The organism is Acetobacter orientalis (assembly GCF_000963965.1).
In the GTDB taxonomy this organism is placed as follows: domain Bacteria; phylum Pseudomonadota; class Alphaproteobacteria; order Acetobacterales; family Acetobacteraceae; genus Acetobacter; species Acetobacter orientalis.
On record NZ_BAMX01000001.1, the window covers coordinates 1 to 57,671 of the forward strand.

Here is a 57,671-nt window from a genome sequence, read left to right on the forward strand (position 1 = left end):
GCCAGTGCCAGTGCCAGTGCCAGTGCCAGTGCCAGTGCCAGTGCAGCGTCTTGTTTGGTGCAAGACACCGTGGCGTGCGTGCTTGATTTTGGTATGGCCGAGCGCACCTGCGCCCCGTTTGACCTAGCCGTGGCCCTAGAACGCAGCATGATAGATTGGCTGCACCCCGAAGCACAAAGAACGGTATATGATGCACATATAACCGCTTTTTTGCAGGGTTACGCGCAGGTGCGGCCCCTAAGTGCGCAGGAAAGAGCCTGCGTAGCGGCATTTTTACCGCTGGTGCATGTTGAGTTTGCGCTGTCTGAGGTCGCGTATTTTGGGGGCTTGCTGCACGATACGGCCTCGGCTGAGGTTGCCTATACAGACTATTTGCTAGGCCATGCGCAGTGGTTTTCTACCCCACAAGGCCAAGCTGTGCTGCATTGGGTGCAAAAAGGTGCCCCCCTTACCACATCTTTTACGGGGCAGGGTATGCATACAGGGGCCAAGCAGAGTAGTGGCACGCTCCATACGCCCCACACTCCAGACACGCCAGATAAAACCTTATGAGTGCGCTTGAACTTGCAGCCGTAGTCGCCAGTGCGTTGGGGGTATGGCTTACAGGCCGCCGTGCCCCGGTGTGCTGGGGGGTTATGGTGCTGGCAAGCGCCTTATACGGCATAGTGTTTTGGCAAGCTCGCCTGTATGCAGATGCCGCATTGCAAGGCGTATTTGCACTACTCGCCCTTTACGGGTGGTGGGGGTGGGTGCGTGGTGTGCGGGCCGCAGGGCAGGTACAGGTTGTAACCTTACCCCCTAAAAGCCTTTGGTATGGCGTGGGTATAGCAGCGCTATTGGGCCTTGCCTTTGGCATAATGCTTCGCACCACAACAGATGACCCCTTACCCCTGCTTGATGCTTTGTTAAGTGCCTATAGTATTTTAGGCCAAGTATGGATGGCCCGGCGGCACCTTGCCTGCTGGTGGCTCTGGATTGCCATAGATAGTGTTTACACAGGTCTTTTTATTATAAGAGACCTCTACCTGACCGCCGCATTATATGCCGCTTTTATTGTGCTGGCAGCTTTAGGCTTGCAGGCCTGGCGTAAGGCTGGCAGGGCTGCTTAAAACACGCTTTGGTCGATAAAGTTTTTACCCCCTACATAGGGTAAGATGCAAAAATAACAGAACAGAACTGTTTTGTTATAGAGTGTGCCTACCCCAAAATAGACAGGTGGGGTAGGCGTAAAAGTGGTGGGTACGTGGCCAGCTCTTTCTCTTTGCAACAGCCAGCGCAGAGAGCGTGTGTGGGTCAGGAGAAAACGATTGTACGCCGCCCGTTTAGCATAACGCGTTGCTCAACATGCAGTTTTACAGCACGGGCTAAGACCTGAGATTCAACCCCACGGCCGGTGGCAATATAGTCATCGGGGGAGAGGTTGTGTGTAACGCGGGCCGTTTCTTGTTCAATAATAGGGCCTTCATCTAGGTCTGCCGTTACGTAGTGCGCGGTGGCTCCTATCAGCTTAACCCCACGGGCGTAAGCCTGATGGTAGGGGCGTGCGCCTTTAAAAGAGGGCAGAAAAGAGTGGTGGATATTAATAATACGCCCGCTCATTTCAGCCGAAAGCTGGTCTGAGAGCACCTGCATATAACGGGCCAGCACAACAAGGCTTGCGCCGGTTTGCTGCACAAGTGCGCGCAGTTTGTCTTCTTGCTCGGCTTTGTTGTCTTTGTTTACGGGCCAGTAGTAGTACGGAATACCCGCTTGTGCTGCGGTTGCGGCGCTGTCTTGGTGGTTAGAGACAATGGCCACAATTTCTGCCCGCAGCCAGTTAACCCGCACTTGGTACAAAAGGTTAAGCAAGGCGTGGTCAAAGCGAGAGACCATAATAATAATGCGCGGCAGCACGTTTGCATTGTGCAGGCGCATGGTCATGCCAAATTGCTGGGCTACCGGGGCTAGGTCGGTTTGCATTTCTGCAAGGCTTTGGGTGTTGGGGGCGCTAAAAGCCAGCCGCATAAACAACTGCCCGGTATCGGGGTCGCTAAACTGATGGCTTTCGGCAATGTTGGCCCCTTTACTGGCCAGCACGCTAGAAACGCCCGCAACAATGCCGGGGCGGTCGGGGCAGGAGAAGGTCAGAACAAACTGCATGGGGGTGGTGTTGCTCCCAAAGGGCCGGTGTGCGGGGCAGGCTTAGGCCTTTCCCTTACGTTACGCTTTTCTTATGCGCCCTTGTGCCAACACCGCTGCCACACTGCAACACATGGTGGCACAAACAGACAGGCCATTTTTAACGGCTTGACAAATACAAACGCTCAAAAACCACCCCAATTACTTGTGGATGACTTGCCGCTATAGCGACTCGTTAGTGCCAAATAAGGTCAAGTCACTTTAAGCCGGACTCGGCGGTAATACGCACAAATGGCAGAAAACTGCCATTTTAGGGGGCGTTTGTTGGGGGCGTGTGCTAAAAGTTATCCACAAACACAGGGTTTAAGCCCTGCAAAACTCTGTGGATATCTCTGTTAATAGAGTTGCCAGCCCATAGCGCCATAAGGCTTTTTAACGCCTTTCTTGGTTTGTTCTTTTTAGCCGTATGGCTGCTTTACTAGGGGCATTAGTGTGCGGTGTTGTTCAAAATATCAGCCAGCACTATGGCTTCGTTATGGGTGGTGTCTTTGGCCCCAAAAAGCAGGGTAAGGGGGCCGTGTCGGGCAAGGCTTACAAGCTGGTTCAGGGCGTCTGGGTTTTGGGCTAACTCGGCCCGGTAGCGCTGTTGAAAGTCGTCCCACAGGGCGGGATCGTGGCCAAACCACTGGCGCAGCACGGTAGAGGGGGCCACGTCTTTTAGCCAGAGTGTTAAATGGGCACGCTCTTTACTTACCCCACGTGGCCAGAGCCGGTCTACCAACACGCGGGCGCCGTCATCTGGCAAGGCGGGGTCATAGACCCGGCGCACGCGCACCGGGTAGCGGGGGGCGCCATGCGGCCTGCCTGCACCTTGTGCGTGGGCACCGGTATGGGGGGCTTGGGCGACAGTGCGGGGTAGGCGGGGCATGGCGGTTGCTCCTGGTTTAAGCGGTTTATTATGCGGCGTTTAGGGTATCTTCTAGCGTTGTGGCGGGGCCAAATACCTCGTGCTTAATACGGCTTTCGGGCACGCCGGTTGCTTTTAAGCCGCTTATCATGTCTTGCATAAAGCCTTCTGGGCCGCAGACATAATAGACAGCATCTGCTGGTGTGTTTTCTCTTACCCATGTTGGGCAAATGCGCCCGTTATGCACCTGTATGCCTGTCGCATGTGGTGCTGGGGTAGCGTGCTGTGTGCTGCCGTGGGTGTAAAACACATCGGCTTTAACCAACCCTTTTTCTGCCAAGGCGCGTATGTGCGGGCCAAAGGCTTCGGTCTGGGCGGAGTGGGTACCATGAATATACTGTAAAGCGGGGGCGGCACAGCCTTGTGTTGCTGCTGTGTCGAGCATGGACACAAAGGGGGTTAGCCCCACGCCCGCGCTGAGCAAAACTGCCGGAGCGGTTGTGGCGGCTGGCAGCGTGAAAGACCCCGCAGGGGCAGAAACCAGCAGTTGCGTGCCTTGGGCGGCGTGGTCGTGCAGCCAGTTAGAAACCAGCCCATGCGGCGCACGGCTTACGCTAATGCGGTAGCTTGTGCCATTAGGCGCAGAGGAAATGCTGTAGTTACGCCGCTGCGCACCTTGGCCCGGTACGGTAATGTTAAAGCTCAAATACTGCCCCGGCTTGTGGCGCAGCACGGGTTTGCCATCAACCGGTGTTAGCTCGAAAGAGGTCACCTTTTCGCTCTCAACCGTGCGGTTGGTAATGGTAAAGGCGCGCCAGCCTGTCCAGCCACCGGGGGCTTCTTCATTGGCTTTGTAAAGCTGGCTTTCCCGGTTTATCAGCACATCTGCCAAAAACTGGTAGCCATTGGCCCATGCCTGCATAATGTCTGGGGTCGCGGCATCACCCAGCACATGTTTGATAGCGCCAAGCAGGGCCGTGCCAACATGGGGGTAATGTTCGGGCAGAATGTTCAGCCCCACATGTTTTTCTGCAATGCGTTCAATCATGCCGGTTAGGCCGCTTAGGTCGTTAATGTGGCGGGCGTAGGTGAGCACGGCCAGCGCCAGCGCTGTTGGTTGCTCGCCATTTTTTTGGTGGGAGCGGTTAAACAGCGCACTAATGGCGGGGTCTGCCAACAGGCGGGCATACATCTCACGCGTAATATCCAGACCGTGTGCCTCTAGGGCTGGCACGCAGGCGGTAATGATAGCGCGGGTTTGGTCATCGAGTTGGGCAGTCATGGGGGACTCCTTAAAGATGTATATTTCATACACCTTATCGAGCGCTGGAAAAAAGATGTCAATGTGGCGTATCATCACACCATGCGGCTTACTCTTTATACCGACTATGCTCTACGCACATTGCTCTACCTTGGCATCCATGCAGACCGCCGGGTGTCTATTCGTGAGATTGCGCTGGCTTACGGCATTTCAGAAAACCATTTGGTGAAGGTTATTCACAACTTGGGGCGGGGTGGGTTTGTGGCCACCCACCGTGGGCGTGGCGGTGGGCTCACACTTGCCCGCGCACCAGAGCATATTAACGTGGGCGATGTTGTGCGCCACACCGAGGAAGACATGGCGCTTGTAGGCTGCATGGCCCCACCAGAGCCGGGCAGCCAAACCCCACCGGGGGGCTGCATTTTAGCCAATGCCTGCCACCTGCGCGGTGTGTTGGGTGAGGCATTGGGGGCGTTTATGAGCGTGCTAGATAGCCGCACCTTGGCAGACCTGCTCAAACCCTACGAGCGGCGTGTGCTAACACAGGCCAGCCCGCTCCCTGCCTAAAAAAGCGGCGGTACAGCCCTAAAAAATGGCACCGGCACAAAAAAATAGAAATTTACGGATTAAAAAGTCCTTCCTCTTCCTCTATGCAACGGGCGGCTCTTCTTAAAAAGGTCTCCTTGCCCTCCCATGTTGCACTTCACGCCAGACTCGCCTCTCTCCTTAACCATTCTCGTGTTGTGCAGCGTGCTTGTGTGCGTGTTCGAGTTCGTGAACGGCTTTCATGACACGGCCAACGCAGTCGCTACGGTTATTTACACCCGCTCTCTCAAACCGGGTGTGGCGGTGGTGCTCTCGGGTGTTATGAACTTTTTAGGCGTGCTGGCTGGGGGCTTGAGTGTGGCCTACGCACTGGTGGAGCTTATGCCCCCAGATGTGCTTACCCCCCCTAATGGGGCCCCTGCCGTGCCCATGCTGCTGTCTTTGTTTGGGACAGCATTAGCGTGGAACCTGTTTACATGGCGGGCCGGTATTCCTAACTCCAGCTCGCATTGCATTATTGGGGCCATAGTGGGCGTTGCCATAGGCGATTCCTTTGTGCATGGCCGCACATTTGGGGCCGGGGTAGACTGGCACCAAGTGGTTAAGGTGCTAGAGGCTCTGGCCGTTTCTCCACTTTTAGGGCTGGCGGGGGCATTTGTGCTCTACCGCCTTGCCCGCCTGTTTATAAAAGATACAGCCCTGTACCAGCCCCCACAGGGTGAGCACCCCCCGCGCGGTTGGGTGCGCTGGTTGCTGGTGGGTACGTGCAGCGGGGTGAGTTTTTCACACGGGAGCAATGATGGGCAAAAGAGCATTGGCCTTATTATGCTGGCCGTGGTGGGGCTGTGGCCTGCACTGTATGCGCTTAACCCCCAACAGCCCAACCCCGTGCCGCTGGCCCCTACACAGGCTGTGCAGCTAGAGCAGGTGCTAGAGCAGTACGACCACGACGCCTTTCGCACGCAGGCTCTGGCCGCTGCCGCCCGGTTGCACACGCAGGCCGGGGCAGTGCAGGGGCAAGGTGTTGCCCCCATACCGGTAACAGAAATTAGGGCCGATATTTTTCAGGTTGTGGCCGGGCTTAAAGGCGTGCAGGAAAACCCCGCACTCCCGAGTGCGGCTAAAGCCAGCGCCAAGCAGCTCCGGGCCACACTGCGCCCGGTTGTAGAATTTGCCCCGTGGTGGGTGCGGCTTTTAAGCGCAGTCTGCCTAAGCCTTGGCACCATGATAGGCTACCAGCGTATTGTAAAAACATTGGGCGAAAAAATTGGCCGTACACATCTAACCCCAGCCCAAGGGGCCTCGGCTGAGCTGGTAGGGGCAGGGCTTATTTTAACGGCTGGCTATACAGGCCTGCCCGTAAGCACCACCCACATTGTAACCGCCGGTATTGCTGGCAGTATGCTGGGCTCTGGTGCGGGCGTGCAGCGTGGTATGGCCGGGCGTATTATTCTGGCGTGGCTGGCGACACTGCCGGTTACCATTTTGCTTGCGGCGGCGCTGTTTTATGGGTTGAGCCACTAAAGCGGCATACTCTTTTTTAACAAAATAGTGCGTGCTCTGCTTTTGGCACAACCCAACAAGTGGTGCATGATACGCGCATGCAACGTGGGGGTGCTACACCGCAACCACACCATAGCGCCATGCAGGGAGACAGCACGCACATGACACAACCCCTCAAAACTGTTCTGGTAACTGGCGCAACAGCCGGGTTTGGCCATGCCATTGCCCTGCGTCTGGTTAAAGATGGCTACCGCGTTATTGCTACAGGCCGCCGCAAAGAGCGGTTAGAGGCCTTGGCCGCGCAAGCGGGTGCAAACCTGCTGCCATTTGTGCTGGACATGACAGACCTTGCCGCCCTTAAAGCCCTGCCCGCAAGCCTGCCTACCGGCTGGCAACAGGTTGATGTGCTTATAAACAATGCCGGGCTTGCTCTTGGGCTTGAAAAAGCATGGCAAACCAACCCCGCAGACTGGGAGCGTATGATTGCCACCAACGTAACTGGCCTTGTTGAAATTACCCGCGCCCTGCTGCCCGGCATGGTAGAGCGCAATGCGGGGCATGTTATTTCTATAGGCAGCACGGCGGGTATTTACCCGTACCCCGGTGCCAATGTGTATGGGGCCACCAAAGCTTTTGTAGACCAGTTTATGCGTAACCTCCGCAGCGACCTTTTGGGCAAGCAGGTACGCGCCACCAACATTGCCCCCGGCCTGTGCGGCGGTAGCGAATTTAGCGAAGTACGCCTTGGTGATAAATCTAAGGCGGATGCTGTGTACGACAACACCAAACCCCTGCTGCCAGAAGATATTGCCGAAACCGTAGCATGGGTGCTGGCCCTACCGCCCCACGTAAACATTAACACCATTGAAATGATGCCCACCTGCCAAGCCTCTGCCGGGTTAGCGGTAGACCGCAGCATGGCAGGTTAAAAAACTGCTTTATAGAGTAAGGCCTTATACTATGCGGGCTTTGCTGTGGGGCTAACGTGTTAGGGTGTGTTTAGCCCCCGTGGCACACATTTGCGTGTGCCATACGCTACCCTGCAAACCTTACAGGCCTAGTGTGCGTTGTGCTGAGTAGGGAGACAAGGGTTTGCTCGGAACGCAGGCTGTCTGAGGAAAAAGACCTTTGTTTGTGCCCGGTGTAAACCGCACGCGACCTGCCCACAGAATAATAAAAAGACATTGGCAGGTTGCGTGCCCCACGTAAGTAAAGGCACCTACCATGAGCTTTACCAATGCAGTTTCTTCTGCGGCAACACAGGTTGGTGATTTTCTGACCTTTGCCAAACAAGATGAATCCGGCCTGCTGTCTTTGTTAAACGACCTGCTTGGCCCGCTCCCCCAACCAGACCACCCGAGCATGCTAGAGCAGCGCGCACGGGCGGTGGGTATGATAGATACTATTCGCTACTGGCAGGGGGCCGATAAAGCAGGCCCGGCAACAGAGGTTGAAATTAAGCAGTTTTTCACGCCAGATGAGCTTGAGCGCTTATCTGAAGAAACCGGGCTGTCTGAGCAGGCAACCTTGGCCATGGTGCGCGAGCTACTCCCCCGCTGCGTGCGGCGCAGGGCCTTGCATGAGCCTTTTGCGCAGAGTGCCCGCCAAACCCCCCGTGGTTTATAGCCGCAATAAGCGCATAGAACGCGGTGCAACACAGCATGTGCGTTCTATGCCGCTTAAGGGTGGCGGCATGCCATAGAGCGGGGGTTGTGTGTTGTTTAGCCCGTAGGGGCTGCGCGGCTTTTTTTGGCGGCTAGGCGGGCTTCGTTTTTAGCGGCGCGGCGGGCTTTTTGTCTGGCCCAGCGCTCCTTCATGGCCATACGTTCGTAGCGTATGCGCTGGCGCACCCAGTTGAGCATGCCTGAGAAGGTGAGCACGGTAATGCCAATAAATGTCCAGGCATCTAGCGGTTCATGAAACAAAATGTAGCTTAGCACCACACCCCATACCATTTGGCTGTATTGGGGCAGGGCCACGCGGTTGGCAGGGGCGCGGGCGGTGGCAAGCATCATCATAAGTTGGCCAAGGGCTGCCAGAAAACCGTAGCCAAACAGGTAAGACCAGTCTGCTACCCCATGGGGCCATGTGGCATGCAGGGCCATAAGCAGGCCGTTACCTACCAGCGGGCCAATAAGGCTAGAGCCAAAAAGTGAAAGGCGCACCCCTTCTGTGCTGGCAAGGCGGTAGGCAATAACGCTGCCTGCATTGGCAAACGCTGCCAGCAGGGCACATAAATGCCCAAGGTTAAGGGGCCGTACACCGGGGCGCAGCACAATAAGAACGCCCACAAACCCCAAAATAACCGCAAGCCATGCCCAGAATGTCACTTTCTCTTTGAGCAACACGACCGAAAGAATGGTCACAAACAAAGGCATAAGAAACATGATAGAAAGCGCTTCAGGCATGGACAGCAGCATGAAGGCTTCAACACTGGCGGCGGTGGCTACAAAAACGCAGGCCGCACGCAGCACCCACATGGCTTTTTGCTGGGGGCGCACAATATCAAGGTAAGATTCGTGGGGTTTGCGAATAAAGGGCAGAATAAGAAAGCCAAACACCCCGCCAGAAAAGGCAACCTCAAACGGGTCTAGCGCGCCCGCCAAAAGTTTGGAGAAGGCATCGCTAATGGCAAAAGACGCATACGCCCCAAAGGCGAGTGCCATGCCAGAGAACAGAGTTTTTGGATCCATTGCCATAAAACCGAAAGTTGAAAAAACAAAGCAGGCGGTGTGCCCCAAGGGCTGCCCCCCAGCATGGCCGGGCGCGTGTAGGCGCAGGGCAATACGCTGATTGCACAAGATGTTAAAGCGGTTCTTTGTAACGCCAAATGTGGGTTGGGGTTTGTTTTAAACAAGCGCATAGCAGGGCGTAGGGGCGGGCAGGGGCAGTCTTCTGCCATAAAGGCGGGGTTGGTTTTAACACCACCCCGGCCCAGCTATGGGCTGAGCTTGGTTGAGATAAGCTAAAACAGCAACGCTTCGTGTTATTCATGCAACACAAGCATGGCTTGAGCTGCCTCGTGCCGTGCGCTATAGCCTAACCTTACAGGGGATGGAGTACCCCCTTATAACCGCCCGCTTGTAAGGGCTGATGACTCCTGCCGTAGTAACACATGGTTCTGGCCCGTAAGGCAGTTTTGCCTGCTGGCCGCCATACACGGCGGGATTCTCTAAAAAGGCCCGCCAGAGTAAGAAAGTGGGCTGCTCTATGTCTTTTTATACTTGCCTTATTGTTATGCTGGGCGGTGCTTTAGGCACGTTGGCCCGGCACACTGTGTCTGTGCTTACAGCCCCCTACAGCCGGGCTATGCCGTGGGGCACTATTTTGGCCATTAATACGGTTGGCTCTTTTATTATTGCGTTTTTTGGCACGCTGACTTTGGCCGATGGTCGGTTTGCCGCCTCTGAAAACATGCGGCTGTTTGTTATGGTGGGTTTATGTGGGGGCTACACCACGTTTTCGTCTTTTAGCTTACAAACGCTGGAACTTATGCGCGGTGGGGCATGGGGGCGTGCCATGCTTACGGTAGCGCTTTCGGTTATTTTGTGTGTGGGTGCTGCTTCTGTCGGGCATTTGGTGGCCTCGTACCTTAACCCCAACCAGCCGGTACAGGTGGCGCAACTTGATGCAGAGGAAGAAGCCTGAGTTAAGGCGTCTTACCCCCTGCATTATTAATTTAAAGCGTTAGGGCATGCGGTACAGGGCGCACAGCTTGTTGCCCGCTGGGTCTAGCAGGTAGGCCAGATACAGGTCTCCGGTGGCGGAGGGGCGCACGCCCGGCGGGTTTTCAATAGCCGTGCCACCATTGGCTAGGCCCGCTTTGTGCCACGCTTCAACCTGCTCTGGGCTGTGCATGGTAAAGCCAACTGTGCCGCCATTGGCCCCGGTTGCGGGTTGGCCGTTTAAGGGCGTGGTGAGCATAAGCACGCCGCCATCGTGGCGGTAAAAGAGCCGGTTTTGCGCATTAGGTGTTGCGGGTGGGCAGCCCAAGACACCCAAAGTGGCGTCGTAAAAGGCTTTGGAGCGGGCAATATCGTTACTGCCCAGAGTAATATGGCTGAACATGCGGTGCGTTTCTCTTAACCAAACAGGAAAAAAGCTACTGTAGCGTGCCGGTGGCAAAGGTCAAAAACACCCAAAAGGTGTGGGAATAGAGTAACAGAGAACTGTTACATTTTCGCTAACCCCTAAAAATTATTGCCGAAAGGTTTAGTATTTCTATAGCACACAGCACAAAGCCCTTTCACCCTTCTGTTTTAGCGAAAGTCTGCACATGTCTGCACCCTCTCATCTGTTGTCACGATGGAAGCGTACCCGGAAAATGTCTGGCAGGCTTATGCTGGAAGGGTCTTCTGGCCTGCAAGGGGCTGTGGCGCTTTGGCCACGCTTTGGGGGCCTGCGCCCGCCTGCGGTAGCGGGTGCGCTGTCTATGCTGGCCTGCGTTGCGGGTTATGGGGGCGCGCAAGCGGCTACCCCAAGCGCAGAAAAGCGCCAAACAGCCAAAGCGGCACACACTGCACCGCATATGGCGGCCCCGGCAAAAGCGGCCCCCGCAGGCACACAGGCTGCCCCTGCTGCCGTGCATGCCACGCGTAGCACAAGCAAAGCCCATAAAGCCGCTGCGGCCAAAGAGGCTTCTGGCGCTATGGAGGCGGTAACCGTTACCTCTACCCGCCGGGCAACGTCTATTATGCGGGTACCCGTGAGTGTGGCCGCCTATAACCAGGCCTACCTAGACATGAAAGGGGCCAAAACCATTCAGGACGTGTTGCGCTTTACGCCCGGCCTGACATTTGACCCCACATCAAAAACCCCCATTGTGCGCGGTCTGGCCTCTGGCGCAGGGTCTGCCACAACGGGCATTTACCTTGATGACACGCCCATTCAAATTAGAAACCTTGGTTTTAACGCTGAAAACTCCGTGCCCCAGTTGTTTGATATGGAGCGCGTTGAGGTGCTGCGTGGCCCACAAGGCACCCTGTTTGGGGCCGGGGCAGAGGGCGGGGCCGTGCGCTACATTACGCCAGCCCCTAACCTGCGCAAATATACCTCTTACGCCCGTGCCGATGTTTCGGCCTCTCAATATGGTGCCCCAACTTACGACCTTGGCGTGGCGCTAGGTGGCCCCATTATAAAAGACAAGCTGGCTTTTAGAGCCAGTGCAGAGCGGCAGAGCGAAGGGGGCTATATTGACCACCTAGACTACCGTACCGGCCAGAAGGTCGATAAAAACACCAATAATAACGATGTAAACGTGTTTCGGGGTTCCATTCTGGTTAAGCCAATGGATAACCTGACCATTACACCGTCTATTTTGTACCAACAGCGCTTAACGGGCGATACAGACACCTATTTTGCCGGGCTCTCTAACCCCTCTAAACAGCAATTTTACACAAACTCGCCCGAATACCAGAAAAGCTCAGACCGCTTTTTCCTGCCTTCCCTTAACATCAAGTACGATATTGGCAACGTGTCGCTTATTTCTAACACGGCCTATCTGCACCGTAATAACGTGACCGGCTATAACGGCACAATTTACGATTTGTCTTATTATAACGAATTTTTGGATAGCAGCAGCCCGTACTACCCCCTGTTAACCCCACAGGGTATTAACCCCAAACTGCCTTATTATTACGGGCCATCTACCATTTTAAACCAGCAGCGTAACTTTACAGAAGAGTTTCGCGTGCAGTCGCGCAGCCCCTTGTTTAACCGTTTAATGTGGGTTGCTGGCGTGTATTACCAGAACGACAAGCAAATGAGTTCTGAACGGTTGGAAGACCCGCAATCTAACGAGTTTACGCAACTGCTGTTTAACCAGTCTGCGGCAGATTTCTGGGGTGGTTGGCCAGATGTGGGCAAATACGCCTACATTAACCAAACCCGCGCCAAAGATGAGCAAACCGCCGTTTTTGCCAACGCAACCGTTGAAATTATTAAGGGCCTAAAGTTTGATGCGGGCATACGCTACACCCACGCAGACTATAGCTTTACCAACTTTGCAGACGGCAGCCACAACGATGCCCGTACCACAGGCGCCGGTGGCATTAGCGAAAACCCCGTAACGCCCAAATTTACCCTAAGCTACCAGATAGACCGCCACTCTATGGTGTATGCAGGCTGGAGCAAAGGCTGGCGTGTGGGCGGTGCCAACACACCCGTGCCCCAGCGTTTGTGCCAAAACGACCTTGATAATTTTGGCATGGGCTCAGCGCCTGAAAAATATAAGTCTGACTCGGTTAAAAGTTGGGAGCTGGGGTCTAAAAACCAGTTCTTTAACAACCGCCTGCAAATTGCGGGCAGCTTGTATTATATTAATTGGTCTAACATTCAGCAAAACGCGTACCTGCCAGAATGTGGCGTGCAATACACCACCAATATGGGCTCTGCCGTAAGTAAAGGGTTTGACCTGCAAGCCACCCTGTACCCGGTTGATGGTCTGGCTATTGATAGCACCCTTGGCTTTACAGACGCGCACTATACCCAAAACTCTTATGTGGGCAGCAACGGCACCGGCCTACTGGCCCGCAAGGGGGATTCCCTTGGCACACCGGGTTGGACGTATAGCTTGGGCGTACAGTATAATATTCCCAAGCATATTTTCTCGGTTGCACATGGTCAGGTTTATGTGCGCACAGACTACCAGTATATTAGCCGCCCCAATGGCACGACCATTCAGCGCGACCCGCAAACCTTGGTGTATAATAACGGCTATTACTTAACGCAGTCACAAAATTACTTAACCCTGCGCGTAGGGGCTAAGTTTGAAAACAACATGAACCTGTCTTTCTATGTCAATAACCTGCCTAACCTTAGCCCAATGGTAACCAGTTCTAGCCAGGTTAATGGCTCTTTGCTGCAACAGCAGTCTACCATGCGGCCCCGTTATATGGGCGTATTATGGACGTATAGCCGCTAAAACAAAGCGGGTTGGTTGTGGCGGTGCATAAAAAAGCCGCCATACTTGTTTTAAGGTGCAAGAGTTTTTAAACGGGGTATTGTTTTATGGCGTGTCTAACAGTGCTTAAGCCTGCTTTTAGCGTTGCTGGTAAGTGTAGCGTATTGCGTAAGTTTTTGAGCGCAAGTGTAGCGGCTCTTGCACTGGCCAGCGTGCTACCCCACACCGCACAGGCACAGGCACAGGCACAGGCACAGGCACAGGCACAGGCACAGGCAGACGACCTGCCCAAAACCGTGCCAGAAGCCCTTGCACATGAAGCCGCTTTGGCCCTGCCCATTACCCCGTTTTACACTGCACCAGACACAACGGCTCAAACAGGCTCTGTCTGGCCGGGTAAACTGGTGCGGGCAGAAAAAGCCACGCAAGACTACACCGTGCCTGCAGGCACAAGTGTGTGGCGTATTGTTTACCACTCGCTAGATGCGCAACGGCACGATGTGCTGACCTCGGCTTTCATTTTGCTGCCTGCTGGCCCAACACCTACGGGTGGCTGGCCTGTGGTGGCATGGGCACATGGTACCAGTGGCGTTGCGCAAAGCTGCGCGCCATCGCTCATGAAAGACCTGTATTATGGCGATGAAGGCTTGTTTGACTTCCCCAAAGCGGGCCTAGCCGTTGTGGCAACAGACTACCACGGGCAGGGCACACCCGGCGCGCACCAATATATGAACAAGCTGGCCCAAGGGTACGATGTTATTTACGCCGTTGCAGCCGCACAGGCCGCACTGCCGGGTATTTTAAGCCAAAAATGGGTGGCCGATGGGCACTCTCAAGGTGGCATGGCAGCATGGAGCGTGGGCGAAATGGAGCAGCAGCTCCAAAACCCAAATTACTTAGGCACAGTTTCAGTGTCTGGCACAGTGGATATGCTCGACTTTATTGCCCCTAAACCCGAAGAGGGCGGCGCACCATTTTACTTCCCTATGGTGGCGTTTGGCACCAAAGCCCGCTTTGCAGACTTTGATGAACATTCTGTGCTGACCAAAGCCGGGTACGCGTATTACCCCTTGCTGGCGACCAAAGGGTGCTGGTTTACGGGCCACGCTGCCTATGCTGGTAAAACCAGCGCAGATATTATGCAGCCTAACTGGACAAAAGCCCCAGCCATACAGGCCCTTTTAAAAGAAGATAGTGTGGGCCAGTTGCCAGTTAAAGGCCCGCTTATGGTGCTTACTGGCGGGGGCGATGTGTCTGTGCCGCCGGGCGGGGTTAAAGCCACCGCGCGCAAGGCCTGCAAAAACGGTATTAAACTGTTTTTCCACCTCTACCCCGGTCTGGATCATGACCCCACCATGACCAACTCTACCCCAGACCAAATAGAGTGGATAAAAGACCGCTTTGCAGGCAAGCCTTTCACCTCAAATTGCGGCACGCTTTAAGAAAGGCGTGTCAGAAAGTAAGAGAGCGGGGCTGGCTGCGGCTTTTTATGACCTCAGTAAGCAGCACTACAGTCCCGTTTGGTGCGGTTATGGTAGGCACATACCGCCGTTGGCCCCTATAATTTGGCCGGTCATGTAGCTGCTCTCTGTTGAGGCAAGCTGCACATAAACTGGTGCCAGCTCTACCGGCTGGCCGGGGCGGCCCATTGGGGTTTCTGTGCCAAATTTTTCTACATTTTCCATAGTCTGGCCGCCGCTAACCTGTAGGGGCGTCCAAAATGGGCCGGGGGCAATGGCATTAACCCGAATACCTTTACTGGCTAGTTGTTTAGCTAACCCTTTTGCAAAATTGGCAATGCCAGCCTTGGTCATAGAGTAATCAAGAATATTTACAGACGGGCTAAAGGCATTGGTTGAAGAGGTAAAAATAATACTAGAACCGGGTTTAAGGAGCGGAATAGCCGCTTTTGAAAGCCAAAACAGCGCGTAAAGATTGGTTTTTAACGTCCAGTCAAAGGCTTCGGTGCTGACATCAAGCAGGCTGTCGTGTGTTTGTTGGCGGCCAGCACAGTTTACAAAAATATCTAGCCCGCCAAGGCTTTGTGCGGCTTGCTGTACCAGCTTGTGGCAAAAAGCTTCATCGCGTAGGTCTCCGGGTAGGCAGAAACATTTGCGGCCTTCTTTTTCAATAAGGGCGGCAACTTCTTGGGCATCAGACTCTTCAGCCGGTAGGTAGTTTATGGCTATGTCTGCCCCTTCGCGGGCGTAGGCAATGGCTGCGGCACGACCCAAACCAGAATCGCCCCCTGTTATAAGGGCTTTACGGCCTAGCAAGCGGTTACTGCCTTTGTAGCTTTTTTCTCCACAGTCGGGCAGCGGGTGCATTTTGCTGTTTAGGCCCGGCCAAGGTTGGGGCTGTTTTTCAAACGGTGCTTTTGGGTATTGGGTGCGCGGGTCTTGTAAGGGGGGAGTGGTGGCAGAGCCAGACATGGGTGCTCCTTCAGCGGCGGCAAGTTTACCAGAAAACGGGAGAGCAGCGGCGGCAAGCCCTGCCGCCTGAAACAACTTGCGGCGTGCTGGGTTATGGTGCGGCGGGGTTGGGTGGGAAGCCATGCGGTGCCTCTTTATCTACACACTATGCTAGGCAACCTGCACCCGGGGTAAGGGCGTGGGTTTTGCCTAATGGTGTAAAGCATACGCAAAAAGGCACAGAGGGTTCCCTGCTACAAAGGGCCGCAGAGTGCATGGCTGTATCGCACGCCATGGTACTGAATATGGCTGAGAAGGCAGGGCTTTTTATGAAGCCGACTCAGGCAAAGGTTGCGTGTTAGGTAAAATAAAGCGCCTTATGGTGCTGCTTACATAAGTTTTGCGACCCTGTAGCACAAACGCCACACCAAGTTTTGTGGAGCATGAATTTTGAGGTGGGTTTTAAAAATACTCTTTAATATTAAAGGATTAATTTGAAATTTCATAGATTTTATTTGTTTGGTAAGTTACGTTTTGACTGGGTTTAAGTAATTCCAATAAAAATAAAAATAAAGTAAAAAACAGTAAATTTAAATTTAAAATTTTTATAGAATGTCTACAGAATATATTTTTTAGAGATCTATGGACAAATATAAAGTCTCATTTTCTGTTTTATTATATAGTGTTTATAAATTTAATTTTTAAAATAAAAAATAAGAAGAGAATAATACTTAACCTTTTAAAAGAGGCCTCTTTCTAATTTTGTTATAACGTTTTGAAATAATTATGTCATGTTTTTTTAACGGAACTACAACACGACAGTTTTAAAGTAGGGCCATAGGGTCGCGGCGTCATCACAATCCCATAAGGGGAGCCTGAAATTATGAGGGATAACGCTGCATGAAACAGAATAAACTTTTTCTTCTGACAACATGCATGAGTTCTTTGTTTTTTTCGTCTGCTTACGCGCAAAGTGCTGCAACACCGGCACAGGCCACTACAGAGCAGGCGAGTGCCCATAAGGGTACAAAAAGCAAAGCTGCCGACAAGGCTTCTCCGAAGGTAAAAGCTGTTTCTGCAAAAGACGATCAGGCAGAATCTATTATTGTGATGGGTGCTGGTGCCGCGCGTGAAACGCAAAAATTGTCGCACCTAGCGTTACAACAGGTTGCCCCCGGCACAAGCCCCCTTAAAACACTGTCTAAATTACCGGGTGTTATGTTTACCTCATCAGACCCATTGGGGTCTTATGAATGGTCACAGCAAATTATTATCCGTGGGTTTGACCAAAGCCGCCTTGGTTTTACCATGGACGGTATTCCACTTGGTAATCTTGCTTATGGTAACGACAACGGTCTTTCTATTGGCCGTGCGCTGCAAACAGAAAATAACGGCACAGCAACCCTTGCACAAGGTGCTGGTTCTGTTGGCGTTGCGGCCTCGAACGACCTTGGCGGCGCACTCGAATTTACCTCTATCGACCCCACAGAAAAATTTGGGGTTGATGTGGCAGCAACGGGTGGTTCCAACAATACATGGCGCACATTTGCCCGTGTCAACACCGGCACACTGCCCGGTGGTGGGCGTATGTATATGTCTTACGATTATCAGGATGCTGATAAATGGAAAGGCAAAGGCATACAGCAGCAACAACAGGCTAACGCAAAATTTGTGCAGCCATTAGGCGAAAAAGTAAAACTAACTTTGTTTGGTGATTATAGCCAACGCGCCGAAAACGATTATCAGGATATTTCTAAAGAGCAGATTAAAACAATTGGGTATAAGCTCGATAACATAACCAATAATTATGGTCTTGCGCAGGATATTGCGCGTGCTTACCAAAATGGCACAGCCTTTCCCGCAGGTATTAAAGACCAAGATCAGTCTTACTATAACTCTGCTGGCCTACGTGAAGACGTGCTGGGCTATGGCAAGTTAGATTTTAAACTTAACGATAGACTAAAAGGTTATGCAACCGTATATGGCCACACCAACACCGGTGAAGGCATTTACGCAACGCCTTATACACCAACACCAGCAGAGCTAGGTGGGTCTCCGCTTTCTGTGCGCACAACCGAATACGACATTCACCGTGAAGGCTTTATTGGTGGGCTCTCTTACGAAATTGGGCACCACACCATTGAAGGCGGCTTCTGGTTTGAAAATAACGACTTTGAACAGGCCCGGCGTTTCTACCCGTTAAGCGAAAATGGGTATACTGGTAGTTCTGTGCACTGGTTCCGTGGTAACCCGTTTGCAACACAGTGGCAGAGTGCGTTTAATACCAAAACCTACCAGTTCCATTTGCAAGATACGTGGCAAATTACCCCGGCACTTAAGTTGAACTACGGCTTTAAATCTTTGGTGGTGGATAATAAAGGCCGCCAGCTGCCCGGTAACGTTATGGGTGTGCAAACAGATAGTAACCAATATGCGGGCGGGTCTATTACCTCTGCCAATGGCTTTTTGCCGCAAATTGGGGCCAACTACCGCCTTAACAGCCATAACGAAATTTTTGCTGACTTTGCGCGTAATATGGCAGCGTTTGATAACTCTAGCACTGGTGCAACCAGCCCCTTTGCCATGACAACAGCGGCCTATGCAGCGTCTAAAGATGCACTACGCCCCGAAATGTCTTACAGTGAAGAAATAGGCTATCGTTTCCATAACCACCGTATTCAGGCGTCTTTAACCGGTTATTACATCGAGTTTCAAAACCGCTTGCTGTCTATTACGCCTAATGCCACCAACAACGTGCAGGGTATTCCAAGCATTCTGGTTAACGGTGGCGGGGTTACGGCCCGTGGTATAGATGCTGCCTTTAATTACCGTTTTTATGACCATTGGTCTTTATATGTGTCTTATGCTTACAACCAGTCCACCTATGATGATAACCTGACCTCTGGCGGCGTGGTTTATCATACGCAGGGTAAAAGTGTTGTGGCTATGCCGCGCAATTTGGCCAACGTGCAAGTAAGCTATGACGACGGCTCAATTTGGGGTAACTTTGGTATGCAGTACCAAGGCCGCCGCACGTACACCTACACAAACGACCAGTGGATCAAGCCTAACGATATCTTTAACCTCAATGTTGGGTATCGTTTCCATAGCTCCAACTGGGCGCTGCGTGGCTTGGATATGCAGATTAACGTAACCAACCTGTTTAACAAACGCTATGTTGCAACAGTGGGTAGTGCGGGTTTCCGGCCAACAGACCCAACGGGCAGCTTGCAAACCCTTCAGGCGGGTGCGCCGCGTATGGTGTTCTTTACGGTGCGCAAGCACTTCTAAGAAAGCGCTTGAGTGGTTTAGGTTCTTGTATTGTTTATAACGGATAAGCATATGTTTTCTGCCCCTAACCGTCGTCAGTTCCTCAAATTTGGTGCTGCTGCGACAGCAGGGGCAGCCCTGCCGGAAAACCTCAAGCGGGCCTTGGCAGTTGCGCCCAATAGAGTAACCGGAACACTACAGGGCGTAGAACATGTGGTTATTCTTATGCAAGAAAACCGCTCTTTTGATCATTATTTTGGCTGTTTACAAGGCGTGCGGGGTTATAGTGACCCCCGCGCAGAAAAATTGCCTGATGGTAAAAGTGTTTTTGAACAACCTGATGGAAAAGGTGGGCGTGTGCTGCCTTTTTTGTTTAACACCGCGCATACATCTAGCGCGTGCATTGCCAGCCTAGACCATAGCTGGAAAAATACACAGGCCGAATGGAATAATTGGGACACATGGGTGGCACATAAAACCCCCATGACCATGGGCCATTTTACCCGAACTGAAATTCCATATTACTATGCATTGGCAGATGCTTTTACCATTTGCGATGCCTACCATGCCTCTATTTTTGGGCCAACAAACCCTAACCGGCTTTATTTCTTTACTGGCACAAACGGGCTGGCTGTTGGTAATGCGGGTAAACAGGCCATTGACAATGTAGATGACGGCAATTGGTCGGCAGATATGGCGCACGACCGTGCAGACTTTACCCCTTTTAAGTGGGGTACTTACCCAGAAAAATTGCAAGAAGCCGGTGTGTCTTGGCGCGTTTACCAAGAATACGATAATTTTGGTGATAACCCTTTGGCCTCTTTTGCGGCCTACCGCAGGGTAGAAAAAAGCTCGTGGGCTTATAAGCGCGCACGTAGCTTTGCACCGGGCTCTACTGCCGCCAATATGCATGAGACAGAAGGCCGCTACCTAGTGGCTGAGTTTGAGCGTGATGTTGCACAAGGCACATTGCCTCAAGTTTCTTGGATTGTGCCACCCACAGCGTTAAGTGAGCACCCCAATGCCCCCCCGGGCTATGGGGAATACCTAATTTCTGCCTTGATGGACGTGTTTGTGCGGCACCCTGATGTATGGGCTAAAACCGTTTTTATTCTGAATTACGATGAAAACGACGGTTTTTTGACCACGTACCCCCACCCATACCGGCCTTAAATGAGCAGCAGGGCTTGTGCACGGTATCTACCCAAGGTGAAAGCTATAACGGCATACCTGTTGGCTTAGGCCCGCGAGTGCCTGCCATAGTGGTATCACCATGGACAAAGGGCGGCTGGGTTAATTCAGAGGTATTTGACCACACCTCTGTACTACGTTTTTTAGAGGCACGCTTTGGGGTGCAGTGCCCCACTATAACAGCGTGGCGGCGCAGTGTGTGTGGCGACCTCACATCACTTTTCGATTTTGCCCAGACCGACCGAAAGTGGGAGGCAAACTTACCCCGTACAGACACTTATTTGGCAGAGACCCGCAAGTCTTGCGCTTTGCCAAAACCGGTAGTGCCTACCCAGCAAAGCTTACCCAAGCAAGAGCCCGGCCAACGCCCCGCCCGTGCGCTGCCTTATAGTGTGCATACCGATATACTGGCGGGTAACACCGTGCATCTTATAAATGATGGAAGCCAAGGGGTTGTGCTGCGCATACGCAGCGGGGGTGTTGCGCGGCATTACACGCTTGCCGCAGGGCAAGACTTTAAGCTCAAGCTTGCACCCCAAAAAGGGCAACCTGTTACGGTACATGGGCCCAATGGCTTTTTTAGACAGTGGTCTGAGCTAGGCCAGCTAGAATGCACCGTGCGGCATAATGCAGGGCAAAGCCAGTTTGTGCTGGTGCTGTGTAACCACCAAAAGGCTGCGCGTGTTGTGCGTATTGTAGAAGGATATGGCGGTACAAGCCGTACCGTTACGCTGCTACCGGGTGCTAAGGTACAAACCCTCTGGCCCGCCGCACAATCTGACAACTGGTACGACTTTACCTTGCTTGAAGCACACAACCACAGGCCTGTGCTGCATGTGGCTGGCCATATGGAAGATGGTAAACCCAGCCGCACAGACCCCTATATAGGGCGGGGCGCATAAAAACGGTTTATTGGCTGGGTTAGGGGGCCACTTTAAGAGGCTGGCAACCCGACCATGCGGGCAAATTTCTTTTGGCGGTTAAAAAACAGTTTTTCAGTCCCCCAGAAGGCAAGGTCTTGTATTTTGGAGTGCGGGGTGAGGCCAATGGTTTTAAAAACCATACCGGTTACGCGCTTAAGGTGCTTGGGCTGGTAAGAGCGCATGGCGCGGGCCATGTAGTTGGCAATGCAGCGGTTATGGTCGTAGGGCATGCCTACGGGGTCGTTGGTGGTGTGGTAAGCCGATGCCAGTTCGTCATCTTCACTTTCGGTCACGCGGCCGAGTGCAATGCGCAGGCGTTGGAAAGTGCTAATATTTTCCCGTGCTAGGTAGCGGTGCATGTGGTCGTAAAACAGCTTGAAATGCCGGAATTCATCTGCTGCAATTTGCTTGCACAGGGCTTTGAGCACGGGCTCTTCCGTGGCGTCGGCTAGGGCTGTGTAGAAAGACGATGTGCCTGTTTCTACCATGCAACGCGCAATCAGTTCGCCGGTGCGGGAGCCACGTACAGATTGGTCTACATCAAGGTTAATATGGTAAAAATCGCGGTAACGCTGGAAAGCGGCTTGGTAGTCCCATTCAGGGTCGGCCAGCATGGCCCAGCGGCCTAGGGCGTCACCGTGTTGAATTTCTTCTTTGGCCCAGTCATCTGCCGCTTGTTTAAAGTCTGGGTCATCATGAAAAACGTTATTGAGGTAAATGGCGTAGTCAACGCTGTTGCGTTCAACAACAGAGGCCGCCTTGACGGACTTAAGCAGTTCAGGGTCAACCTTGGAGGGGTCAAAACTGTCCCACGGTAGTTGGTCAATCTGCCAGTGTTTCATGTACGCCGCCTCTCCCGTTTGCTTGGGTGTATGCACCCTGTGTTGGTGCGGCCTGTTTTAAAGAGCCGCTCACGCCATAAAACGCCCCGCAGGGGGCCTGCGTGGTGCTCTGGGCTTTTCCTTAGCTCTTTTTTATGTGACAGCGCCAGAGCGTTACCGCACACACAGCACCCCTGTTGGGAGCGCACGCAGCTTTTAACGCAGGCCAGATCAGAAAGGCTTATGCGTTTTACGCATAGCTATGGGGGTATGGTCTGCATATATTGCAGGCTGGATGCTGCCTTGGCACCCTAGGCCGCATGGTAGGTGAAGACGGTACAGGGCGTTGCTGTAAGTGTGCGCTACGGCCACTCAGGCTAACAAGCTCTTTCAAAAAAACGGAGCGGGGGCCTTTTTGTGAGCGGTATAGAAAGGCTTGTGGCCAAGCCACGATACAAGGGGAGCGGCAAAAATAACACGCTCAGGCACAAAAACCACATGAACCTGCCAACGCGGCCTTAAGGCGGCCGCTAAAGGGCTGTTTCAAAACCTTACAAATAAGGGTTGCAAGAGCGGTTACGCCTCAATGTAGGGCGTTTGAAACAGCCTTTAAAAAGCAGGAAAGGGGGGGGAGAAAAATTACACCACAGGGTCTACTGGGGCACCGCAGGCGCTTAAAGGGGGTAGGGGGCGTGGGCGGCGGTTGCCATCAAGGGCTACGAAGGTGAAGTCTCCCTCGGTTACTTTAGAGGTTTTATGGGTATGCCGCGCCCGGCGCCATGTTTGCACATGAATGGTCATAGACGTACGCCCTTCCCGGGCGATGTGGGTGTAAATGCTGACCTCATCGCCTACGGCTACGGGTTCGAGAAAAACCAGACCGTTAATAGCGACCGTTGCCGCGCGGCCATTAGAGCGGAAAGCCGCCGTGGTGCCTGCTGCAAGATCCATTTGGGAAATAATCCAGCCGCCAAACACGTCTCCTGCGGGGTTGGTGTCGCTGGGCATAGCCACAACACGAATGGTGGGCACACCGTCAGGCAGAAGGGCAGAAGAAGCTGCAGGCATAAGAACAAACCCTTTATAAGGTACACTTAAAGACACATGCGGCAGGCATAAGCCTACACACACTCAATTTTTACAGAATAAAGCATAGAGTGCCCGGCTCGTGCGCTCAGTTCTTTGTGAGCAGGGTTGCAAATGGCGCGTATATGCCCAGCGTGGCGTGGCCCATCAGGGGCGGGGGGTGTGTTTCTGTTGCCCGGTGGTATTTTTGGTAAAAAGCCTTAAACACCTTTCAAAGCATTAAGGGGTGCAGGGTGTTAGAGGTATGGCGTGGCTATACACTTTGGCCGGTTTGCGCCGTGTTTGTTTAAAAATGGATAAGTTTGTTTCATCTTATGGTAGAGTATACGCCGCAACAGCGCGCAATTTTGGCAAAAAGCCCCACGGCAAGTTTTAAGGTGGTGGCCGGGGCTGGCTGCGGTAAAACCAGCACGTTGGTATTGTATAGTGCGCACTGGGCAGCGCAGCGCGGGTTGTATTTGGCCTTTAATGCCGCCATTGCCCGTGAGGCCCGGAGCCGCTTTGGTAGGCAGGTTGAAGCCCGCACAGCCCATAGTTACGCTTTTGCAGACCTAGGGCTGCGGGCGCTAGAGGCAGGCCGCCTTGTGCCGCGCTATAACCTGCGCCACATACGCCAGTTAGAGGCAGAGCTGGGGTTAAAAGCCCCACCCGGCAGTGCCGAGACCGTGTTAAAAACCCTAACGGCTTTTTTAATAAGTGCTGGCACTAAATTAACGCAGGCCCACTGCCCAGAGCGCGATGTTAAAACAAACCGGGCCATACGCACCTTTGTGGCCACTGCGTTTAAACATCTTATACGTTTTGAAAAACACGCTTTTCCTATAACGCATGATGTGTATTTAAAGCGTTTTGAAATGGAGCGTAAAATAACAGGCTACGACTATATTATGGTCGATGAGGCCCAAGACCTTAACCCAGTTTTGCTGTCTATTTTAGAAAAATCTGGCTTGCCACTTGTGGTGGTGGGTGACCCCTACCAGTCTATTTACGCGTTTCGGGGCGCGGTTGATGCGATGTCTAGCCTAAAGGTGCAGGCTTTACCTTTGAGCAGAAGCTGGCGCTTTGGTGAAAATATAGCCCGACTTGCTAATGGCATATTGCGCACCCATGCCAGCCCCCCACCATACCCCTTACAAGGCAACCCGGCTTTACAAAGCACGGTACGGCATTATGGGGGTAAAATACGCCCCACAAGCAATACGTTAGTGCTGGCGCGCTCTAACGTAAGGCTGTTTGAAAGTCTTGTTAATATTAAAACGCCTTTTCATGTTTTGGGTGGGGTGCAAGACATGATGCAGGAAATACGCTCTGCCCTAACCCTCTACCGTAGGCACGCAAACCCTGCTGCACGGGGGGCAGAAAACACCTTGCCCTTTGGCACATGGAAAGAGTTGGTAGCCGCCAAAGAGGGCGAAAACGCAGACCCCATAGCCAAGCGGCTGTTTACCATAGTTGATAAACATGGCTACGAACTGGCCGAAAAAATGGAGACCATTCAAACCCTGTACCGAGACACCCCTGATGAGGTAAACCTTGTGTGCTCAACAGCGCATAAAGCCAAAGGGCGAGAGTTTGAAACAGTTATTATGCTTGACGATTTTCTCTCCCCCGTTGAGTGGGCCACCCGGCGGGAAAAAGCCATAGAGCGTATGGCGGCGTTAGAAGACAATGCAGAGTTTTCTGAAAAATACAAACTGCGCCAAAAGGAAAAACAGCGCCAGCGCATACAAGAATGCACGCAGGAAATTAACGTGCTGTACGTAGCCTGCACCCGTGCGCAAAAACTGCTCTATGTGCCAGATGGGCTTTACACTTTTTGGCAAGAAAAGTGCTGAGGTGAGTGCACAGGGTTTTGTAAAATACCACTGCACACCATAATGTTTTATGGTTGCGTAGGCAGCCCCATTTACACTTGCGGGGCATGCCCAGCACGCATGGGCGCACCCTTTTGGGGGTGCCCTTAGCGGCGAATAAGAATGTATTTTACAGTAACATCAATATCAAAATGATCGCCCGACATGTCTGGCGGTACGGGTGGCAGTTGCGCACCATGGAACATGCCTGTGGTCGCGGCATCGAGATAATACGAGCCAGAGGAGTTGGTTTCGTACACTGAGCGCACGCGGCCTGTGCGGTCTAGCACCACATGCACAGAAGACGGCCCTTCTTCCCCATTGCGAATGGCTTCATCGGGGTAGAACAGATGGCGCTCAATCCAGGCGTTAATTTCTTGGCCGTAGTCATCGCTTACCCCTTTAATAGAGGTGCGCGAGGTATAGTGCGCGTTAATAGCCCCGTTTTCGACCACAGGGCCAATAGACAGGTCTATCGGGCCACCAGACCCACCGGGGCGGCCGTGGCGGTTACGGCGGGGGGCTGGGGCTTCGTTAAACGAAAGATCCATCGGGTTATCGAACGGAGAAGCCGCATGCCGCTGCTTTTTGAGCTGTGGTTTGCTGTTGGGTGAGGGTTTGGTTTTGCTTGGCCCCACCTTATGGCCAGACGGCGCATGGGCAGGTTTTACGGTTTTATTTTCCTGCGGGGTGGGTTTGGGCAAGCCGTCGCTCGATGCGGGTAGGGGCGGGGCAGCCGGTACATCATCTGCTGGGGCGGCGGGGCCGGGGGCTGCTTCATCTGGCGTGGGCTCAGACTGGCCTGCGGTGCTGGCTGTTTTGCCAGAGTTACCGCCCCCTACATCGGGTGATTGTTGGCCAACCATACCGCTGGTGGCGGGCTGTGGGGCAAAAACCATCTCAACCGATGGTTGTGTTCCCGTAGGGGCACCTTGCTGGTTATGGTGCGTGCTTTGCCACAGCAAAGCCGCCAGCAACAAAACATGAGCAAAGGCCGAACTGGTAAAAACCGGGCCTAGGGTTGGCTCGGCGTATTTTTCCCGCCGGATAAGCGGCGTAGGCGTGCCTTTTACGCGGGCATAGCCTTGCCCTTTGGGGCGGGGCACGGGGGTTAGGGCAGGTTTTAGGCTGTCGCGCACATGGGCAGGCAGGCTGCTATCAGGCTGCGTGGTTGGGTCGGGCTGCGCATGTGTATGGCCGGGTACGGCCAACTGCGGCTCTTGCCGGTTGCGCGTGTTTGAAGAGCGACTGAGCATAGCCTTCATGAAGTGCCCGTTCTCTCCTCTACCCCAGCAGGGCTATGGTGGGGCGTTTGCCTGTGTGTAGTGTGCCATTGCTAGCGCGTGCTTTCTAGCCCGAACTTGCGCAATGCAACAGGGAAAGCGCAATAAAACTTTCTTTCATAAAGCAACAGCCCGGCATGTGGTGCTTACATGGTCTTACTGAGGTAGGGCTAGGGGCCTTAAAGTAAGCGTGTTAGCCCGTAGTGCCCGCTTGGTGTGCGGTGCTGAATAGGGCCCTAAGTTTGTACGGGCTTGTAAGGGTATTCTCCCCCCACGGGCCAAACACAAGCTGGCCCGCGGGGGGATATTATGGGCGTTACTGCTCTGTGTTTGTTAAGGTTTTGCGCAGTTGGCGCACGCTTAGCTCTGTGACAGCGGGTGCGTTATTGCCCCATGCGTGGCGTATAAAGCTTGCGAGTATGGCTATTTGGTTATCTGTCAGGCGGGTGGCAAAGCCGGGCATGGTAAAGGCCGAGGGGGCTTGTTGTGTACCGTGCAGCGTGCTGCCTGAAAGAATAATATGCACAACCGATTCCGCACTGTCGGTTTGTACCACGGGGTTGCCTGCTAGGGGCGGAAAGACCGGCGCAAAGCCCGCTCCGCTGGCCCGGTGGCAGGCGGCGCAGTTATCTAGGTACAAACGTTGGCCTTGGGTGAGCCTGCCCCCACTTAAAAGTGCTTTGGTGGCGGCTTGGTCCGGTTTGTAGGGCGCTTGCTGCTGGGCGGCTGGCAGGGTTTTAAGGTAGCTGGCCATTGCGGCAAGGTCTGCCTCGGTCAGGTATTGGGTGCCGTGGTGTACGGCGGTGTCCATACCGCCAAAGGCGCTACCCCGTTGGGTGCGGCCCGTTTGCAAAAAAGCTGTAATTTCGGCAGCAGACCATGCGCCTAAGCCTGTTGTGGTCTCACCACGTAAAGAAGGCGGTAGCCAGCCATCAATCGCTTTGCCACCGGCTAGGTAGCGGGGGCCGTCTTGGGCGGTTAAGGCTTTTTCCTGCATGGCAAGGCCGCGCTCTGTATGGCAGGCCCCGCAATGGCCCGGGCCTTCTACCAAATATGCGCCCCGGGCTTGTTGGGGGGTGGCAAACGGCCGCTCTAATGTAGCCTTGCGGGCCGCTTGGGGTGTTGGGGCAAAAGCCCAGCGCCACACAGTAAGCGGAAAGCGCAGCGAGAGCGGCCACGCAATGGCATTGGCCTTGGCCGCTTGGGCCATAGGCTGCACACCGTGCATAAAATACACATATAAAGCGTGCAGGTCTGTGTCGGTCATGCGGGCGTAAGAGGGGTAGGGCATGGCCGGGTAAAGGGTTGCGCCATCTGGGCGCACGCCTTGCCGCACGGCGCGGGTAAACTGCGCCTCTGACCACGCACCAATACCATGGGTTTTGTCTGGCGTAATGTTAGAGGCATAGAGCGTGCCAATAGGCAGCGCAAAAGGCACATTGCCTGCGTAGGGTTGGGCTGCTGTGCTGGTGTGGCAGGCTGCGCAATCTGCTGCGGCGGCAAGGTAGCGGCCTTTTTCAACCCATTCAGCCTGTGTGGTTGGGTGCTCTGGTGGGGCAAAAATGGGCTGCGGGCCAACCAAGGGTAAAGGCACAATAGGGCTTTGCGCTACTTTTGGTTGTATTTGGGTGGGGCTTGGTTGCGTAGGCAAGCCGGGCGTTGGTGCTGTGGGGTGGCCCAATGGGTCTTCTGGCGTAAGGGTGCCATTTAGGGGGGTAGTTGGGTTTTGTAGCCCTTGTGCCCCGTGGGGGGCTGCCGCTGCATAAGGGGCGGGTAAGGCTGAGCTTATTAGGCCCAGTGTAATAAGGGCTACAAGCCGGTGCTTACGGCCTAGGGCAGCAGTATGTGGGCCGTGGTTTTGTGCTTGGCACGCCTTTGGGTTTGGGACGTGTGGCGCTGGGTGGGGTTGGGCGTTGGGGCGTGGCGTAAAGGGGGGCATGTGGTGCATCATGGTGTTACCAACGGGCCGCCATTGCCTTTAAGCCACTGCGTACGAATATGGTGGGCAGACCAATAGGCCAAAGCCGCTACAAGCCCCGTAGGGTTGTAGCCCATACCTTGCGGGAAAGCGTTGGCGCCAATTACAAACACATTGGGTACGTCCCAACTTTGCAGGTAGCGGTTGAGGGCAGAGGTTTTGGGGTTATCACCCATGACCGCGCCGCCGCACAGGTGGGTGGTTTGGTAGTCGCGCACGTCAAAGGGTTTACCGGCTTCGCGCATGCCGTAATGCACATCTCGTGCATCTAGGGCTTTTACAACGTTTTGTAACTGGCCAATAACATAGCGGTTCATGCGTATGTCGTTGTCTTTCCAGTCAAAGGTCATGCGTAGTAGGGGTTGGCCGTAGGCGTCTTTCCATGTGGGGTCTAGGTCTAGGTACACATCACGGTAGGCCATGTTGGAGCCTTGCGCGTTAATGGTAAAGCTGTGGCGGTAGCTGTCTATGGCCTGTTTTTTCCAGGCACTGCCCCAGCGTTGGCCTGTGGTTATGGCCCCTTTAGCCCCGGCTATGGGTTTAACACCGGCTTGGTTAACCCATAGGGGCGAGCCACCAATAAAGCCGTGGGGGCCGTGGTCAAAATTATCGCAGTTAAAGTCATCAATCGCGACACCACCGGCAGAGCCAATAAATTGGTCTGTGCTGCGGGTGGGGGGCATAAGTACGGTGCTGTTGGTTATGTTCTGGTAGGTAAAGTTACGCCCTACCGTGCCGGTATTGCTTTGTGGGTCATAGGGGGTGCCAATGCCAGAGAGCAGCATAAGATGCACATTATGGAACTGAAAAGCCGCCAGAATAACCAGCCCAGCAGGTTGGGTTATGTGGTTGCCCTGGGCATCTTGGTAGACAACGCCGGTGGCTTTTTTGCCGGTTGAATCGAGCAGCACTTTCAGTACATGCGCATGGGTGCGCAGGCTAAAATTTTCGTGCCTGCGGAGGGCGGGTAGAATATTAACATTGGGTGAGGCCTTGGCAGACATATAACACGCATAGTCTGAGCAATAGCCACAAAAGTTACACGGCCCCATTTGCGCCCCATACGGGTTTGTATAGGGCTGAGACGCATTGGCCGCAGGCATGGCATAGGGGTGGTAGCCCGCCTGTGTTGCCGCATTACGGAACAGATGGGCCGTATATACATCTCGCAAGGGAGGCAGCGGGAAGTCGTCTGAGCGGTCTGGGGCAAAGGGGTTGCCATTGCCAACAATTTTGCCGCCAACCGTATAGGCTTGGCCTGATGTACCAAACACTTTTTCGGCCCGGTCAAAAAAAGGTTCAAGCTCTGCGTAGGTTACGCCGTAATCTTGCAGGTTCATGCCTTCGGGAATGAAAGTGCGGCCATAACGCTCAATAACGTGGCTGCGCAGGCGTAGGTCTTGGGGCATGGCGCGAAAATGCACACCTGTCCAATGCAGGCCCGCACCCCCTACGCCTTCACCGGGTAAAAAGGCGGCTAGGCGGCGGTAGGGTAGGGCTTGCTCATCTATGCGGTTGCGTACGGTTACAGTGCTGGTAGCAAGGTTTTGAAACAGCTTGTAGCGCACTGCACCTTCTAGCTCATCAATAGAGTTAGGGTAGGCGCCATCGACAGCGGTAGAGCGGGGGCCGCCGCGCTCCAGCATAACCACATGCAGCCCGGCCTCGCACAGTTCTTTGGCCATAATGCTGCCAGCCCAGCCAGCGCCAACCACTACGGCATCTACGGGGGGGAGTGTTTTGTCTGCCATGGTTTAGCCTGTCTGGCCGGTGATAGACACCGGGCCGTAAGGGTAGGGGGTGGCGTAGCGGTCTACCCACTCCATATAATCGGCCCGCGCACCGGGAAAGTTCATCATTTTCCAGCCTGCAAGGTGGCGGTTGCCACCGTGTAGGGGGTCTGCAAAGGCGCCTTCTAGTGTGTCTGAGCGTAACTGTTCAAAAAACATGGCGGAGGGCAGGTTTTCAAACGTGGTGGCGTTTTGCTCCAGCGCGCTAAGTACGGCGTCTTGCACGGCGGGGGGTAGCGCTTCAAATGCGGCGTTATGCTGGGTTTGTACCCAGTGTTGTGTGCCCGCTATGCCAAGCCGGTAAATCTGTTGGGGGGTATAGGGCAACTGGTAGCCAAGGTTTGCCGGGCCACTTATGTGCGGGCCTTGCATGTACCATGTTTGGCCCTGCGCCCAAGGGGTGGCCATTTGCTGCTCTATAAACTGGGGCACGCCAAGGGCTATGGCTCCCGGCCCGCTCTCATCTTGCGGGAAAATACGCTCACACGCGGCCTGCAAAAAGGCGTGCTCGGCTGGGGTAAAAAAGGGTGCGGTGCTGGCCGGTGGTTGGGCGGTGTTGGTAGGCGTGGGCGCACTGGTTTGTGGTGGTGTTGCTAGGGCGGGCCGTGTACCAAAAGCCAACGCTGCGGCCCCCGTGCCCAAGCCCTGCACAACATGGCGGCGGCGTGCGGTGGGGCCTGCGCCGTGCGCAAGGGCCGGGTGCTGCCCCGCTAAAGGGGTGCCACAAGGGCCGGGTGTGGCGGCAGCGCAGGGCTGGCCAGAATTTGGGGGCGTGGGGGCTTTGGGCGGCAGGGTCTGGCTCCGTACGGTGGCAAGGGGCTGTTGCCATAGGGCGGGTAGCCCTGTGCGGCAGGGGCAAAAGGGTAGCGGGCTTACCCTTAGGTAAGCGAGTGCTGTTGTTTGCAAACAAGCATAGCCCACCAATGGGGGGCAAGGGCGGTAACCAGCGTGTGGCCCGTTTAGTGGGTCTGGTGGCCCGGTAGGCTGGGGGCAAAACCAAACAGGCCAACTGGCAGTTTACGGTTTACCCCCTAATAAGAAGCGCGCCTAAATTACCAGATTTTCACGCGTTGTTGAGGGGTAAGGTAGAGCGCTTGCCCCGGTTTAACGCCCCACGCAGCGTACCATGCATCAATATTATGCATAGGCAGGTTTACGCGCGCTTGCGGGGGGGAGTGGGGGTCTGTCACCACTAATTGCTTAATGGTGTCTTCACGCAGTTTTTCGCGCCAGACCTGTGCCCAGCCTAAAAAGACGCGCTGGTCTCCGCTCAGGCCGTCAATTACGGGGGCGGGTTTGCCATTGAGCGAGGCATGGTAGGCATCGAGCGCTAGGGTAAGGCCGCCAAGGTCTGCAATGTTTTCACCCATTGTCAGTTTGCCGTTTACATGCACGCCGGGCAGTACCTCAAAGGCATTATATTGTGCGCCAAGGCGGTCTGCTAGTTTTTGGAAACGCTCAGCATCAGCTTTTGTCCACCAGTCGCGCAGGCGGCCATGTTCGTCAAACTGGCGGCCTTCATCATCAAACGAGTGGGTCATTTCATGGCCAATAACGCCGCCAATGGCCCCGTAGTTAATGGCGGTATCGGCTTTGGCGTTAAAGAAAGGCGGCTGCAAAATAGCAGCAGGAAACACCACTTGGTCAAACACCGGGTTGTTGTAGGCGTTTACGGTTTGGGGGGTCATGTCCCATTCGTTACGGTCTACGGGTTTGCCAATATGGGCCAGCCAGTAGGCCCATTCAAACGCCATGCCGTTTTTAGCGTTGCCGTATACATCCCCCTTGGTCACACGCAGGGGGGTGTAATCGCGCCATGTGGTGGGTGAGCCAATAAGCACTTCAAAATTATCCAGCTTGCGCAAGGCGGCCTCACGCGTGGGTTTGCTCATCCAGCTATTATGCTGCAAGCGGGTACGAAACGCCGCTTTAAGGTCTTGGGTGAGCTGTTGCATGGCGGCGCGGTTTTCTGGCGGGAAGTAGCGCGCAACGTAAACCTTGCCCAAAGCCATGCCCATAGCGGCACTGGTGGCCTGTACGCCGCGTTTCCAGCGGGCAGGCAGGGCGGGCTGGCCGCTAAGGGCCTTGGTAAAATCAAACCGGGCCTGCACAAAGGCGCTTGGCAGGTAAGGTGTTGCGCCACTTACGGTATGGAACGCCTGCCACGCCTGCAACAATTTGCTGTCGGCCTTAGCGACAAGTGCGGCCTCGCGCGTAATGGCAGAGGGTTCACCTACAATAACAATGCGGCTTTCCAGCCCCTCTTCGGGTAGGCCTGCGGCTTTAAGCCATGTCACCCAGTCAAAACCCGGTGCGGCTTTGGCTAAAGCGCCTACGGTCATGGGGTTGTAGGTTTTTTGCGGGTCGCGCAGCTCTGCCCGTGGCCAATGGGCTTGGGCCAGTTGCGTTTCAAACGCTACAATGGCGGCAGCAGCCTGTGTAGGTTCTGGCCAGTTTATAAGGGTAAGGGCTTTGGTAATATAAGCCTGATACGCCGCTTTTTTGGACGCAAATTCGGGCTTTAGGTAATAGTCGCGGTCGGGCAGGCCGGTGCCGTCTTGGTCTATATTAATGGCGTAGCGGGTGGGGTCTTTTGCATCTGGGTTAATTGCTACAGAAAACGGCGTAATGGCAAACGACGCCTGCGCCGTACCCGCAAGGGCAGCAAAGGCTTTGGCATCTGTCATGGCGCGAATGGTGTCTAGGTCGGCTTTAAGGGGGGTAATGCCCTGTGCCTCAACAGCCTTTTCATCCATGAAGGACGCGTAAAACGTGCCGAGTTTTTCTTCAATAGTGCTGGGGTGTTCAACAGGGTGTGCTGAGAGCGCATTTAAAATACCCTGCACCCGCTGGCGGGAGAGTTCGGCCAGCGCATTAAACGGGCCGTAACTGGTCATATCTGCGGGAATGCTCAGATGTGCCAGATAGGTGCCGTTGGCATATTGGAAAAAATTGTTACCCGGCAGGGCGGCAGTATCGCGCCCGCTTAGGTCAAACCCCCAAGGGCCAAAACCTTCTGGGTTTTTGGGTGTTGGGGCTTGCGCAGCCGTAGCGTTAGGCGTGGCGGCAGGCGCGCTTTGTGGGGCTGTTTGGGTTACGGGCTGCGCGGCCGTTTGGGCCGGAGCGCTTGGGGCCTGTGTGCTGGTGGCCGGGGTGGCTGGTTGTGGGGTTTCTGCGGCCTGCGTGGCGGCCAGAGGTGCGCCTAAGCCCAAACCGGCAGAAAGCAGAAGGGCAAGTTTATAAGGTAAGCGCACACGCTGTGTAAAAGCCGCCATGAGGTCTCCTGTGTTAAGGTAAAAAGCCGGGCAGAGGCACACAGCACCCCCACGGCTTTGTTGGTTGTGTTACAGAATAACTACTCTAACCCTGTCTTGTTGTGTGTGCCTATAGGGGTAACAAATGCGAGACATGCTGCCTGTGCAGCCCCTAAAAGGCACGCGCCAAAGCGGGGCATGCTGTGCCAAGCGTGGGTGTGGTGTGCGTGTGTTGGCGTAAAAGGCAGGCTTACTCTTCTGCCACGCGCTTGCGGCGTTTGGTGGGGGCTTTATTGCTTTCTGAGCGGGCGCTGAGCAAAATGGCACTGCGGAGGTGGGTATACATTTCTGCACGGGCTACGCCGGGGTCGCGCCTGCGTATGGCGTCCAAAATACGTTGATGGCCGGCCAGCGTTTCTTTGATGGAGTAATAGCGGAGCGACACCAGATTACCCACCCGAGAAAACCAGATCTGGTCGTAGCTAATTTCAAGCTGGCGTTGCAGTAACTCGTTTCTGGAGCCTTGGGCAATAAGCACATGAAACTGGCTGTCTAGGCGCTCGAACTCGTAAAATTGCTGCTCTTCTGCTGCTTTGGCCTGCTGGTTTACGCAGTCTTGCATGGCCTCTATCAAGGCGGCATCTGCGCGTTCGCAACAAAGTGCTACAGACGCTGTTTCTATGGCTTCACGAAATTCGTAAATTTGGCGAATGCTGTCATGCGTGGGGGAAACCACAACGTAAAACCGGCCCTTGCGGCCAATAAGCTTGTCTTGGTGCAGGCGTTGCAGCGCCTCACGCACCGGGGTGCGGCTTACACCGTAGCGCCGGGCAATATCTTCTTCTTGCAACGGGGTGCCGCCTTCAACGCGGCTGTCTATCATATCTCGCCGTAGGGCTGCGTACAGTTCTTCTCCAGTAAAGGTGGAGGAGCGGTTTTCGGCGTGAGTGCTCATACGATCCGGCATGCTGGAGGGTGGGGTTACTATCATAACCCCAAACACTCACTGCCTGAAAAGGGGTGTTAGGCTTTTTCTCCGTTGCAGCCAAAGCGGGCAAGGGTAAAATGCTCTTTGCCCAAGGTATCTTTTGTGCCGGTAATGAGGTTAGCCATAAGCTGGCCAGAGGCCGGGCCAATACCAAACCCATGTGCAGAAAAACCCGTTGCTAAATATAGGCCGGGGTAGCGTGCAACATCAGACAGCACGGGTAGGGCGTCTGGCATAACATCAATAACACCTGCCCACATGCCTGCTATTTGGGCGTTGGCAAAAGCGGGCATATCTTCACGCACGCGGGCCATGGTGCGGGCCAGTGTTTTGCGGTCTGGCTCGGGGTCGCAGGTGCGGAAATTTTCAAACGGGTTGGCGGCATTGGGGCCAAATTGTTTTTCTTGCTGCCATTCTTTTAAAAATGTTGAATCTAGCCTCACACTCAAGAGTTTTTTCTGTTTCAGAAAATTCGGCAGAAACGATTTCATAAACCGTATGGAATCCGGCGTGACATGCGTAACTGAAGAGTTGCGCTGGGCAATATTGTAACCGCCATCTTGCCGCCTACGCATAGAAAAACGTGTTGAGGCAATAATGGGTTCTGGCCCACCTTCAAGAGGTTTTGTGCGCAAAACAGAGGCTGTCACCTTAAGCTGTGGCAAAGTAATACCAACAGTTTTGCACAACCACCGAGACCAGATACCAGCCGCCACTACCAGCGCAGAGCCGGTTATAAGCCCGTTTTCTGTTACAAAGCCATGCGCTTTGCCGCCTTGCAGGTCTATGCTTTTTACTGCGGTGTCGGGTATAAGAACCACACCGGCGGCTTGTGCTTTTTTGGCCAAAAACTGCATGGCAAGGTCTGGCTCGGCCCGGCCATCTCCGGGGCTGTAGAGTGCCCCGGCCCATGTGCCCTTGCTTTGCGGAAAAAGTGTGTGAATTTCTGACTTGCCAAGTTCACGCGCATCAAAACCAAGGGTGCGGGCATTTTTAAGCCAGGTTTCAAGCCCGGCCCATTCTTCTTTATCTTGCGCTAAAGAAAGCAGGCCGCAGCGTGTATACCCAAATTGCCCTTCTTGCGCCCATTGCTGCCACAAGGGGCGGCTGGCAACGGCTAGGGGCAGTTCTTCCATAGCTTGGTTGATTGTGCGCACCCAGCCCCAGTTACGGCTAGATTGCTCATACCCAAACGCGCCTTTGTCGAGCACGGCTACGCTAAGCCCTTGCTGGCGCAAAAACAGGGCTGTGCTGAGCCCTATTATGCCGCCACCGGCCAGAACAACATCATAATGCGAAGAAAGTGAGCCGGGCTGTGCCATGAGTGCAGAAAGCTCCAGATGTGTAAGGCGGCGGACAAAAGCCGCGGGAAGGGTGTTTCAGTATACTCAAGAGACCATAACGCGGTGTTTGGGGCTTGGGAAGATATTTTTGTATACTGAAACCATGCTCCGATAGCTTTAATGATTCTATGATTTTATAATCTAAAGAGAAAAACAGATATTATATGGTTATTTTCTGTAAATGAGACCTTGAAAAGTAGGCGGGATTCGGGGCGTTGAATGCGCTGTAGAAGTTGGTTGGAGCGTAGAGACTCTGCTATTTTGGCAAAAAGAGCGACCAGCGGAATGATACTATAAGCGCATTTTTAATTTTCTAGTTATATATTGTTTTAAAACAATAAATTTAGATTTCTGTATAAAAAACTGTGTCAAAAATAACGCACTTAAAGTTGCGTATACAAAACATTATTGACAGGCGGCCCCCAAGTTATACTAATCTCGGTATACCGAAATTGGGATGATGAAACGTTCGTGTGGTGGGGTTGTTATGTGGGGTGCACCCTGTGGCGCAGCATAACAAAAAATCGCGCGATCTCAGACCAGACACCGAAAAAGCCTTGGACTGTGACAGGAGACGAACGTGCGCCGCCTTTCTGCTAATTCTGTAACTCTTCTTTGTACTGCGGCTGTTGCAACAGGCAGTATAGCCCCCTCTTTTGCGGCCTCTGTTAAAGAGAGCAGCCGTAAAAAAGCTTTATCAAGCACGGCATTGCATGCCCCTGCGGCCCATAAAAAAAGCGGCCCCGTGCAGGCTGGCAAAGCAGAAGAAATTACAGTGAGCTCTGGTGTCACGCCTAACGGGGTCACTGGCCGGTCTGCCGGGGGTGGCATGATGCCCCGCCAGACAGAGGCTTTTTCAAAAAGTGGTGTAACGCGCGACTATATTGCCGCTCAAGCGCCCGCTACCAATGCGCTCACGCTGGTTAAAAATACCCCCGGTGTCATTGTGGCCTCAGCAGACCCTACGGGCGCGACAGACCGCATGAGTGTGTCTATTCGTGGTATGAACCAGAACGAACTGGGGTATGAACTAGAGGGCATGAACCCCTCTGACGTGCTATATTACTCCCCCCTTTCTTCTGGCTGGGCAGATACAGAAAACGTGGGCTCTGTTACCGTAACACCCGGCGCACCAGACCTTATGGCGCCAACATTTAGTGCAGTGGGCGGGTTAATTAGCGAAAAACTGCGCGACCCAAGCAGAAAATTTGGCGGCCTTATTGACCTGACCTATGGCGGCAACAACATGAAGCGCGAATTTATTCGCCTTGATAGTGGTGAAATTGGCCATACTGGTGTGAACAGTTTTGCGTCATTTTCAGACACGCAGGCCTCTAACTGGCGCGGGCCGGGTGGGCTGCACCGCTGGCATATAGACTTTAAGGCCAATAAAAAATGGGGGGATGGTAACAGCATTACCACCTTTATGTCTTACAACGATGTAAAAGAAAACCTGTATACCTACCCCACCATGGCACAGTGGAATGCCCAAGGCATAGGCTATAACTATTCTAAAGAATTTACTGGTAGTAACACCAACTATTATAAATTTCACCAATACGAATGGCGCCATGCGCGGGCCAGCGTACAAATGAAGTTTAAGCTGGCTGACGGGCTAAACCTGTCTGTTACACCTTATGTGTTTAACGTGAGTGGCACCGTGCAGGGTGGGTCTACGCTTAACCAAAACAAAGCCTATATGGGTAACGAACCAGCAGGCCCGCTCCAGTTTCCTGAAGGGTCTGCCAGCACGCAGGTTGCGCAGTCTAACGACACGTTTAGCGAGTCAACTTTTGGCATTAACTCCATACTGGACTGGAAAAGGGGCCATAACGACCTGCAATTTGGGTATTGGTATTCTTACATAAACTACGCTGAAAGCCCCACATACTCCTTGCCAGACGCCCAAGGTAACGCCAACCGTTGGGGGAACGACCCCGTGCTAACAGCCTCTGGCCAGCCCCTGCGCCAGTGGGATGCCCACGTGATACAGCAGACAAACACTATAAGCATTATGGACACATATTCTCTGCTGCATGACCGTTTAAAACTGTCTGCCGGGTTTAAAGAAGCCATGATAACCCGCACGGCCACCAACCTTATGCCCGGTGCAACCTATGCTACCGGCTTTAGTGATGCACAGCCGCTGCCGCGTGTTTCTATTAGCTACCAGCTTACCCCGCGTGACCAAATTTATATTAACGGCACAACAGCGTTTAGAGAGGCCGCGGCTATTACACCTTCGGTTGATATGTTCAGCTCTTCTACCGGGGCCATGACAACACAGCATGTTAAAGGCGGTATTAAGCCAGAATATTCTATTTCTGAAGAGTTGGGTTATAGGCATTACGGAAAATATTTTAACCTGTCTCTTGCTTTCTTTAACTACAATTTTACCAACCGCCAAATTACCAGCAGCTCTTTGGTAGAAGGCACAACCATTACCACATCGCTTAATGGTGGGGGGCAAACCACGCGCGGCATAAGTGGTGAAATTAGCCTGCCACGCTGGCACCACTTTACGCCCTATTTCTCTGGCCAGTACCTACACGCAACCATAGACAATAACTTGGCAGCAGGCGGCACATATTTGCCAACCGCAGGCAAACGCGCTGTGCTTAGCCCCAAGTTTTCAGGCTCTATCGGGCTGTCGTATGATGATGGGCATGTTTTTGGAAACTTCTCCTTCAATTATATTGGGTCTGAATATTCGACCTTTATGAATGATGAGAAAATCCCCTCATACGAAACAGCCAATTTGGGTATTGGCTACCGCTTTAACGATGTGTTGTTTTTTAAACGCCCACAGTTGCAGCTTAACATGACCAATCTTGGCAATTCGCATTATCTCTCTGGTGCGTGGGGGTTAACAACCAATGCCCATAACACTATGGGGGTAGATGGGCATACCGTGGTAAAGGGCAGTGCACCTACCTACATTACAGGCGGTAATTTTACCGGGCTGGTTACACTCACAGCGGGGTTCTGAATGAGCAACAGCCAGCCAGCAACAGGTGTGGGTAATGCTGCCGCCACACCACCCAGCCACAAAAGTGTGTGGCTGGCCCTTGTAGCCACTACATTGGGGGGCGTGCTGGAATGGTATGACCTTATTTTATATGGGTTGTTTGCGGTTACGCTGTCGCACCTGTTTTTTCCGGTGTCTTCTGCCGCAGGGTCTTTGCTGTTAAGCCTTGGCAGCTTTGGGGTGGCCTTTGTGGCCCGCCCTGTGGGGGCCGCGTGGCTTGGCTCTTATGCAGACCGTAAGGGCCGCAGGCATGGGCTTGTGTTGTCTTCTGTGCTTATGACCATTGGTACAGGCATTTTGGCGGTTTTGCCTAGCTATAGCCATATTGGCTTGCTGGCCCCGTGTGCGGTTATTCTCTCGCGCTTGTTGCAGGGGTTTGCTGCGGGCGGAGAGTTTGGCGGTGCGGCGACCATGCTGGCAGAGCGTAGCCAAAAATGGCGTGGGGTATATTCCAGCTTGCAATGGTCGGCTGGCGGGGTGGCGGTTACGCTGGCATCTGGCATTGCGTGGTGCGTGCACCAAGCCTTTACAGATGCCCAAATTACCGCATGGGCGTGGCGCCTGCCTTTTGCGTTGGGCATGGTATTGGGGCCGCTTACCACATGGCTCCGTTTGTTAAGTGATGAATCGCCCGAGTTTATTGGCCAGCAAACAAACCATCATCCTTTAAAAGAAATTATTCAAAAAGAACCCTACCGTTTGCTACTGGCAATGGGGCTGGTGAGTGCTGGGGCCAGCGGCAGCTACCTTAATATTTATATGCCTACACTCGCCCGGACAGAACTGCACGTAGGGCAGGCGGCCTCTTTTATGGGCACGTTGGTGTCTGGTGCCTTAACCATTATATTGCCGCCCCTGTTTGCTGTGTTGGGTGATAAAATAAACCGCCGCCGTATGATGGCCGTTATGGCTGTGCTGGGTGGTGTTATGGCATGGCCACTTTTTAAATTTTTGGTCGCGTACCCTTCTGGCGCGCACCTTGTTTTGGTGCAGGCTTTTTTGGTGACCACTTTATATTGCGGCTATTATGCGTCTGTGCCCGCTTTGTTTGCAGAGCTGTTTTTGCCCCGCAACCGCACAACAGCCATAGCGCTTAGCTATGCTTTGGGGCAGCTTTTGTTTGGTGGCTTTACACCTATGGTGCTGTCGTGGCTTATTTCACGCTTTCATGACAAAACCATACCGGGGCTTTACCTGTTATTTGCGGTTATGCTCAGTTTGGTGTGTCTTGCTCTTTCGCAAAAGGTGGTTGCGCGGGCTAGTGTTTCTTCTAAACAAGGGGTGTAGGCATGGTGTGTCTTGCAGTAAAAGCTGGTGGGCCGGGTACGTTTCCGGAATGGAAGGCGCTTTTTGCAGACCTTATGCCAGAGCTTGAGGTAAAAGACTGGTACGACCCCGCCTTAAACCCGGCCCAGATTGACTATGTGCTGGTGTGGCAACCAGAGCCGGGGCGGTTAGCGCAAATGGGCAATTTAAAAGCCATATTAAGTGCCGCGGCTGGGGTAGACCATATTTTGGCAGACCCAGAGCTGCCTAAGGCATTACCCATTATTCGTATGGGTGGCGATGAAACTGCAACCCAAATGGCAGACTATGTGCGTTGGGCCGTGTTTGCTCTACTGCGTGAAGCCCCGCTGTGGTACGGAGCACAACAGGCCAAACAATGGGCGCGTAAAAATGCCCCCCCTACACGCCTGTCTAGCGCTACACGGGTGGGTATTATGGGGCTGGGCAACCTTGGCAGCTTTGTAGCAAGCAAACTGGTAGCGGCAGATTTTACCGTGTTTGGCTGGGCCCGGCACCAAAAGCAGTGCGCAGGTGTAACCTGCTACGCTGGCCCAGAAGGGCTTGTGCCGTTTTTGCAGCAGTGTGACACGCTCGTGTGCCTGTTGCCTGAAACGCCCGAAACCAAAGGCCTTATAACCTACAGCCTGTTACAACACCTGCGTAAACCGGCTGGCTTTATTAATGTGGGGCGCGGCCCCGTAGTGGTAGAGGCAGACCTTGTGCGGGCTTTACAAGATGGCACCCTGCATGGTGCTGTGCTGGACGTGTTCGATACCGAGCCCTTGCCTGAAACATCGCCCCTATGGGCGGTGCCGGGTGTGCTTATAACCCCGCATGTGGCGTCTGAGGCCTCACGCCCCGCGCGGGCACGGTATGTGGTGTCTGTTATTAAAGCCCTGGAAGCAGGTGAAAGCGTGCCTTTAACCTATAACCCGGCACAAGGGTATTAAGGGCGCGCCTTAAAACGTTATTGGGGTAGGGCACTCGGTACTTTTGTTCAACGCCTAAGCCTGTTAGGTGTAAAGACAGTTTTAAAGCTGTGTTTATGCTAGGGCGCGCTATGGTTGTGGTTGATCTCCCACTTTTGTTGTCTTTTATGCTGGCAGCAATTTTGCTGACCATAACCCCCGGTATTGATACCGTTATGATGTTGCGTGCCACCACCGTGGGGGGTGTTGGTGGCGGCATACGGGCCGGTGTGGGTATTATGCTGGGGCTGTTGCTGTGGGGGGCAATGGTGTCTGTTGGGTTAGGGGCATTATTGCAAACCTCTGCCATAGCGTATGATTGCGTAAAATGGGCGGGGGCTGGGTATTTATGTGCCCTTGGCATAAAGCAGCTTATGAGCCCACGCCAAAGCCTTAGCGGTGCCACCACGGGTGCAGACGGAGCCGCACAAGACCTGCCACCGGGCGGGTTTTTACGGAAAGGGTTTTTAACCAACATTCTCAACCCAAAGGTTGGGGTGTTTTATATTACATTCTTGCCGCAGTTTATTCCGCACGGGGCGGCGGTAGGGCCGTACTCCTTCTTTCTAACGCTTGTGCATTGCGCCCTTACGGCTGTGTGGTTTGTGGTGCTGGTTATGGCAACCCTGCCTTTGGGCCGCTTTTTAAAAACCCCCCGTGTTGTGCGCTTAATGGACAGGGTAACCGGGGGCGTTTTTATTGCCTTTGGGGCCAAGCTTGCGGTATCTTCTTCTACCCGTTGAGCATTTTTTGCACAGAAGGTGCCCGGTGTGCCGCCCTTGAAAAACAGGGCATTTGCCGCCATTGTTCGTGCTGATGGTGTTCCGCAAGGAATGAAAAGGGAAGAACGGTGCCGCACGCCTTGGCTGTGCTAGTCCGTCGCTGCCCCCGCAACTGTAAGTGTGTTTACGCGTAACCCGGTGTCAGGCCCCTACCGCCAGCCACACCCACTGGCCTTAAAGGGGTTAGGGAAGGGGGCGTTACGGTGCTGGTGTTATGCGCCTTTGGCGCGTAGGCCAGCAGCCACAAGCCAGGAGACCTGCCATCAGGCACGGCTTGCCCGTTTGGGTAAGGGGTGCCGTTTGGTTTTAAGGCGTCGGTTCTGGCGGGGTGCCCGGTCACGACATAATGCGGGGTAATACGCCGTGTTTTTCTGCTCTTTACGTGGTAAAGAATGGGCCTGTTTTTTGCACCCCGGTTAGAAGGTTGGGCTTTCTGTAAGGGAGTTCTGCCGTATCAGGAAGCAGAATGTCAGCACTTACGCCGCCCTCTACCCTAGCGCCCCCAACAGAGCACCCCCGCCCGGTTTTGCATGTGTGCACAACCTGCCGCCGGGGTGGCCCGGCTATGGAAAACCCGCCCGGTGCCCAGCTTTATGCCCAGCTTCTGGCCTTACGGGCGCAAGAACAAACCCACCCAGATGCCCCGCCCGAACAGGCCCTTATTGGGGTTGATATTCAGCCAGTGGAGTGTCTGGCTGCGTGCAACCAAGGCTGCACAGCCGCCATTGCCATGCCCGGCCGCTGGACATGGCTTTTAGGCCACCTCGGCCCAGAAAAAGCCCAAGACCTGCTCACCTATGCCCGGCTTTATGCGGGCAGTAAAAAAGGCACGGTTATGCCATCTCGCCGCCCGGCTTCCCTTTCTAATATGGTGCTGGGGCGTGTGCCTGCAGTGCTTTACCCAGTCCCCATTAGCCAAGAACAGGACGAAAAACCATGAGTGCTGCTGCTCTTACCCGTGTGCCCGTAACCATTATCACCGGTTTTTTAGGGGCTGGTAAAACCACGCTTTTGCGCCATATTTTGCACAAGGCGCAGGGGCACCGTATTGCGGTGGTAGTGAATGAATTTGGGTCTTTAGGCATAGATGGCGAAATTTTGCGCGGTTGTGGCATAGAAGGCTGCCGCGATGACGATATTGTAGAACTGACCAACGGCTGCCTGTGCTGCACTGTGGCCGATGACTTTTTACCCACCATGGAAGCCCTGCTAGACCGCGCAGACCCGCCCGAACATGTGGTGATTGAAACCTCTGGCCTTGCCCTGCCCAAACCCCTGCTTAAAGCCTTTGGCTGGCCCACCGTGCGTAACCGCATGACGGTAGATGGCGTTATAACCGTGGTCGATGCCCCGGCCATAGCCACCGGCCGCTTTGCAGATGACCCCGAGGCCGTGGCCCAGCAACGCGCGGCAGACCCATCGCTCGACCACGACAACCCTTTGGCTGAAGTGTTTGAAGACCAGCTTAACGCCGCAGACCTGATTGTGCTGAACAAAACAGACCTGCTTAGCCCCCAAGAACTGGAACGCGTAGAGGCCGAAGTGCGCCGCCTTGCCCCCCGCCCTGTGCGCCTTATTTGCGCAACAGAAGGCAAGGTAGACCCTGCTGTGCTGCTGGGTATTGGGGCAGAGGCCGAGGCAGACCTTGCCGCCCGCCCGTCTCACCACGATGCGGAAGACGGTGAGCACGAGCATGATGATTTTGAAAGCTTTGTTGCTACCGTGCCCGAACAAACCAGCGTAGAAGGCTTTTTAACCCTGCTGCAAGATGTTGCCGCCAAATACGATGTGCTGCGCATGAAAGGCTTTGCAAGCGTTGCAGGTAAACCCATGCGTTTGGCGGTGCAGGGCGTTGGCACCCGCTTTAGGCATGAGTTTGACCGCCCCCTAACCGCAGGTGCAGAGTGCACAGGCCGTATTGTGGTTATTGGTGAAAAAGGCTTGGCAGAAAGTGCTATCCGGGCAGCCCTAAGCACCGCAGGGTAGTGGGCACAGGCTGGGCAGGGTAGTGGCATGCATCTTTTAGTAAGAGAAAACCGCACGTTAGATGAGCAAGATCAGGCCGAAGACCTTGGCCTACCCCCGGCTGATCTGGTGGTGCTGTCTTTTACAGAAAGTGACCTGCTTGGCCTAAGCCATGCCTATAATCAGCGGGTAACGGAAAACCCGCTGGTACAAACACCAAGTTTACAACTGACACACCTTGCCCGCCTGCGGCACCCTATGTCTATAGACCTGTATATAGACACAACGCTGCAACAGGCGCGGTGCGTGGTGGTACGCCTGCTGGGCGGCCTAGACTATTGGCGTTATGGCGCAGAAGAGCTGGCAGGTTGGTGCCGTGCCAATAAGGTGCCCCTAGCCCTGTTGCCGGGTGAGTGTGCCCAAACCCTTAAAACCAGCCCCAACCAACAAGCTGACGACCCACGCCTTGCCGAACTGTCTAGCGTTGAGCCAGAAAAACGCAAACGCCTTATAGAGTTTTTTAGACAGGGTGGGCCGCGTAACATGGCCTGCGCTTTGCACCTTATGGGCACCATGGCTGGGTTAGAGATAGATGACGGCGCACAGCCCGAACCCGTGCCCGCATGGGGCGTGTACCGCACCTTTGCCGCACAGCTAGGCCCGCATAAGGGTGCACAACCGGGTAGGGCGTCCAACCCACTCACACCGCAGAGCATAGATGCTGCGGGGGGTAGCCCACCCCAAACATGCGGCGCAGCATATGTGCCGTGTAGTGCTGTTTTGCCAAAAGGGCTAACCACACGGGCCGTTTTACTCTTTTACCGTGCCCATTTATTAGTAAGCGACCATACAGCGCTTGAAGTCTTTGCCCAAAGCCTAGCGGCCCACGGTTGCGCGGTTGATATGGTGTTTGTGACCTCGTTAAAAGAGGTAGAGGTTGCCAAAGGTGTAGCCGCGTATCTGGCGCAGGTGCAGCCTGATTGTGTGCTGAATGGCACGGTGTTTTCTTCTAAAAACCAGCAAGGTTATTCACCACTTGTGCAAAGTGGTGTGCCGGTTTTTCAGCTTTTGCAGCCCGGTAGCACGCAAGCGCTTTGGCAACAAAGCGCACGCGGCCTTACCCGGGCTGATTTAGCCATGCAAACTGTTTTACCAGAACTTGATGGCAGCATAAGCACTTTTCCCCTCTCCTTTAGGCAGCAGGCAACACCCGGCCACCCCGCTGCCCGCGTGCCCTATGCGCCGGGTATAGCCCTTACGGTTGCGCGCATTATGGGGTGGTTGCGCTTGCGGTGCCTTACCTCTGCACAGCGTAAAATAGGGCTTGTGGTTTCAGACTATCCGGGTGCTGGCTTGGCGCAAGAGAGTGGCCATGTTGCCCATGCGGTAGGGTTAGATACATTTGCAAGCCTATGTTCGATACAGCATATTTTACAAAATGATGGGTATAAAACAGGCACGCTTTTGCCGCAGGCCGCCCTTGTGGCTGCGTTGGCCAAAAGTCCTTGCCAACCGTTTTTATCTTTGGCTGAGTACCAGCAGTTAGCAACTAGGTTAGAGCCTGCGTTTATGGCTTCGGTTCAGGCCGCGTGGGGACCACCTGAGCACGATAAAATGGTGCAAAATGGGCAGTTTTGCCACCGTGTTGTGGTGCAAGAGCACCTTACCATAGCTGTGCAGCCAGACCGGGGGCAGGCGGCAGACCGCAAGGCATTATACCACGACCCCGACAGCCCCCCCTGCCACGCTTATGTGGCGTTTTACCTCTGGCTACAGCATGTGCAAAAATTAGATGCCCTTGTGCATGTTGGTACCCACGGTACGCTGGAGTGGTTGCCCGGCAAAGCGGTGGCGTTAAGTGGGGCCTGTGCTCCCACGGGGCTTGTCGGCAGTATGCCAGTTATTTACCCCTTTATTGTCAATAACCCCGGAGAGGCTGCAACCGCAAAACGCCGCCTAGGCGCAGTGACTATTGGCCACATGACCCCACCCGTTATGCAGGCAGACCTAAGCCCAGACATGCAAGAGCTGGAACGCTTGATAGATGAATATGCCGAGGCCGATGGCCTAGACCCCCGGCGGGGCACCTTACTGCGTCAACAAATTTTAGAACGCGCCACCCGCACCGGTGTACTCGCTGAAAGCGGTGTAAGACCGGGTGATGAAGACGAGGCCGAAGCCCTTGCCCGGTTAGATGCATATTTGTGCGATGTAAAAGACCTGCAAATACGAGATGGGCTGCATATTTTTGGCAAGCCAGCCCCTAAAACACAAGCGCTTGTTGCGGCTATTGCGCAGGCGTGTGGGGTAAAAGACCCCACTGGGCAAAACACTGTGCCACACACAGCACAACCCGCACACGCCCCCGGCTTGCCGTGGCTTACAGAGCACGAAATTACCACCCGCGTGGCAGCCTGTGCACAGGCAGAAAGCCGCGCTTTGCAAGATGCTTTGGCAGGCCGGTTTGTACCCGCAGGGCCAGCCGGTGCCCCCACCCGCGGCCGGGTTGATGTGCTGCCCACCGGGCGTAACCTGTTTACCATAGACCCCCGTGCCCTACCCACGCCCTCTGCCATGCAGCTTGCTGGCAAAATGGAAAACCTGTTGCTCACCCGGCATATACAGGAAGAAGGCGAACCCCTAACCCACCTGATAATGGACTTATGGGGCTCTGCCAGCCTCCGCACCGGCGGCGAAGATATGGCCCTAGCTCTGCGCCTTATGGGGGTAGAGGTAACCCGCGCGCCCGGCACCGGGCATGTGCAGGGTTTTGAGGTTGTGCCACTTCCCGTGCTTAACCGCCCACGGGTTGATGTAACTTTGCGTATTTCCGGCCTGTTCCGCGATGCTTTTCCAGACCAGATTGCATTGTTTGACCAAGTGGTTACGGCTCTTGCCGCGCGTGATGAAGCCCCCGAGTGGAACCCCCTTGCCGCCAGCGTGCAGGGGTTAGAGGGGGAGGCCCTAAAACGTGCTACCGCCCGTATTTTTGGGGCCGCCAGTGGTAGCTACGGCACGGGGGTAGAAGAGCACCTGCAAAACGGAACGTGGCAAAACAGGCAAGACCTTGGGGCGGCGTGGCTTGCTGGTTCAGCCTGGACTTATGGCGGCGGGCGCGATGGGCAGCAAGATGTGCAGGCCTTTGGCACCCTGCTAAGCCAAGCCACTGCGGTACTGCATGTGCAAGACCATGCCGAAACCGATATGCTGGAAAGCCCCGAAAACGCAGCCCATGAAGGCGGCCTTGCCGCCGCTGCTGCCACTATGGGGGCCAACCCCGCCCGCTGGCATGGTGATACGTCACGCCCCCAAATGCCCCACTTGCGTAGCACCGCGCAAGAAGTAGCGCGTGTTGTGCGCGGCAGGCTGGCCAACCCCCGCTGGATAGAGGGCATGCAGCGCCACGGTTATGCTGGCGCGGCTGAGCTGGCCCGCGGGCTAGATGCCCTGCACGGTTTTGCTGCCACCCTGCCAGAACGGTTTGATACGCAGTTTGACCTCGTTTTTGCAGCCACCTTAGGGAACGAGGCCTGCAATAGCTTTTTGCAACAGGCTAACCCCGCAGCAAGAGAGGCCATGCGCGCCCGTTTTGCAGAGGCATGGCAACGCGGTCTTTGGCACCCCCATGGCAACAGTGTTGCCCATGTGCTTGATACCCCAACGCCACCGGCTGTAACCACCACAGCTAAGACTACCGCAGCACACGCCCCTAAAAATGCAGTGCAAAACAGGGCCTTACCGGGTGTTGCGCTACAAGCCTTACCTCTCAAACCGGAGCATAATCCATGACCGCCCGTGCCCTTATGGTGGCTGCCCCCCGCTCTGGTGGGGGTAAAACCACGGTTACGCTGGCATTGCTGGCCGCACTTAAACGGCGTGGCGTGCGGGTAGGGGCCGCTAAAACCGGGCCAGATTATATAGACCCCACTTTCCATGCCGCCATTACAGGTAGGCCCGGCTTAAACCTAGATAGCTGGTGCATGAACCCCGCCTTGCTGGCCACCGTACTGCATGCCGCCACGCAAGAGGTTGATGTACTAGTGGTTGAATCGGCCATGGGTCTGTTTGATGGCCTTGTGGCCCCCCAAGGGGCACGCGGCGCCCCGGCTGATATTGCAGCACGGTTTGGCATACCCGTTGTGTTGGTGCTTGATGTTTCTGGGCAGGGGCAATCTGTTGGGCCAATCGCCAAGGGGTTTGCCACATGGCAGCCAGATGTGCACGTAGCGGGTGTTGTGCTTAACCGCGTGGCCTCTGCACGGCATGCCAGTTTAACACAAGGCGCAGTGCAGGCCGCAGGGCTAGAGGTGCTAGGCACCTTACTGCGCCAACCCGGCCAACCTTTGCCAGAGCGCCACCTTGGCCTTGTGCAAGCCAGAGAACATGGTGGCTTAACAGACTGGCTTGAAAAACTGGCAGATAAAGCCGAGCAAGAGCTTGACCTAGATGCTCTTTTGGCCGCCGCTCAGCCTTTGCCCAACCTGCAAGCCGCTATGCAGGGGGGTATGCATAGCATGCTGCCTCCGCCCGGCCAACGTATTGCCGTGGCGGAAGATGACGCCTTTTCTTTCCTGTATGGTCATTTAGCGTTGTTCTGGCGGCAGGCGGGGGCGGAGCTGGTACCGTTTTCCCCGTTAGCAGACCAAGCGCCAGACCCGAGTTGCACGGCGTGCTGGCTACCGGGCGGCTACCCAGAGTTACACGCTGCCAAACTTGCCGCCGCCCATACTTTTAAAGAGGGGTTAACCCAGTTTGCCACCCAGCACCCCGTGCATGGAGAGTGCGGGGGGTACATGGTGCTTGGCCAAGGGTTAGAAGATGCCGCAGGCACGCGCCACAGTATGGTTGGCCTGCTGGGGCACAGCACCTCTTTTGCGCGGCGTAAGTTGAATTTGGGCTACCGGCAAGCCACCTTAGAGGCGGAGTGTGTTTTGGGCCCCAAAGGGGCGTGCCTGCGTGGGCACGAATTCCATTATGCATCGGTGCTGGAGGCAGGGGCAGATACCCCACTTGCAACCCTGGTTGCGGGCGATGGCACAGCCCTTGGCCCATGTGGCGGGCAGCGGGGCAACGTGACAGGGTCTTTTTTTCATGTTCTGGCGCAACATCTCACTTTTTTGTGAGTAACGTTATGGTGCAGGCATAACGGCGTTACCAAAAAAGCAGGCAAAAAGAGGGTGTTGTCTTGCGTTAGGGCACCGTAAAGTAAAATTTCACAAACAGGGGTCTTGGCACTCTGGCTGTGGTGTTTCAATGTGGTGCCTAAGCCCTAAGGAGAGAATTATGGCGCAGTCTTTCCCCGTTTTGCTTGTGCGTCATGCACCCGTTTTATTGCCTGAAGGGGTGTGTTACGGGCGGCAAGATGTTGCCCTTAAACCGGGGTGGGAAGGGCTGGCCGCAGGGCTGTCTGTGCTGGCGCAAGGGGCTTTTTGCCGTGTGCTTTATAGCTCGCCCGCAACGCGGTGCCGGCAAATGGCAGAAAAATTGGCCCGTGCCGCCAAAATGGAGTTACAGATAGACCCCCGTTTGGCCGAAATGGACTTTGGCCAGTGGGAAGGGCGCAACTGGCACGACATAAGCCGCACCCAGCTTGATGAATGGGCTGCAAACCCCACACAGTTTGCGCCACCGGGGGGCGAGAGCGGGCTTTCCCTTACGCAGCGTACCCGCGCTTTCTGGCACGATGTAAAACAGGCGGCCGTGCCTGCGTGTGTGCTGTCACACGGTGGGCCATTACGCTTATTAAGTGCCCTTGCCGCAGGCCAAACGCCAGAATTATTGGCCCCCTCTATGCCGCAAGGCTTTGCCCGGTTGTTTGAGGTCTGGCACGATGCAGGCTTGGGTAGGCATACACCACATAACGTGCCTGTTGCCGCAGAATAGTATGAGGGTATTAAAGGGGCAGGGGTAATAAGCCGCACTGTAGTGGCAACCCACCTTGCCCCGTTGCAGAGTTAAAGTATGACACAGCCTAAAGACCACCCAGCACACGCCACGCCCGCTGCCCCGCCTGCCGCAGAGCAGGACGATGCCACCCGCCACCGTGAAAAAATGCAAAAGCGTAAAGCGGTGCAAGATCAGGAGGTAGCGTCTAAAACGCTCGAAAAAGGGCTGCTTTTGGTCAATACCGGCCCCGGTAAAGGAAAGTCTACCGCCGCATTTGGTATGGTGTTACGCACGGTGGGCTATGGCCGCAAAGTGGTGGTGGTGCAGTTTATTAAAGGTGCGTGGGACACGGGCGAACACCGCGCTCTGGAACGCTTTTCTGACCTTGTAGAATGGCACGCCCTAGGCGAAGGTTTTACGTGGGAAACACAAGACAAAGCGCGCGACATTGCAGCCTGCACCCGTGCATGGGCCGTTGCTAAAGCTGCCATGCAGCGGCCAGATGTGGTTCTTGTGGTGTTAGATGAACTCAACGTAGCCTTGCGCTACGACTATTTGCCCATAGCGCAGGTGCTGGCAGATATTGCAGGCCGCACACCTGGCCAACATGTTATTGTAACAGGCCGTAACGCCAAGCCAGAACTGCTAGAGCAAGCCGACCTTGTAACAGAAATGGGGCAGGTTAAGCACCATTTCCGTGCGGGGGTAAAAGCGCAGCAGGGCGTGGAGTTTTGAGCGCTCGTGTGCTCATGTTTCAGGGCACGGGGTCTAGTGTTGGTAAGTCTACCTTAGTAGCAGGGCTTGCGCGGGCGTTTACCCGCAGGGGTTTAAAGGTTTTACCCTTTAAACCGCAAAACATGTCTAATAATGCCGCTGTTACTGCAAACGGTGGTGAAATTGGCCGCGCACAAGCCCTGCAAGCAAGGGCCTGCGGGGTGCCACCCCATGTTGATATGAACCCGGTTTTGCTCAAACCCCAAGGAGAAACAGGGGCGCAGCTTGTGGTGCAGGGCCACAAGCTTGAAACCGTGGCTGCACGGAGTTACCAAACCCGCAAAAAAGCCCTTATGCCTGCGGTGCTAGAGAGTTTTTATAATCTTACGCAAAAAGCAGACCTTGTGTTGGTAGAAGGTGCTGGCTCTGCGTCTGAGGTGAACTTACGCGCGTATGATATTGCCAATATGGGTTTTGCCCAAGCCGTGCAGGCCCCGGTTATTATGGTGGGTGATATAGACCGTGGTGGCGTTATTGCCAGCCTTGTTGGCACAAAAGTGGTTATTACCGAAACAGATTCCGCATTAATACGCGGCTTTATAGTTAATAAAATGCGCGGTGATAGATCGCTTTTTGATGAGGGTATGGCATTTATTGCCAACCGTACGGGCTGGCAGCCTTTGGGTTTAGTGCCAGACCTACCCGCTGTACGCACTTTACCCGCAGAAGACGCGGCAGACCTTTTAGCAAACTTATGCCAAGCCCCCTTAACCGCTCCTTACCCTGCGCCGCCCGCCACACAGTCTGGCCCTTTGCGCGCTACACAAGTAAAGCGGCCAAGCCCACAACCTTTGCGTATTGCGGTGCCGCTCTTACCTCTTATTGCCAATTTTGATGACCTAGACCCCCTGCGTGTAGAGCCGGGCGTGGTGCTTTTACCCGTGTTGTGCGGCCAACGCCTGCCAGAGTGTGACCTTGTCTTGCTTCCGGGGTCTAAAAACACCATAGCAGACCTTAAAACATTACGAGAAAATGGGTGGGAGTCTGACCTACGCGCTCATGTGGCACGGGGTGGCCATGTTATGGGCATTTGTGGTGGCTACCAAATGTTGGGCCAAAGCATAGCAGACCCCTACGGCACAGAAGGTCCAGCCTGCACCACGCAGGGGTTGGGCCTACTCGAGATAGAAACAATTTTGAGTGCAGAAAAATACCTTGTTGAAAAAGAAGGTTTTGTAAAACAGCCTCAGCCTCAGCCCCAAGTTATGGGGTACGAAATGCATATAGGCCGCACAACAGGGGCTGGGTGTGAGCACCCTTTGTTAGAGCTAGCAGGCCAGCCTGAAGGCGCAGTTTCTACCAATGGGCAGGTTTATGGTAGTTACCTACACGGTATTTTTGGAAGCCGTGCAGCCCGTATGGCATTATTAGCCCTCGCCGGAGGGCAGGCTTTTGCCCCCGGTGGAAGCTGGTACGAAGCAGGCCGCACGGCTAACCTGCCAACCCACCATAATGACGTAGTAGAAAATGCACTCAACGCTTTGGCAGACCATCTTGAACGTTTTATAGACCTAGATGCACTTTTAGCGTTGGCACAGGCTCCGCAATTTTTAGAAAAAGAATAAGGCCAAAAAAGAGAGGATAAGAACCTGCTGTATAGGGTTTTTTAGCCCCAACAGCACGCTATGGGGCAAAAAATAGCCTTGTGTGTTTATTTTAAAACCAGCCTACGCCTTGGTTTTAAAACTCTCATGTGCTTCTCAAATTCTTAGGTTTGAAGGACCAGTTTCCAGAATTTCAACTTCATCACCTATTTGAATGGTGCCAGTTTGCTCCACCAGTGTGTTTTGGGCAAACATAATGCCTTTTGGCGTGCGGTGAAATTGCGCCAAGGTGGCCAAGGGTTCTTTACGGTTAGGGATAAGCCCTGTTTCTTGGTCTGTCGTTGTTACGGTGCAGCGTGAGCACGGCGCCACAATACGCAAAAGGGCCGTGCCAATTTTAAGAACGCGCCATGTATCTTCTGCCCATGGTTGGTTGTTAGCAATGACAATATTGGGCCTAAAACGCGCCATGGGTACGGGGTGTTCAAGGCGTTGGTTAAGGTCTGCCAAAGATGCCGTTGTGGCCAGTAACAAGGGGTATCCATCAGCAAAAGAGACGGGCACGGGGGTTTGGGCAATAGCGCGTAGGCGGGCATGCTCCGGGCTGGCCATATAAACAAGGTGGCACGGCCTGCCGAGTTGGGTGCTCAGCCACTGGGCGGCATCTTCTCCGGCATCTTGGGCTTGTATGGTGTCTTTCCAAACTCGCACAGCGTGGGTTGGGGTGTTGGGGGCAGGGTATGGCACTGTGCAGGCTTGGGTGCCGGTGCGCTCAAGCCGTAAGCCTTGTGGCACAGGGGTTGCGTGTAGGCAGGCCATGGCGGGCAGGGCGCGTTGGGTTAAAAATGTGCCATCAGGTTCGGTCACCAGCCAGCGCCTATCATGCTCGGCACCCCATGTGTGTAGGGTCAGGCTTTGGTAGTCTAGGCCATGCAGGGCTTTAACAGGGTAGACATGCAGGCTGCTTACAAAAGCCGTTGTGTTGGTCTGTGCCATAAACCTACCCCCTGAAAATGCCCTGAAACGAACTGCGCCCCATAAAGAATGGCTTGCTCATATGCCAAAAAGCTTAGCGCGGCTCTTACCGCCTGCTTTGGTGATACCGCATTGGTAGCGCAATTCAAGCGGTTCACTAAGCGACAGCTTAAAGGGGGGTAAGTTTGTTGGAAACGCATATTTATTAGCACATGTATACGATGTGGAGGTGCCACTATATTGCCGCTCTTCGGGGCTGAGTGCTGTTTCAAAACCTGTTTGGCTTGGTCTGGGGGCCTTTATTGCGGCCTAAACGCTATTGCTTTCTGCTCTGGTTTTAAAGTGCGGTAGCAGAAAATAGCCTGCTCCGCCCACAAAAATGTCCTACCATTGCTCAATTTTGCCGTTTCGAAATAGCCGCTAGATAAGCTACGTGTTGTAAATGAGGTGGCTGAATGAATGGGCATGTAGGTAGGCCATCAACCACAGCCGCCATAACACAGCACCTCGCGCAATGTCCAAAGTATAACCGCCACACACCTGCCAAGAATTGACAGAACTCCCCCCACCGTTCAGGTTGTAGGTGTTGTTAGGAGAAGCCGGTGCAGAGTCCGGCACGGTCGCGCCGCTGTAACCCACGCCTGCTACTACCAAGCGGGTGTAGGAAGTCAGACCTCCCGCAACGCTACACTTTAACCGCAGAACGCGCTTTTTCTACCAGCGGAGCCACTACGTATGTCTTACTCAGCCCAACGCCACAGCACGTCCTCCGTTGCCGTTGCAGCCCCCATTGCCATTCCGGCTAAGGCTTTGCTGCCATGGGCAGTATTTGGGCTGCTGTTAAGTGTTATTATGCTGTATTTTGTTGGCGCTGAACAAGGCGCACTTTCGCTCATTTCCGGGCAGGACGTGCACGAATTTGTGCATGATGGCCGCCACTTGCTGGGCTTTCCCTGCCACTAAGGCAGGTATTCTTTTTACATGATAGCAGGACGTCTGCTGGCCCGCGGCATGGTTACGGGCTGTATCGCTGCGGCATTGGCCTTTGTGTTTGCTCGTATATTTGGCGAGCCACAAGTAGACCTTGCCATTGCGTTTGAGGCCACGCGCCATGCCGCAGAGGCCGCCCACACACACATGCTGGAAGCCGAGCCCGTAAGCCGCGCCACGCAGGCAAGCTATGGTTTGCTTACGGCTGTTGTGCTGTATGGCACAGCGTTTGGCGGTATTTTCTCGCTCGTATTTGCCTACGCATATGGGCGGCTTAATGCGTGGTCTCCGCGTGCGCTTGCACTGCTGCTGGCCGGGGCTGGGTTTGTGGCGTTTGTGCTGGTGCCAGACCTTAAATACCCCCCCAACCCACCGGCTGTAGGCGTGCCTGCAACGCTTGCCTTTCGCACCATAACCTATTTTGCCATGATAGGGCTTTCGGTCAGTGTGGGTGCCATTGCTACCCTTATTGGGCAAAAAATAAGCCAGAGCAAAGGGGCTTGGGCAGGCAGCCTATGGGGTGTTGGGCTGTTTATTGCCCTTATAGCTGCCATACAAACAGCCATGCCCGATGTAAACGAAGTGCCCGCAGGCTTTCCCGCTGTTGTGTTGTGGCGCTTTAGGGAGGCCTCTATTGGTATGCAGCTTGTGCTCTGGAGCAGCATGGGCCTGCTGTTTGGTGCACTTGCCCAGCGCCTTTTAACGCCCAAAGCACACTAACACGCACGCCAAAGGCGCAAATTTACACAATATGCAAAAATGGGCAGAGGCACTTGCTGGCGCAGCAACTGTTTATGCCCTTAACGCGTTACTAGCCCAGCCCCTTTTATACGCCATATAACGCCGACACTACGGGTCTCTAACCGCTGAGCAGATAAAGGTTAACCGTTATGGTACAGGACAAAACACCACTGCATTTTGTTACTCTTTTGGGCAGCTTACGTGCACATTCCCTTAACGGTATTGTTGCCCGTACCCTCCCTAGTCTTGCTCCGCCCGGTATTACCATTACATCTTTAGGCAGCGTTGGAGACTTACCGCACTACAACCAAGACCTAGAAGACCAAGCCATGCCACCTGCTGTGCTGGCAATGGCAGAGGCTATTCGTGCCGCTGATGGCGTTATTATTGTAACGCCTGAATATAACTATTCCGTACCCGGCGTGCTTAAAAACGCCATAGACTGGCTCTCTCGCGTAACGCCGCAGCCTTTTGCCAAAAAGCCTCTTGCCATTCAAACGGTCTCACCCGGCGCTATTGGTGGTGCACGGGCGCAGTATCACCTCAGGCAATCCCTCATTTTTTTAGATGCTTTTGTGCTCAATAAGCCTGAAGCCATGATTGGCCAAGCCATCACAAAATTTACTGAAACCACCCTAACAGATGAAAACACCAAAGCCTTTCTAACCCGCCAGATAACCGCCTTGGCTGAGTTAGCTTATAGTTTTAAATAACGCACAGCAGTGTAGAAGCACGACCCTAGTCTGTTTGCCTTGGTTCAGAATTTTAGCTAAAAAAGGATCTGTATTTTAAGCGCTCTGTTATTGGGAAGTGTTCATGTCGAAATTTCACCTCAACAAAGTCACTGCGCGATGCTTGAAAGAACATTTTGGTAAAAAATTGACCGCCCGAGACATCGCTTTATGGATTTATACAAACTATCCTAAAGAGTGCGCAGCTAAGCAAGAGCGTAGTAAAAATATTACAACCGAAGCTGCACTTATTCAGCAACTTGTAGCAGAAATAGGTGCTCATCGTCCTCAGCTATTCAAAGCATATAATCAAATCAGAACGACCGAAGACCGCCCTCGCCTTTACTATTGGACAGACCAATCAGAGCAACAACAAGTAGAAAAAACAGAGAGCCTTCAACGAGACAAAAATTCTTTGCCTGCTGAGCCGTTTTTACAGTTGTTAGAAGCTCATCTTTACCCAAGGCTTGGCCAATTTCTTTCTATTGATTCTGAGCTCTATACGCAAAGAATTGATGAAAAACGCTCGAGCAACAAAAGAGGCCCTCATGGCAATCACTGGCTCTATCCAGACCTTGTGGCCTTTGAAGACCTAACACGTCATTGGGCTTCTTCAATTATTAAAAATTGTGTGACGGAAGTACGTGCGCGAAGGTTCAGGCTTTGGTCTTTTGAAGTTAAAATACTATTGAACCGCTCGAACGTAAGAGAAGCCTATTTTCAAACAGTTTCAAACTCTTCTTGGGCTCATTTTGCCTATCTAGCCGCCAATGAAATTGAAGGACCCGAAACCTTAAAAGAACTCCGTATTTTAAACGCTTTGCACGGTGTGGGTCTTATTCGTATTGATAAAAATGACCCCAGCGAAAGCGAAATTTTAATTCCAGCTCGGGAGCGGCTAGAAATAGATTGGACAAACTGTGACCGCCTTGCCAGCGAAAACACAGATTTTTCATCTGTTATTCAACGTGTTTGGGAGTTTCATCGTACTGGCTCCATAAAAGCAGATGAATGGACTTGTTAGGCTCCTAACACCCTCTTACACCCGTGCGCCATATTGCCTAACGCGCCAGTGGCCTGCGTGGTGGGTCAGTATGGTGGCGGTTTCTGGCTCACTATCAAGGTGGTGGGTTAAGGTGCTTTGCCCACCCAAGGCATGCACGGCAAGCGCTCTTACCACGGGGGGGCGTGCTACAACCAAGGTGCAGCCATGCAGTGTTGCCTGCAACAACCAGGTGCTAATCCGTGCTTGAAACTGGTGGCCGGTTTCGCCCTCGGGTGGGGCAAAGTCTTCTTCACGCACGTAGCGGGCTAACGCCTCTTGCGGCACGCTGCGTAAATTTTGCCCATGCCATAAACCGTGGCAGCGGTCGTGCAAAGCTGGTTCTATCAACGGGGCCAAGGCGGCAGAGAGTGGGGGCGGGTCAATATGCACATCGGGCGCTAGTATTATCTGCTCGGCAGAATAAAAATTGTTTGTGTAGTCAAGAATTTCCTCAATATTTTTTACACTAACCCGAGCTTCCGCCGCAGGAAAATACCCCTGTTTTACCTCTGGCGGTAAAGGGGCCGCAAAACACACTAACCTTATTGGGGGTGTAGGCTTTATAGAATTCATTTTTTAAATTCTGCTTTCTTTAAAAAAGGGTTTATACATCAAACGTAGCTAAAGATGTTTCAAGCCTTACCCAAGCCTCTGCACTTGCAGGCAAACCAATACGCAGGGCGTCTGGGCTATGGGAAAATACACGTGTTACCAGACCATTTTGGCATAAATGTTGCCATAATTTTGTAGCCTTTGCATGCCTTACTAACGTAAAGAGGCTGCATTGGCCTTGGGTTTTTAAGCCTGCCGCATGCAAGCTATTTACCAATCTGGTATGGGCTTGCTGTGCCTGTTGGGCTGCGTGGCTGCGCCATGCGCTATCTGCCAAGGCTTGTGCGCCCACATGCAATGCCAGCGTGCCAACAGGCCAACTCCCTAATGTAGCCCGTAATTGCGCCGCCAAGAGCGGAGCGGCCAGTAAAAACCCCAGCCTTATACCCGGTAGGCCGTAAGTTTTGCCAAAAGAGCGCAACACACCCAAAGCCGGGTGGGGCAAACTGCCTGCAACACTTTGGTTTTCAAAGTCGGCAAAGGCTTCATCAACTATTAAAAAACCGCCGTTGTTTGCGCAGGTGGTTGCAACGCTCAAAAGCCATTGCGCGGGCACTATGTGGCCGTTAGGGTTATTGGGGTTACATACTATACAAACCGTACCGGGCTGGTGTGCCGCCTGCACCAAGGCCTGTGGCTGTGTTACGCACTCTACCGGTATGCCGCGTAACCGCCATGCCTGCTCATGCCCGCTATAGGTTGGCCCTAAAATGCACACACGCTGTGCGGGTATAATAAAAGGCAAAATAGCAATAAGGCTTTGGCTGCCAGCACCTGCTACAACCAAGGCGGGGTCTGCTACGCCGTAAGCCTGTGCGGCTACAGTAAGCAGGCGGTCTTCTTCATGCTGTTCGGGTAAATGGTGTAAGGCCTGCGCTGGCGGCAGCGTGCAGGGGTAGGCAAACGGGCTAATACC

43 protein-coding genes, 2 pseudogenes and 2 riboswitches (1 of these 47 running past the window's edge) are annotated in these 57,671 nt (G+C 54.0%); of the genes and pseudogenes, 27 read left to right on the forward strand and 18 right to left on the reverse strand.

Annotated elements, in window-relative coordinates:
- Positions 1-552: pseudogene (locus Abor_RS00005) on the forward strand (hypothetical protein); the annotation flags it as partial.
- Positions 549-1,109, forward strand: coding sequence for a nicotinamide riboside transporter PnuC (gene pnuC, locus Abor_RS00010; RefSeq protein WP_048839790.1), 561 nt, complete (start codon positions 549-551; stop codon positions 1,107-1,109). The pseudogene Abor_RS00005 and the gene pnuC, both read left to right, overlap by 4 nt.
- A gap of 184 nt (positions 1,110-1,293) precedes the next feature.
- Here the strand turns inward: pnuC and purU are convergent, their stop codons facing one another.
- The 3 genes from purU to hmpA all read right to left on the reverse strand — a co-directional run bounded on the left by purU (position 1,294) and on the right by hmpA (position 4,307).
- A complete protein-coding gene (purU, locus tag Abor_RS00015; protein ID WP_048839791.1) occupies positions 1,294-2,139 on the reverse strand; it encodes a formyltetrahydrofolate deformylase in 846 nt (281 codons plus the stop codon).
- A 466-nt stretch (positions 2,140-2,605) separates the two neighbouring features.
- Positions 2,606-3,046, reverse strand: coding sequence for a DUF488 domain-containing protein (locus Abor_RS00020; protein ID WP_084594280.1), 441 nt, complete (start codon positions 3,044-3,046; stop codon positions 2,606-2,608).
- Positions 3,047-3,074: 28 nt separating this feature from the next.
- Entirely contained in the window at positions 3,075-4,307 is a 1,233-nt protein-coding gene (gene hmpA / locus Abor_RS00025; RefSeq protein WP_048839793.1) for an NO-inducible flavohemoprotein, read from the reverse strand.
- Between the two features lie 81 nt (positions 4,308-4,388).
- Here hmpA and Abor_RS00030 point away from each other — a divergent pair, with 81 nt between their 5' ends.
- The 4 genes from Abor_RS00030 to Abor_RS00045 all read left to right on the forward strand — a co-directional run bounded on the left by Abor_RS00030 (position 4,389) and on the right by Abor_RS00045 (position 7,961).
- Complete coding sequence (locus Abor_RS00030) at positions 4,389-4,853, forward strand: RrF2 family transcriptional regulator (RefSeq protein WP_048839794.1); 465 nt, start codon at positions 4,389-4,391, stop codon at positions 4,851-4,853.
- A 126-nt stretch (positions 4,854-4,979) separates the two neighbouring features.
- Positions 4,980-6,356 carry an inorganic phosphate transporter gene (locus Abor_RS00035; protein WP_048839795.1) on the forward strand — a complete coding sequence of 459 codons (1,377 nt, stop codon included), beginning with the start codon at positions 4,980-4,982 and terminating at the stop codon, positions 6,354-6,356.
- A gap of 140 nt (positions 6,357-6,496) precedes the next feature.
- Positions 6,497-7,264 (forward strand): SDR family NAD(P)-dependent oxidoreductase, encoded by a 768-nt coding sequence (locus Abor_RS00040; protein ID WP_048839871.1) that lies wholly within the window; start codon positions 6,497-6,499, stop codon positions 7,262-7,264.
- 295 nt (positions 7,265-7,559) lie between these two features.
- Complete coding sequence (locus tag Abor_RS00045; RefSeq protein WP_048839796.1) at positions 7,560-7,961, forward strand: hypothetical protein; 402 nt, start codon at positions 7,560-7,562, stop codon at positions 7,959-7,961.
- Positions 7,962-8,056: 95 nt separating this feature from the next.
- On the opposite strand, the gene Abor_RS00050 is transcribed toward Abor_RS00045, so the two are convergent.
- Positions 8,057-9,028 (reverse strand): DMT family transporter, encoded by a 972-nt coding sequence (locus Abor_RS00050; RefSeq protein WP_244877842.1) that lies wholly within the window; start codon positions 9,026-9,028, stop codon positions 8,057-8,059.
- Between the two features lie 348 nt (positions 9,029-9,376).
- Positions 9,377-9,445: riboswitch (Fluoride riboswitch) on the forward strand.
- 100 nt (positions 9,446-9,545) lie between these two features.
- On the opposite strand from Abor_RS00050, the gene Abor_RS00055 reads away from it, so the two are divergent.
- Positions 9,546-9,983, forward strand: coding sequence for a CrcB family protein (locus Abor_RS00055; RefSeq protein WP_048839797.1), 438 nt, complete (start codon positions 9,546-9,548; stop codon positions 9,981-9,983).
- A 39-nt stretch (positions 9,984-10,022) separates the two neighbouring features.
- Here the strand turns inward: Abor_RS00055 and Abor_RS00060 are convergent, their stop codons facing one another.
- The gene (locus Abor_RS00060) at positions 10,023-10,403 is read right to left on the reverse strand and encodes a VOC family protein (protein WP_048839798.1); all 381 of its coding nucleotides are present in this window, start codon (positions 10,401-10,403) and stop codon (positions 10,023-10,025) included.
- A gap of 208 nt (positions 10,404-10,611) precedes the next feature.
- Between Abor_RS00060 and Abor_RS00065 the strand changes: the two genes are divergently transcribed.
- Together Abor_RS00065 and Abor_RS00070 are read left to right on the forward strand one after the other, a co-directional pair.
- Positions 10,612-13,257, forward strand: a complete 2,646-nt coding sequence (locus Abor_RS00065) for a TonB-dependent receptor (protein WP_084594281.1) — start codon at positions 10,612-10,614, stop codon at positions 13,255-13,257.
- Positions 13,258-13,343: 86 nt separating this feature from the next.
- Positions 13,344-14,678, forward strand: a complete 1,335-nt coding sequence (locus Abor_RS00070) for an alpha/beta hydrolase family protein (protein WP_244877843.1) — start codon at positions 13,344-13,346, stop codon at positions 14,676-14,678.
- 87 nt (positions 14,679-14,765) lie between these two features.
- On the opposite strand, the gene Abor_RS00075 is transcribed toward Abor_RS00070, so the two are convergent.
- Complete coding sequence (locus Abor_RS00075; RefSeq protein ID WP_048839800.1) at positions 14,766-15,791, reverse strand: SDR family oxidoreductase; 1,026 nt, start codon at positions 15,789-15,791, stop codon at positions 14,766-14,768.
- Between the two features lie 756 nt (positions 15,792-16,547).
- On the opposite strand from Abor_RS00075, the gene Abor_RS00080 reads away from it, so the two are divergent.
- Entirely contained in the window at positions 16,548-18,938 is a 2,391-nt protein-coding gene (locus Abor_RS00080; protein ID WP_048839801.1) for a TonB-dependent receptor, read from the forward strand.
- Positions 18,939-19,024: 86 nt separating this feature from the next.
- A pseudogene (locus Abor_RS13280) lies at positions 19,025-21,010 on the forward strand (alkaline phosphatase family protein).
- 32 nt (positions 21,011-21,042) lie between these two features.
- Here Abor_RS13280 and Abor_RS00090 read toward each other — a convergent pair.
- Positions 21,043-21,873, reverse strand: coding sequence for a ferritin-like domain-containing protein (locus Abor_RS00090; protein WP_048839802.1), 831 nt, complete (start codon positions 21,871-21,873; stop codon positions 21,043-21,045).
- Positions 21,874-22,491: 618 nt separating this feature from the next.
- Positions 22,492-22,920, reverse strand: coding sequence for an acyl-CoA thioesterase (locus tag Abor_RS00095; protein ID WP_048839874.1), 429 nt, complete (start codon positions 22,918-22,920; stop codon positions 22,492-22,494).
- 332 nt (positions 22,921-23,252) lie between these two features.
- On the opposite strand from Abor_RS00095, the gene Abor_RS00100 reads away from it, so the two are divergent.
- A complete protein-coding gene (locus Abor_RS00100; RefSeq protein ID WP_048839803.1) occupies positions 23,253-24,773 on the forward strand; it encodes a UvrD-helicase domain-containing protein in 1,521 nt (506 codons plus the stop codon).
- Between the two features lie 125 nt (positions 24,774-24,898).
- On the opposite strand, the gene Abor_RS00105 is transcribed toward Abor_RS00100, so the two are convergent.
- From Abor_RS00105 to Abor_RS00135, 7 genes are all read right to left on the reverse strand, one after another.
- Complete coding sequence (locus Abor_RS00105) at positions 24,899-26,056, reverse strand: energy transducer TonB (protein WP_048839804.1); 1,158 nt, start codon at positions 26,054-26,056, stop codon at positions 24,899-24,901.
- A gap of 334 nt (positions 26,057-26,390) precedes the next feature.
- Entirely contained in the window at positions 26,391-28,025 is a 1,635-nt protein-coding gene (locus Abor_RS00110; protein WP_232015012.1) for a c-type cytochrome, read from the reverse strand.
- A complete protein-coding gene (locus Abor_RS00115; protein WP_048839805.1) occupies positions 28,022-29,803 on the reverse strand; it encodes a GMC family oxidoreductase in 1,782 nt (593 codons plus the stop codon). The genes Abor_RS00110 and Abor_RS00115 overlap by 4 nt, the downstream gene beginning before the upstream one ends.
- Positions 29,804-29,806: 3 nt before the next feature.
- The gene (locus tag Abor_RS00120; RefSeq protein WP_158319701.1) at positions 29,807-30,748 is read right to left on the reverse strand and encodes a gluconate 2-dehydrogenase subunit 3 family protein; all 942 of its coding nucleotides are present in this window, start codon (positions 30,746-30,748) and stop codon (positions 29,807-29,809) included.
- Between the two features lie 146 nt (positions 30,749-30,894).
- Complete coding sequence (locus Abor_RS00125) at positions 30,895-33,117, reverse strand: M13 family metallopeptidase (protein ID WP_048839806.1); 2,223 nt, start codon at positions 33,115-33,117, stop codon at positions 30,895-30,897.
- Positions 33,118-33,346: 229 nt separating this feature from the next.
- Positions 33,347-34,051 (reverse strand): GntR family transcriptional regulator, encoded by a 705-nt coding sequence (locus Abor_RS00130; RefSeq protein WP_232015013.1) that lies wholly within the window; start codon positions 34,049-34,051, stop codon positions 33,347-33,349.
- A gap of 68 nt (positions 34,052-34,119) precedes the next feature.
- A complete protein-coding gene (locus Abor_RS00135; protein WP_048839807.1) occupies positions 34,120-35,406 on the reverse strand; it encodes an NAD(P)/FAD-dependent oxidoreductase in 1,287 nt (428 codons plus the stop codon).
- Positions 35,407-36,007: 601 nt separating this feature from the next.
- On the opposite strand from Abor_RS00135, the gene Abor_RS00140 reads away from it, so the two are divergent.
- From Abor_RS00140 to Abor_RS00190, 11 genes are all read left to right on the forward strand, one after another.
- The gene (locus Abor_RS00140) at positions 36,008-38,416 is read left to right on the forward strand and encodes a TonB-dependent receptor (RefSeq protein ID WP_052946321.1); all 2,409 of its coding nucleotides are present in this window, start codon (positions 36,008-36,010) and stop codon (positions 38,414-38,416) included.
- Positions 38,417-39,742: an MFS transporter gene (locus Abor_RS00145; RefSeq protein WP_084594282.1), complete on the forward strand. Its 1,326-nt coding sequence runs from the start codon at positions 38,417-38,419 to the stop codon at positions 39,740-39,742.
- A 2-nt stretch (positions 39,743-39,744) separates the two neighbouring features.
- Entirely contained in the window at positions 39,745-40,692 is a 948-nt protein-coding gene (locus Abor_RS00150) for a 2-hydroxyacid dehydrogenase (RefSeq protein WP_052946322.1), read from the forward strand.
- Positions 40,693-40,787: 95 nt separating this feature from the next.
- Complete coding sequence (locus tag Abor_RS00155) at positions 40,788-41,453, forward strand: LysE family translocator (RefSeq protein ID WP_244877844.1); 666 nt, start codon at positions 40,788-40,790, stop codon at positions 41,451-41,453.
- Between the two features lie 58 nt (positions 41,454-41,511).
- Positions 41,512-41,771: riboswitch (cobalamin riboswitch) on the forward strand.
- 187 nt (positions 41,772-41,958) lie between these two features.
- Positions 41,959-42,432 (forward strand): DUF1636 family protein, encoded by a 474-nt coding sequence (locus tag Abor_RS00160; RefSeq protein ID WP_048839809.1) that lies wholly within the window; start codon positions 41,959-41,961, stop codon positions 42,430-42,432.
- The gene (cobW, locus tag Abor_RS00165; protein ID WP_048839810.1) at positions 42,429-43,478 is read left to right on the forward strand and encodes a cobalamin biosynthesis protein CobW; all 1,050 of its coding nucleotides are present in this window, start codon (positions 42,429-42,431) and stop codon (positions 43,476-43,478) included. The genes Abor_RS00160 and cobW overlap by 4 nt, the downstream gene beginning before the upstream one ends.
- A gap of 27 nt (positions 43,479-43,505) precedes the next feature.
- Complete coding sequence (gene cobN / locus Abor_RS00170) at positions 43,506-47,246, forward strand: cobaltochelatase subunit CobN (protein WP_084594283.1); 3,741 nt, start codon at positions 43,506-43,508, stop codon at positions 47,244-47,246.
- Entirely contained in the window at positions 47,243-48,580 is a 1,338-nt protein-coding gene (locus tag Abor_RS00175; RefSeq protein ID WP_048839811.1) for a cobyrinic acid a,c-diamide synthase CobB, read from the forward strand. The genes cobN and Abor_RS00175 overlap by 4 nt, the downstream gene beginning before the upstream one ends.
- A 160-nt stretch (positions 48,581-48,740) precedes the next feature.
- Complete coding sequence (locus Abor_RS00180) at positions 48,741-49,340, forward strand: histidine phosphatase family protein (RefSeq protein ID WP_048839812.1); 600 nt, start codon at positions 48,741-48,743, stop codon at positions 49,338-49,340.
- 78 nt (positions 49,341-49,418) lie between these two features.
- Positions 49,419-50,078 (forward strand): cob(I)yrinic acid a,c-diamide adenosyltransferase, encoded by a 660-nt coding sequence (gene cobO, locus Abor_RS00185; protein WP_084594284.1) that lies wholly within the window; start codon positions 49,419-49,421, stop codon positions 50,076-50,078.
- A gap of 14 nt (positions 50,079-50,092) precedes the next feature.
- Complete coding sequence (locus Abor_RS00190; protein ID WP_048839813.1) at positions 50,093-51,682, forward strand: cobyric acid synthase; 1,590 nt, start codon at positions 50,093-50,095, stop codon at positions 51,680-51,682.
- A gap of 135 nt (positions 51,683-51,817) precedes the next feature.
- On the opposite strand, the gene Abor_RS00195 is transcribed toward Abor_RS00190, so the two are convergent.
- On the reverse strand, positions 51,818-52,657 hold the full coding sequence (locus Abor_RS00195; protein WP_048839814.1) for an MOSC domain-containing protein: 840 nt from the start codon (positions 52,655-52,657) through the stop codon (positions 51,818-51,820).
- A gap of 714 nt (positions 52,658-53,371) precedes the next feature.
- Between Abor_RS00195 and Abor_RS00200 the strand changes: the two genes are divergently transcribed.
- The 4 genes from Abor_RS00200 to Abor_RS00215 all read left to right on the forward strand — a co-directional run bounded on the left by Abor_RS00200 (position 53,372) and on the right by Abor_RS00215 (position 56,122).
- Positions 53,372-53,599, forward strand: a complete 228-nt coding sequence (locus Abor_RS00200) for a CbtB domain-containing protein (protein ID WP_048839815.1) — start codon at positions 53,372-53,374, stop codon at positions 53,597-53,599.
- Positions 53,600-53,620: 21 nt separating this feature from the next.
- Positions 53,621-54,346 (forward strand): CbtA family protein, encoded by a 726-nt coding sequence (locus Abor_RS00205; RefSeq protein WP_048839884.1) that lies wholly within the window; start codon positions 53,621-53,623, stop codon positions 54,344-54,346.
- Positions 54,347-54,516: 170 nt separating this feature from the next.
- Positions 54,517-55,080 (forward strand): NADPH-dependent FMN reductase, encoded by a 564-nt coding sequence (locus Abor_RS00210; RefSeq protein ID WP_048839816.1) that lies wholly within the window; start codon positions 54,517-54,519, stop codon positions 55,078-55,080.
- A gap of 103 nt (positions 55,081-55,183) precedes the next feature.
- On the forward strand, positions 55,184-56,122 hold the full coding sequence (locus tag Abor_RS00215) for an HrgA protein (RefSeq protein WP_048839817.1): 939 nt from the start codon (positions 55,184-55,186) through the stop codon (positions 56,120-56,122).
- A 15-nt stretch (positions 56,123-56,137) separates the two neighbouring features.
- On the opposite strand, the gene Abor_RS00220 is transcribed toward Abor_RS00215, so the two are convergent.
- Together Abor_RS00220 and cobD are read right to left on the reverse strand one after the other, a co-directional pair.
- Entirely contained in the window at positions 56,138-56,716 is a 579-nt protein-coding gene (locus tag Abor_RS00220) for a histidine phosphatase family protein (RefSeq protein WP_048839818.1), read from the reverse strand.
- Positions 56,717-56,747: 31 nt separating this feature from the next.
- Positions 56,748-57,671, reverse strand: the 3' portion of a protein-coding gene (cobD, locus tag Abor_RS00225; protein WP_084594285.1) for a threonine-phosphate decarboxylase CobD. 231 nt of this gene lie beyond the right edge of the window; only the last 924 of its 1,155 coding nucleotides appear in the window; its start codon lies off the right edge, out of view; its stop codon occupies positions 56,748-56,750.

What these genes read in the sequence shown, in the direction of transcription:
- Abor_RS00145 (WP_084594282.1), top strand. Translation starts at nt 38,417, where the DNA reads ATGAGCAACAGCCAGCCAGCAACAGGTGTGGGTAATGCTGCCGCCACA.
- Abor_RS00180 (WP_048839812.1), top strand. Translation starts at nt 48,741, where the DNA reads ATGGCGCAGTCTTTCCCCGTTTTGCTTGTGCGTCATGCACCCGTTTTA.
- Abor_RS00175 (WP_048839811.1), top strand. Translation starts at nt 47,243, where the DNA reads ATGACCGCCCGTGCCCTTATGGTGGCTGCCCCCCGCTCTGGTGGGGGT.
- Abor_RS00075 (WP_048839800.1), bottom strand. Translation starts at nt 15,791, where the DNA reads ATGGCTTCCCACCCAACCCCGCCGCACCATAACCCAGCACGCCGCAAG.
- hmpA (WP_048839793.1), bottom strand. Translation starts at nt 4,307, where the DNA reads ATGACTGCCCAACTCGATGACCAAACCCGCGCTATCATTACCGCCTGC.
- Abor_RS00220 (WP_048839818.1), bottom strand. Translation starts at nt 56,716, where the DNA reads ATGAATTCTATAAAGCCTACACCCCCAATAAGGTTAGTGTGTTTTGCG.
- Abor_RS00125 (WP_048839806.1), bottom strand. Translation starts at nt 33,117, where the DNA reads ATGGCGGCTTTTACACAGCGTGTGCGCTTACCTTATAAACTTGCCCTT.
- Abor_RS00020 (WP_084594280.1), bottom strand. Translation starts at nt 3,046, where the DNA reads ATGCCCCGCCTACCCCGCACTGTCGCCCAAGCCCCCCATACCGGTGCC.
- Abor_RS00115 (WP_048839805.1), bottom strand. Translation starts at nt 29,803, where the DNA reads ATGGCAGACAAAACACTCCCCCCCGTAGATGCCGTAGTGGTTGGCGCT.
- Abor_RS00150 (WP_052946322.1), top strand. Translation starts at nt 39,745, where the DNA reads ATGGTGTGTCTTGCAGTAAAAGCTGGTGGGCCGGGTACGTTTCCGGAA.
- cobO (WP_084594284.1), top strand. Translation starts at nt 49,419, where the DNA reads ATGACACAGCCTAAAGACCACCCAGCACACGCCACGCCCGCTGCCCCG.
- Abor_RS00045 (WP_048839796.1), top strand. Translation starts at nt 7,560, where the DNA reads ATGAGCTTTACCAATGCAGTTTCTTCTGCGGCAACACAGGTTGGTGAT.
- Abor_RS00035 (WP_048839795.1), top strand. Translation starts at nt 4,980, where the DNA reads ATGTTGCACTTCACGCCAGACTCGCCTCTCTCCTTAACCATTCTCGTG.
- Abor_RS00190 (WP_048839813.1), top strand. Translation starts at nt 50,093, where the DNA reads ATGTTTCAGGGCACGGGGTCTAGTGTTGGTAAGTCTACCTTAGTAGCA.
- purU (WP_048839791.1), bottom strand. Translation starts at nt 2,139, where the DNA reads ATGCAGTTTGTTCTGACCTTCTCCTGCCCCGACCGCCCCGGCATTGTT.
- Abor_RS00065 (WP_084594281.1), top strand. Translation starts at nt 10,612, where the DNA reads ATGTCTGCACCCTCTCATCTGTTGTCACGATGGAAGCGTACCCGGAAA.
- Abor_RS00105 (WP_048839804.1), bottom strand. Translation starts at nt 26,056, where the DNA reads ATGAAGGCTATGCTCAGTCGCTCTTCAAACACGCGCAACCGGCAAGAG.
- Abor_RS00215 (WP_048839817.1), top strand. Translation starts at nt 55,184, where the DNA reads ATGTCGAAATTTCACCTCAACAAAGTCACTGCGCGATGCTTGAAAGAA.
- Abor_RS00100 (WP_048839803.1), top strand. Translation starts at nt 23,253, where the DNA reads ATGGTAGAGTATACGCCGCAACAGCGCGCAATTTTGGCAAAAAGCCCC.
- Abor_RS00130 (WP_232015013.1), bottom strand. Translation starts at nt 34,051, where the DNA reads ATGAGCACTCACGCCGAAAACCGCTCCTCCACCTTTACTGGAGAAGAA.
- Abor_RS00095 (WP_048839874.1), bottom strand. Translation starts at nt 22,920, where the DNA reads ATGCCTGCAGCTTCTTCTGCCCTTCTGCCTGACGGTGTGCCCACCATT.
- Abor_RS00080 (WP_048839801.1), top strand. Translation starts at nt 16,548, where the DNA reads ATGAAACAGAATAAACTTTTTCTTCTGACAACATGCATGAGTTCTTTG.
- pnuC (WP_048839790.1), top strand. Translation starts at nt 549, where the DNA reads ATGAGTGCGCTTGAACTTGCAGCCGTAGTCGCCAGTGCGTTGGGGGTA.
- Abor_RS00210 (WP_048839816.1), top strand. Translation starts at nt 54,517, where the DNA reads ATGGTACAGGACAAAACACCACTGCATTTTGTTACTCTTTTGGGCAGC.
- cobW (WP_048839810.1), top strand. Translation starts at nt 42,429, where the DNA reads ATGAGTGCTGCTGCTCTTACCCGTGTGCCCGTAACCATTATCACCGGT.
- Abor_RS00135 (WP_048839807.1), bottom strand. Translation starts at nt 35,406, where the DNA reads ATGGCACAGCCCGGCTCACTTTCTTCGCATTATGATGTTGTTCTGGCC.
- Abor_RS00195 (WP_048839814.1), bottom strand. Translation starts at nt 52,657, where the DNA reads ATGGCACAGACCAACACAACGGCTTTTGTAAGCAGCCTGCATGTCTAC.
- Abor_RS00155 (WP_244877844.1), top strand. Translation starts at nt 40,788, where the DNA reads ATGCTAGGGCGCGCTATGGTTGTGGTTGATCTCCCACTTTTGTTGTCT.
- Abor_RS00055 (WP_048839797.1), top strand. Translation starts at nt 9,546, where the DNA reads ATGTCTTTTTATACTTGCCTTATTGTTATGCTGGGCGGTGCTTTAGGC.
- Abor_RS00090 (WP_048839802.1), bottom strand. Translation starts at nt 21,873, where the DNA reads ATGAAACACTGGCAGATTGACCAACTACCGTGGGACAGTTTTGACCCC.
- Abor_RS00070 (WP_244877843.1), top strand. Translation starts at nt 13,344, where the DNA reads ATGGCGTGTCTAACAGTGCTTAAGCCTGCTTTTAGCGTTGCTGGTAAG.
- Abor_RS00030 (WP_048839794.1), top strand. Translation starts at nt 4,389, where the DNA reads ATGCGGCTTACTCTTTATACCGACTATGCTCTACGCACATTGCTCTAC.
- Abor_RS00110 (WP_232015012.1), bottom strand. Translation starts at nt 28,025, where the DNA reads ATGATGCACCACATGCCCCCCTTTACGCCACGCCCCAACGCCCAACCC.
- Abor_RS00060 (WP_048839798.1), bottom strand. Translation starts at nt 10,403, where the DNA reads ATGTTCAGCCATATTACTCTGGGCAGTAACGATATTGCCCGCTCCAAA.
- cobN (WP_084594283.1), top strand. Translation starts at nt 43,506, where the DNA reads ATGCATCTTTTAGTAAGAGAAAACCGCACGTTAGATGAGCAAGATCAG.
- Abor_RS00160 (WP_048839809.1), top strand. Translation starts at nt 41,959, where the DNA reads ATGTCAGCACTTACGCCGCCCTCTACCCTAGCGCCCCCAACAGAGCAC.
- Abor_RS00040 (WP_048839871.1), top strand. Translation starts at nt 6,497, where the DNA reads ATGACACAACCCCTCAAAACTGTTCTGGTAACTGGCGCAACAGCCGGG.
- Abor_RS00200 (WP_048839815.1), top strand. Translation starts at nt 53,372, where the DNA reads ATGTCTTACTCAGCCCAACGCCACAGCACGTCCTCCGTTGCCGTTGCA.
- Abor_RS00050 (WP_244877842.1), bottom strand. Translation starts at nt 9,028, where the DNA reads ATGGATCCAAAAACTCTGTTCTCTGGCATGGCACTCGCCTTTGGGGCG.